Genomic DNA, 42829 nt, shown 5'->3' on the forward strand with positions numbered 1-42829 from the left:
CGCCCCGCCCGTCCCCCTTCCTGCGCATAGGTCCAGCTCTCATCGAGCTGAGCCAGATCGCGCAGCACGCTCTGGCCCTTGCCAGAGGAGCTCATCACCGGTTTCACCACGCACGGCAAGCCAATCGCCTCAACCGCCGCCACATACTCCGCTTGGCTTTGGGCAAAACGGTAGCGGGAAGTGGGCAGCCCCAATGTCTCGGCGGCAAGCCGGCGGATCCCTTCACGGTTCATGGTCAGTTGGGTGGCCCGCGCGGTCGGCACTACCTTGACTCCCTCCTGTTCGAGCTCAGCCAAGGTATCGGTGGCGATGGCCTCAAGCTCGGGAATAATAAGATCCGGTTTTACCTCAGCCACCAGCGCGCGCAGGGCGGTGCCATCCAGCATATCCAACACATGAGCACGGTGGGCAACCTGCATGGCGGGCGCATTAGGGTAGCGGTCAGCGGCGATCACCTCGATGCCAAGCCGTTGCAACTCAATGGCAACCTCTTTACCCAATTCACCGGAGCCAAGTAACAGCGCACGGGTAGCACTGGGGCAAGTGGCGGTTCCAAACATACGATCTCTCCTCATGTCGATGGTCACGCAGGATCGCCACTAACAGGGCAATCGCGGGCAAAAAAAGAGGTACGCTGGGCGTACCTCAGGAAACGGGGTGGCAGGCACGCTGCTCCAGATGAGTAAGCAAGGTGATGGCGCCAATGATGATGGCCGCGCCAAGCCACAGGCGGCCAGGGGGTGCCCAGCCAAATATCAACCAACCTGCCAGCACATTCATCGGCAACTTGGCAAAATCAAAGGGTTGAATAAAGGAGGCTTCCGCCACGCTGTAAGCCCGCGCAATGGCCAACTGGGCCAGTGCCGATAACACACCGGCCCCTGCCACCAATAACCACTGTGTCTCACTGGGCCACTGCCACTGGGGGAACGCCAGCATGGCGTTGAATGGGGTACTGACGATCAGCAGGTAGACCACCAAGGTATGCGCTGACTCCGTGGCTGCCTGATACCGCACCAACAGGGAGTATCCTGCCCAAAACAGCGCAGCCGCCACCGGCAGCAGCGATGCCCAGCTGAACTCATCGGTCCAAGGGGCCAAGATCACCATGGCTCCCACAAAGCCCGCTAAGGTCGCCATGAGCCGAGCACGGCTGACCTGCTCGTTGAGCAGCAGCACCGAGCCAAGGGTGGCGAACAGTGGTGAGGTCATCAGCAACGCAATCCCCTGCCAAATGGGCACAGGTACCGCCAGCGCCCACAACCAAAACTGGATGCCGATCACCGCCAACGCCACCCGCAGCAAGTGCAGCCGCAACTGCTGAGTGGCCAACGATTGGCGCACGCCATGGCGGATAAGCCACGGCAACAAACAGACCAGTGCAATCAGATATTGATGAAAGGCAACTTGGGTAGAGGGGAGATCGAGGTCAAAGCTGACATACTGGCTCAGGCTATTGACGGCAGCGAAGCAAAGGCCTGCAGCTAGCATCCAGACTGCACCGGCAAACGGGGAGTGGCTACGCGAGGAGGCCATGGGATCCACATCACTGAAAAAAGTGCGGCGGATCATAACGGCAATCGTTTGTCATGCCAAGTATTGCGCCGATCGCTGTCATGTGGCTACCGATTACAACCATTTATATCAAAAAAACTGAATAAGTTAAGCATCTAATTTGGCTATCACTATCTACCCCTGATGCATATATTGACCCACATCAACAGCTAAGCTGTTCAATCGACAATTAACGGAGTCTCACCATGGCGAATATCCTCGTAATTAAATCCAGCATCCTGGGTCAGTATTCTCAATCTAACGCACTGATCGATGGCTTTCTGGCCAAGTGCACAGCAGACACCGTCACAGTACGTGATCTAGCAACCCTCAACTTGCCAGTACTGGATGGCGAACTGGCTTCTGGTCTACGCGGTGGTGACAACCTCAATGCCCGTCAATTGGCGGTATTGGCTCAGTCTGACGAGCTGATTGCCGAGCTCAAAGCCAGCGATTTGGTGGTGATTGCTGCCCCTATGTACAACTTCAACATCCCAACTCAACTGAAGCTCTGGATTGACCTGATTGCCCGTGCTGGCGTGACATTCCGTTACACCGAGACGGGCCCCGTTGGTCTGGTTGATAACACTCGTGCTCTGGTGATCAGCCCCCGCGGTGGCATGCATGTTGGCGGCGCAACGGATCTGGTCACTCCCTACATGCGTACCCTGCTGGGCTTTATCGGCATCAACGAAGTCGAGTTTGTCTACGCCGAAGGCATGGGCATGGGCCCAGATGCGCAGGCGAAAGGATTGGACGCAGCCAAGGCACAGCTAGCGTCTGTCGCCCTGTAGGCCCTCTGTTAGCAACACTTAGCGACACGCCCCCCACTCATCAAGGGGCCATTTGCCCGCTTTGTTGAGATATAAAATCCGAGTTGAGATATAAAATCCGAGACAACGTGATGTGTCTCGGATTTTTGCTTTTAGCAGGCGCTCACTACCTGATGTTCATAGGCTTGAGTGGTGACAGTAGCCCGTAGAAAAAGACTCATAACGAGTACCTTTTTATCACCGCACCGTTGAGGGAATTGATGCGACCCGTCATCTATTAAGACTGATGAAGTTCATTGCCGCCGCCCCCATAGCTCGTGACGCCGCGCAGGCCAACTAGTAAAAAGACCTCGAGTTCGCAAGTAAAAAAAGTTATTTAAATTTTAATTTCATGCTCTGATGACTTGCATTTATCGGATCAGACGCATGAAGTCCCACTCACTGTGAGCAGCTACTAACAGTGACCTTACGACCCACAATTTATCCACAGCAATTGGGTTATCCACACATTGCATTGAGTCGTTCACCTCACTATCTTGTATCTCAACGTCAAAATAACACTATATCTTGTGATTCATCGTGCATTTGTTGGCCAATCCAAGGGAGAGACATGACTCTCTTGGGGAGTGATGCAAGTGCGTTGGTTGTTCGGGCATTAATAAAAGGTCATCCACTAATGAATTTGTTTGTGACGAAGCGTAACGGACACAAAGAACCTATCGATCTGGATAAGATCCACCGCGTGTTGGATTGGGCTGCCGAGGGGCTCAATCATGTGTCGGTCTCTCAGGTGGAGCTCAAATCTCACATCCAGTTCTATGACGGTATCCGCACCGCCGACATTCACGAAACCATCATCAAGGCGACCGCTGACCTGATCTCTGAACAGACGCCGGACTACCAATACATGGCAGCCCGTCTGGCCATTTTCCATCTGCGTAAAAAAGCCTATGGCCAGTTTGAACCTCCTCATCTTTATCAACATGTCGCCAAGCTGGTGGACATGGGCAAGTATGACAAGCACCTGCTAGAGGATTACACCCAAGCGGAATTCGACGAGCTCAATGCCCACATGGATCACTGGCGCGATATGAACTTCTCCTACGCAGCCGTCAAGCAGCTGGAAGGGAAGTATCTGGTGCAAAACCGCGTCACCGGTGAGATTTACGAGAGCCCGCAGTTCCTCTACATCTTGGTGGCGGCGTGTCTCTTCTCTAAGTACCCGAAAGATACTCGTCTGAGCTATATCAAGCGCTTCTATGATGCGGTGTCGACCTTCAAGATCTCGCTGCCGACGCCGATCATGAGTGGCGTGCGTACCCCCACCCGCCAGTTCAGCTCTTGCGTGTTAATCGAGTGCGATGACAGCTTGGACTCCATCAACGCTACCGCCAGCTCCATTGTGCGTTACGTCTCACAGCGCGCCGGTATCGGCATCAACGCAGGTCGGATCCGCGGTCTGGGCAGCCCGATCCGTGGTGGCGAAGCGTTCCACACCGGTTGTATCCCCTTTTATAAGTATTTCCAAACCGCGGTTAAGTGCTGCTCCCAAGGAGGGGTGCGTGGCGGCGCGGCCACCCTGTTCTACCCACTGTGGCACAGTGAAGTAGAGAGCCTGCTGGTGCTGAAAAACAACCGCGGCGTCGAAGAGAACCGAGTTCGTCACATGGACTACGGTGTCCAGATCAACAAGCTAATGTACCAGCGCCTGATCAAGGGCGCGGACATCACCCTGTTCTCGCCGTCCGATGCACCGGGCCTGTACGATGCCTTTTTTGCCGATCAAGACCAATTTGAAGCACTCTATGTCAAGTACGAGCAAGATCCGGCTATTCGTAAAAAGAGCATTAAAGCCGTCGATCTGTTCTCCTTGATGATGCAAGAGCGCGCTGGCACTGGCCGCATCTATATCCAAAACGTGGATCACTGCAATACCCACAGCCCGTTTGATCCGCGCGTAGCGCCGGTACGCCAGTCCAACCTCTGTCTCGAAATTGCCCTGCCGACTAAGCCGCTCAATAACATTGATGATGAAAATGGCGAGATCGCGCTCTGTACCCTGTCCGCTTTCAACCTAGGGGTCATTGAGAAACTGGAAGATCTAGAAGAGATGGCCGATCTAGCGGTACGGGCCCTTGATGCCCTGCTGGATTATCAGGATTATCCAATCGCCGCCGCCCAAAAAGGCAGCATGGGACGTCGCACCTTGGGGATCGGTGTCATCAACTATGCCTACTACCTGGCCAAAAACGGTGCCCGCTACTCTGATGGCTCGGGGTTGGCGCTGACCCATCGTACCTTCGAAGCGATCCAGTACTACTTGCTCAAAGCCTCCGTGCAGTTAGCTCGGGAATTTGGCCCCTGTCCACTATTTGGCGAAACGACCTACGCGCAGGGCCTGTTACCTATCGATACCTACAAGAAAGATCTGGACATGCTGTGCAATGAGCCCCTGCATCTGGACTGGGAGAGCTTGCGATCCGATATCAAAACCGTGGGGCTGCGCAACTCGACCCTGACCGCCCTGATGCCGAGCGAAACCTCCAGTCAGATCTCTAACGCCACTAACGGCATCGAGCCGCCCCGTGGCTTGGTCTCGGTGAAGGCCTCAAAAGATGGCATCCTTAAACAAGTTGTCCCTGAGTATGAGCGCCTCAAAGAGAGCTACGAATTACTCTGGCAACAACCCAGCGTCGATGGATACCTGCAGCTGGTCGGCATTATGCAAAAGTTTGTGGATCAAGCTATTTCGGCTAACACCAACTACGACCCGACCCGTTTTGAAGGCAATAAAGTGCCCATGAAGCAGCTGCTCAAGGATCTGCTGACCGCCTACAAATATGGCCTGAAGACCCTTTACTATCACAATACCCGTGATGGGGCAGATGATGTTCAAGCTGACCTACAAGATGATGGTTGTGCCAGTGGGGCCTGTAAGATATAGCCCCTAACCATCCGATAAACCGAGCGGGGGCAATAAGCGCCCGCTCTCCTGTTTTCTCTACACAGATATTCTGGTAACCATGGCCTATTCAACTTTCTGCCAAACCCAAAACGACCAGCTCAAAGAGCCGATGTTTTTTGGCCAATCGGTCAATGTGGCCCGCTATGACCAGCAAAAACACGATGTGTTCGAGCGGTTGATCGAAAAACAACTCTCCTTCTTCTGGCGCCCAGAAGAGGTCGATGTGTCACGGGATCGCATCGACTATCAGGCCCTGCCCCCCCACGAGCAGCATATCTTTATCTCTAATCTCAAGTATCAGACGCTCCTCGACTCGATTCAGGGCCGTAGCCCGAACGTAGCGCTGCTGCCGCTGGTCTCCATCCCCGAGCTAGAGACGTGGATTGAGACATGGGCCTTCTCGGAGACCATCCACTCACGCTCCTATACCCACATCATTCGCAATATCGTCAACTCACCGGCGCAGGTGTTTGACGACATCGTCACCAACGAGCAAATTTTGAAACGGGCCAGCTCGATCAGCCATTTTTACGATGACCTGATTGCGGCCACCACCCTCTATAACCTCCATGGCGAGGGCACCCATCAGGTCGGTGGCGATCTGATGACCATCACACTGCATGAGCTTAAAAAGAAGCTCTATCTGTGCCTGATGAGCGTCAATGCACTGGAAGCCATCCGCTTTTACGTCAGCTTTGCCTGCTCCTTTGCCTTCGCCGAGCGTGAGCTGATGGAGGGCAACGCCAAGATCATCAAAATGATCGCCCGCGACGAAGCACTGCATCTTACCGGCACCCAACACATGCTGAATCTGATGCGTAGCGGTCAGGATGATCCTGAAATGCGCGATATCGCCCAAGAGTGTGAACAGGCTTGTTTCGATCTCTTTAAAGAGGCCGCGATTCAAGAAAAAGAGTGGGCTGAATACCTGTTCCAAGATGGCTCGATGATTGGCCTGAATAAGGACATCCTCTGCCAATATGTGGAGTACATCACTAACCTGCGGATGGCTGCTGTTGGCTTGCAACCCGCCTTTTCTGGCGCCAATCAAAACCCCATTCCATGGATCAATACTTGGTTGTCATCCGACAACGTGCAGGTCGCTCCACAAGAAGTGGAGGTAAGCTCTTATCTGGTCGGCCAGATCGACAGCGAAGTCAATGCCGATGATCTGGGCGATTTTGAACTGTGAGTGATGCCCTCCAGATCCAACCCTCAGCCTTGCACAGCACGGCTAAAGGGCTGGCGACGCAGCCTCTGGTACATACCCAAGATGGCGTACTCGCGGCCCATCCTGAGGAAAGTGTGCTAGAGACCTTGGAGCGACACGGCCACTGCGTCGAGTTTCAATGTCGCAGCGGCTATTGTGGCGCCTGTCGCACTCCTCTGCTCAGTGGTCAAGTGCATTACCCCCATGTACCACTGGCCTTTGTCTCCCAAGGCGAGTGCCTCCCTTGCTGCTGTCACCCCGTGGGGACGATCCGGCTAGATATTCAAAAACGCGGAGGCTGACCGCCTTCCCACAGCTCATGATTACCCCCACCAAAGCAGAAAGGGCAGCCTCATTGGCTGCCCTTTGGCGTGAAGCACGGGATATCGGCAATACTAACCCAATTGTTTCAGTAGCCTAGTCGCCTCAGCCCGCTGCTGCCCAGCGCCCTCTGCTGCCGCTTCTTCCAACAATTCACGAGCACTCTCTTTATCGTCAATCTCAAGGTAAGCACGGGCGAGATCAAGTTTGGCACCCACGCCACCGTCATCTCCATCAAATCCGTTAGATCTCGCTTGTTCATCGGATGTAAGGTGGGTGTAGGAGTCCTCCCCAGCGGCTGCATCTGCCTCCGCCAACAAACTCTCTATATCAACATAATCATTGTTCTGTGCCTGCGACCGCGGCTCAAGATTGACGGAGTGAGAGCCAGATTCACTAAACGCATTTTCAAAGTCGGCAAGTGCCAACTCATTAGGATCCCATTCTGGTACATTCTTACTCGGCTCCTCGCTGGGTAAGAGATCAAGTTCCGCCAACATCTCGTCCACATGTCGACCCGCAGCGAGGTCTACCACTGCGTCAGATTGTGAGTCGAATGGCTGCTCAAACTCACTGAGATCAACAGTAGCTAGCGCTTCATCGGTCAATTCATCAATCAAACTGATCGCGTCAGTGCTTGGCTCAACATCAGCAGCAGATTTAGCAAATAAGGCCGTGAGTTTGGCCTCTTCATTCACCGGTACTGCTGCATTGACATGGGTCTGTGCACTGGTCAAGTCAGGCGCTAATTCGGCCAATGAGGGCTCGGGCTCTTCATTCGCCAGCACGTCTTCGTTGACATCGATCTCAACACCCGCCGACTCGGGTGTTGACTCGGCAAGCAGGGCTGCTTGCTCTGCTTCTTCATTGACTAATTTTTCTTCATTGATATCGGTATCAGCGCGGGTCAGATCAGGTACGAGCTCGGCAAACAGGGCCGCTTGCTCTGCTTCTTCATTGGCTAATGCTTCTTCGTTGATATCGATATCAGCGCTGGTCGGCTCAGGCGCGAGCTCGGCAAACAAGGCCGCTTGCAACGCCTCTTCACTCACCAAGTCTGCGTTGACAGGGGTGTCCGTGCTCTCAGGCTCTAGTTCAGCAAACAGGGCCGCTTGCTGCGCCTCTTCGCTCACCAAGTCTGCGTTGACAGGGGTGTCCGTACTGGCTAACTCAGGCTCTAGTTCAGCAAACAGGGCCGCTTGTAGTGCCTCTTCACTCACCAAGTCTGCGGTTTCAGAGGTGTCCGTACTGGCTAACTCAGGCTCTAGTTCAGCAAACAGGGCCGCTTGCAGTGCCTCTTCACTCACCAAGTCTGCGTTGACATCGGTGTCAGCGCTGGCTACCTCAGGTACAACATCCGGTGCCGACTCATGACGGCTGTCTAACGGGAGGGACTCTGCCGTATCAGGCTCATCAGCACTGACAACTAAATCGACCTCGTTCTCATTTACTTCTGTGTCTAAAGGCGCCGCCATCAGCTTGGCATCATCAGACTCATAGAACTCAGGCATCGTCGCCATGGACTGCTCATCGGTGACATCCACACTGAGCAGTTGATCAAATTCGTTGTGATCCCGCTCCATCACCATGGCGGTAGATTCAGACAAGCTTAGCTCTTGCTCTTCCAGCTCACGCCGCGCCCTCGCCCGCAACCACAGGGTCACTAACGCCAATACCAGTAAAACCGGCAGTAGAATAATCATGGCTAGGTTAAGGGGCGAGGAGAGTAATTCCATCCACCAGCTTGATTTGGCGGCAGGCGCCTCGGCTACCGGCGGTGTTGGGTTAGCCTTCAGTTCCGCCAGCTCCTTTTGCAACATATCCTGATCTTGCAATTGAGCTTTGAGGGTCTCAATCTCTTCGGTCAATGCCTGCAAACGTAACTTGAGACGGTGATTCATCTCCGTGACTTGCCCCAGCTGGGCGTTAGCATCTTCCAACGCCAGAGCCAGCTCAGTGGCAGGTTTACCGACCGGTTTATCAAGTTCAGAGGGCAGTGGTGCAGGGGCCGTACTGCTAGCACTGCTGACTGTGGCTGGTACCGCCACAGGGATGACTTTTTCAGCCGCCTCTTTACCAGCCGCATCTTTGACCCCACTTACCGCAACAGGGGCTACCTCTGCAGGTTTGGGGATAGGCGCTGGATAGGTTTCCGATGGGGTTGGCTGAACCGCTGTCGTGGCCGGTGCGGGTGTCGCAGGCACAGCCGGTGGCAACGTGGTCACAGGTGTGGCCTTGGTGGTCTGCTTATCAGCCAAATATTTAGGGCTAAGGCCTTTCCAGCTGGCATTATCCTGATTGAAACGCTGACGAGCCTGCGCATCGGTGATCACGTTAGCTTCAGCGGTGGTCGGTAATAAAATACGGGACCCAACCAAGATGTGATTGATGTTGCCATCGGCAAAACTACGGGGATTTTTCTCGTAGATAGCGACCATGGTTTGATAGACGCTAACACGATTGGAAGGACGATGCTTACTGGCCAAGCCCCATAAGGTATCGGTAGAACGAACGGGGCCGTAGCTCCTAGCGCGGGCTGGGGCTGCTTTACGGGCCACCGGCTGGGCTGTGGCACGCAGCGGCCTTGCCACTGGTGGGGCGGGAGGTGGCGCAGACACCGTAGCAGGGGTAGGTTCATCAGGCCCTTTAAGCTCAACGTAGAAGGGCTCCCGTGCCGACTGTTGGGCTAAGGCGCCCCCCTGCAGACCCAATGCGAGCAAGATTGCCACTGTTATGCGGGAATGTCCCATATTCGTTCCTTCGTATCTTGGCCCTATCACATTGATAAAATAAGGATAGCTACCCAAAAAATCGGTTCAATATCAATCAGGCTCGGGTAGTCAACTCACCGCCCGACCTACTCGCTGCCCCACTCAATCCTGCATAAAAACGTAATCGTTTGAATATGCTATAAAAAACTATCTCATGCAGTCAGTAACATGGTCAGCCTTGCCCCAAGGCTGACCCGCATCTTTTTCCCTCACCACCCCGTATGCCGCGGTTTACAGATAATCTTGCACCAGCAGTTCAGCAATCTGCACACTGTTCGTTGCCGCGCCCTTACGAACGTTATCGGCCACAATCCACATATTGACACCGCTCGGGTGAGAAATATCTTGCCGCACCCGCCCCACGAGCACGTCATCTTTGCCGGTTGCATCGCGCACTGGGGTGGGGTAGTCGGCGTCATCAAAGAGCGAGACGCCAGGCGCATGTCGCAGCAAATCCTTCACTTGCTCAGCATCAAGGGGTTGATGCAGCTCTACGTGAACGGCCTGTGCATGGCCATAGAAGACCGGCACACGAACACACGTGGGGTTCACCGCAATGCTGGTATCACCCAGTATCTTTTGGGTTTCCCATACCATGCTCAGCTCTTCTCGGGTGTACCCGTTGTCGGTGATGCTGTCGATGTGAGGGATCACATTAAACGCAATTTGCTGAGGATAGAGGCTCGGCTCCACGGGTCGACCATTAAGTAACTGCGCAGTCTGGCCTGCCAGTTCACTCACTCCCTCTTGCCCTGACCCCGACACTGACTGATATGTCGCCACATTGATCCGAGCAATCCCCACCTCATCGTGCAATGGTTTGAGGGCAACCAGCATCTGAATAGTGACGCTGTTAGGATTCGCAATGATGTTGCGGTGACGAAAATCGGCTAAGGCTGCGGGGTTGACGTCTGGAACCACCAGCGGAATGTCGTCGTCATAGCGAAAGCAAGCCGTATTATCGATGACGATGCAGCCATGATCAGCCGCGATGGGTGCCCATTTTGCCGACACATCCGCATCAGCAGAAAAGAAAGCAAGCTGAACCTGGCCCCAGTCGAAGGTCTCTACGTCTTGGATTTCACGGCTCTTCCCCGCAAACCGTACAGTTTCACCGGCACTGTGGCTGGACGCGAGGGGATACAGCGCCGCGACCGGAAAATGACGCTCCTCTAAGATCTCGATGATCGCTTGACCGACGGCGCCACTGGCACCCAACACCGCTACATTAAACTGCTGACTCATTCGTTTTCCTTTTACTAACGCTGTAATGGTACTCAAGGCACCATGATTGACATGATCGATATGCGTGAAATGGCGTGTTATTGACATCGCTTGGTGGATGACCATGCGGCCGATCAGCGACCATGTGGTCCCATGCAACCGGTTAACCTACAGCAGCATGGCAATGCACAATCTATGCCAAGTTATATCAGGACTGGTGAGTCATAAAACCCAGCGCCCCTAGTTGCTCACTCACGTATTCACCGGTTAAACGCAGGGACGATAATTCGCGCCGCTCGGGGTAGTCTTTGCGCTGGGCATCAAAACTGCCGGGTTCACCGGCGCGATTGCGAAAGCGGGCATCATCGCGGCGTACATCATAAACCAGGTGAACCAATTGCTTGATCAACCCCTGATCGGCCACTTTGCTTGGCACCACCTGCGCCACATCTGGCGCTGGCAATAATGCCTGTAGATCTTGGCGCGGCGCACGCCCTAGCTGGCGGCACAGCGCGTCATAGAGCATCCAAGTGCCACGGGCTTTGCCCTCTAGGCTATATCCAGCGATATGAGGGGTAGCCAACTCGGTATAAGGGATGAGGGCCCACAACGGCTCGGGTTCGCCTTCCCACACATCCATCACCAACCGCAGCGGCCCTGCGGCTTGACCCGTGGACGCCAGAGCGCCCATCTGGCCCTGTTGACGAGCCAGCAGCGCGCGGTTGTCCCACACCTCGCCACGCGCTGCATTGATCAAGATCTGGCCCGCCGGACGCTGCGCAATCTCTTGCGCTCCCAACAGGTGGAAGGTGGCATCTGGCCCTTCGTGGGTCAGTGGCACGTGGAAGCTGACAATATCGGCCCCAAGGGCGGTCTGATAATCAACGTAACCCGCATCTGGCATGGCACGCGCTTTGGGGGGATCACAGCGCAGCACCCGCATCCCCAGCGCCTGCGCTTTACTGGCCACACACTCACCGGTATTGCCCGCCCCGATCACCGCCAGCGTCATCGCAGCGAGGTCAAGCTCGTGGCGCTCGGCCAGAACCAACAGCGCTGAGAGCACATAGTCTCCGACAGAGTGCTTATTACACCCAGGAGCGCTGTAAAAAGGGATATGGCGACGGGCAAGCAGGGCATGATCAATATGATCGGTTCCGATCGTAGCGGTCCCGACAAACTGCAATTGTGGGCAGGTCGCCAGTAAATTGACATCGACCCGGGTGATCGAACGCACTAACAGCACATCCGCATCGGTCAGATCCGCCGCCGTGATCTGTCGCCCAGCCAAGGGGACCACCTCCCCCAACTCAGCGAATAACTCAAGAGCATGGGGCATATTTTCATCAACGACGATCTTCATTGGACAGTCTCAGTTTGCAAAGGGCCACGGGCGCGCCATTCTAGCCCAACTGCGAGATCAATTTCAGCACGACCTGCATGAGCATCTCGCCGAGACGCCCGATAATGGCGTTGATAATCAGTACCCTATACCCCGCATATACCCAGCACGCGACTTATCGCCACCCGCAAGGGCACAATGTAGGCACGATGTAGGTTGTCAGCCAAGGGCCCGTCATCATGATCTAGCGGCACCTTGTTATGCCCCAGATATTCCCCTTCGCCCCTAGCAAGGGCCCTGCCTTGCTGATGCACAGGAGCAGCACAGCAACCTAGCGTGCAAGAAAGCCGCAATTTGTCATCAAAGATGGCTTATCATGGCGCCACCAAAAATTATAACTGATTGAACATCTTAACGATGGGTGGCCCGCCACGGGCCGTCAGCTAAGGAGTCTGTATGAAGAAGAATGTTATCTGTGACATCGACGGGGTTATCCTCCACAACAACGACCTTATTCCCGGTGCCGATCGCTTCGTCCATCGCCTGTTAGAACAAGGCAGCAAGCTATTGTTCCTCACCAACTACCCCGCACAAACCCAAAAAGATCTACAAAACCGCTTCCGCTCTGCGGGCATCGAGGTGCCGGAGGAGTGCTTCTACACCTCCGCCATGGGCACCGCCGATTTTCTCAAACGCCAAGATGGCAAAAAAGCCTATGTGATCGGGGAAGGGGCGCTGACCCACGAGCTCTACAAAGCGGGTTTCACCATCACTGATATCGACCCTGACTTCGTGGTGGTCGGTGAGACCCGCAACTATAACTGGAGCATGATGCAGTTGGGGGCCAAGTTTGTCGATCAAGGCGCCCGCTTTATCGCGACAAACCCCGACACCCACGGCCCCTTGATGTACCCCGCCTGTGGCGCCCTGTGTGCCCCCATCGAGCGGATGACGGGCAAAAAGCCCTTCTATGTCGGCAAGCCGAGTGCCTGGATCATCCGTGCAGCACTCAATCGGATGGAGGCCCACTCCGACGACACCCTGATCATTGGCGATAACCTGCGCACCGATATTCTGGCGGGCTTTCAAGCGGGCCTTGAAACCGTATTGGTGCTCTCAGGGGTGAGTAAGGTGGCAGATATCGATCGGATGCCATTTCGACCCAATCACATTTTCGACTCGGTGGTCGATATTAATATCGTCTGATCACCCCAGCTGTGCCGACCTGCCCGCTGACGCCGCTGATGCGCCAGCGGGCAGCGGTAACCTCGTCGCGGCAGCAGCATCATGCCGAAGGATGAAACATGGAACCCACTTTGATCGCCGTGGCCTTTGGCTGCGGCATGGTAGTCAACCTCATTGGCCTGCCGCCTCTGCTCGGCTTTCTCGCCGCCGGCTTTATGCTCAACGCCATGGGCTATCAACCTAGCCCAGCCTTAAATAAGATCGCCGATCTGGGTGTCACCCTCTTGCTGTTCACCATTGGCCTCAAGCTCAACCTCCACACCCTGATGCGGCGCGATGTGTGGGGCACCACCAGCGTACATCTGCTGCTCTCGACCTTGTTCTTCACCCTGATATTGCTGGTCTGTAAGGGCTTAGGCCTTGCGCTGGCGCTCTCCCTTGACTGGAAACTGGCGCTGCTGCTGGGCTTTGCCCTCTCCTTCTCCAGCACGGTGTTTGCGGTCAAGGTATTGGAAGATCGCAGCGACATGAATGCCCTCTACGCCCGTATCGCCATTGGCGTGCTGGTGATGCAGGACCTGTTCGCAGTGGCCTTTCTCACCTTCTCCAGCGGCAAGTGGCCCAGCATCTGGGCACTGTGGGTGCTGGGATTACCGCTGCTGCGCCCGCTGCTGTTCAAGCTATTAGAACGTGTGGGCCACGGCGAATTGTTGGTGCTGTTTGGGGTCTTTCTGGCACTGGTTGTGGGGGCTGCTGGCTTTGAGATGGTGGGGCTTAAACCCGATTTAGGGGCCCTGATCATCGGGATGTTGCTCGCCGCTCACCCTGCTGCTGCGGGCTTGGCCAAGGCGCTGTTTAACTTAAAAGATCTCTTTTTGGTCTGCTTTTTTCTCACCATCGGCCTCAACGGCCTGCCCACCCAAGAGACCATGGTGCTTGCACTGGTGCTGGTGCTGGCCCTGCCGCTCAAAAGCGCCCTCTATTATCTGGTTTACAGTGGTGCCCACCTGCGGGTGCGCACCGCATTGCTCTCCACCTTGGCCCTCAGTAACTTTTCGGAATTTGGCCTGATCGTGGCGGCCATTGCGGCCAAAGCGGGCTGGCTCTCTCATGAGTGGCTGGTGGCATTGTCGCTGGCACTGGCGGCCAGTTTTATGGTATCGGCTCCGTTAAATGGCCACAGCGAACGGATCTACCATCGCATTGGCCGCTGGCTCAAGGGGCTGCAAGCGAGCAACCTGCATCCGGAAGACCGCCCTATCGAGCTGGGTGATGCCGAGGTGATCATCCTTGGCATGGGGCGCATTGGCCAGGGCGCCTACGCGGAGCTAGAACATCAGGTCGGCCCAGTGATCCTCGGGGTGGAAAACGACAGCGACAAGCTGCCTGCGCTGCGTGCCCAAGGCATGAACGTTATCGAGGGCGACGCCACCGATACCGACTTCTGGGATAAAGTCCTGCTCTCCAATCAAGTCAATCTGGTCCTGCTGGCGATGCCCCACCACTCGGGTAACCTCTATGCCATCGAAAAACTGCGTAGCCAAGCTTTTAGCGGCAAGATCGCCGCCATTGTCCGCTTTGAAGATGAGATTGCCTCGCTGCAAGCCTATGGGGTCGATGCGGTATTCAACGTCTATAACGAAGCGGGCAGCGGCTTTGCTCGCCACGTCATCCCCCACCTACCAGATCGCTAAGCAAGGGACTCAGGTACTTGGCAAGGGGGGAGTCATCGTTTAGTTTATGGATTCATTTGTTTAATAAAACAAACATACACGGGGCCGAGCTGGCCCCGTCTGCATTGCCCAACCATGTTACCTGACCTAGTAGCCCAACCTAGTTACCAAACCAAGGAGCGATCATGAAAACCCTCAATGACTGGATCTTGCTCGACCGCCATCAAGCTGCCGCAACCCCACTCATGCCCGCCCCCGAGCGCATTACAGCAGGCAATCCGACGCAAACGGTGTGGAACCACTACTCCGATCCCAGCCAGCAGTTTCACGTGGGCTTTTGGTCCTGCGAGCCGGGCCGCTGGGCGATCCACTACACCGAGCACGAATATTGCCAACTGTTGGAGGGAGAGGTGGTGATCCACGACCGTCAAGGCGGCCAGCTTGCGCTGAAACCCGGCGATCAATTCGTCATTCCCGCTGGCTTTGTCGGGGAATGGGAGACCCTCACCTCTTGTCGTAAGGTCTATGTGATCTTCGAGCCTCACGCCTGATTGGCTGCCCTTGACGTAGACGTCAAGATGAGGTGGCTTATCCTGCGTCTAACGGACCTGTTGTCAGCACGATGGGTTGACGCTTACGTCATGATTTTCTGCGGTTTTCCTGCTTGCAAATGGTTTTTCCACTAGGCATTGTGGCTGCTGGGGACTGTAAACGGAATTTTGAGCCAGCACCCAAGGGTTCAGATAAAAATCAAGAGGATTACCGCCAATGTGTTCTATTTTCGGCATTCTGGATATCAAGTCCGACGCAGCTGCCCTGCGTAAATCGGCGTTAGAGATGTCCAAGCGACTGCGTCACCGTGGGCCAGACTGGTCCGGCGTCTACAGCTCGGATAAAGCGATTCTGGTGCACGAGCGCTTGGCCATCGTCGATCCGGGTAATGGCGCTCAGCCACTCTATAACACCGATCGCACCCACGTATTAGCCGTCAATGGCGAAATCTATAACCACAAAGAACTGGAGAAAACCCTCAAGGGCGACTTCCAGTTCCAGACCAAATCCGACTGTGAAGTACTGCTCGCCCTCTACCAGGAGAAGGGCCCGGCATTTTTAGACGATCTCAACGGCATCTTCGCTTTTATCCTCTACGACGCCGAGCAAGATGCTTACCTGATTGGTCGCGACCACATGGGGATCATCCCGCTCTATACCGGCCGCGACGAACACGGCAACTTCTATGTCGCCTCCGAGATGAAGGCGCTGGTGCCCGTCTGCAAGAGCGTCGAAACCTTCCCACCGGGCCACTACCTGTGGAGCAAGGATGGCGAACTTAAACAGTGGTACAAGCGTGACTGGATGGAGTACGGCGCGGTCGAACACAAGGTCAGTGACAAGGCTGAGCTGAAAGCGGCACTGGAAGCGGCAGTCAAACGCCAGCTGATGTGCGACGTGCCCTATGGCGTGCTGCTCTCCGGCGGGCTCGATTCGTCGGTGATCTCCGCCATCACCAAGATCTACGCCGCCCGTCGGGTGGAGGACGATGGCAAGAGCGAAGCCTGGTGGCCGCAGCTGCACTCGTTTGCGGTCGGCCTGGAAGGCTCGCCGGATCTCGCCGCTGCCCGTAAAGTGGCCGATCACCTCGGCACCATTCACCACCAGATCCACTTCACCGTGCAAGAGGGACTGGATGCGCTGCGGGATGTCATCTATCACCTTGAGACCTATGACGTCACCACCATTCGTGCCTCCACCCCGATGTACCTGATGGCCCGTTATATCAAGGCGATGGGGATCAAGATGGTGCTTTCCGGTGAAGGCTCCGACGAGCTGTTTGGTGGCTACCTCTACTTCCACAAGGCGCCCAACGCCCGAGAATTCCACGAAGAGAACGTGCGCAAGCTCGCCTCCCTGCATCTCTATGACTGCCTGCGTGCCAACAAGTCGATGGCCGCTTGGGGCGTCGAGGGGCGCGTGCCGTTCCTTGATAAGGAGTTCATGGACGTGGCGATGCGCCTGCAACCCGCGGACAAGATGTGTGGCAACGGCAAGATTGAGAAGCACATCCTGCGCGAAGCGTTCGAAGATCTGCTGCCCCATGAAGTGGCATGGCGCCAGAAGGAGCAGTTCTCCGACGGCGTGGGCTATTCATGGATCGACAGCCTCAAAGCCATGGTCGAACAGGAGGTGACCGATCAGATGTTCGAGGCGGCGTCCTTCCGCTTCCCCGTCAACACCCCGCTGACCAAAGAGGCCTACTACTACCGCGCCATCTTCGACGAACACTTCCCGCTGGAGTCCGCCGCCCGCACCGTGCCTTACGGCAAGTCGGTCGCCTGCTCCACCCCCACCGCACTGGAGTGGGATGCCAAGTTCAAAGAGATGGCCGACCCGTCTGGGCGCGCTGTGATGGACGTGCACCAACAAGGCTACTAACCAGCGCCCACCGATCACTCGGTGGATGGCGATCACTTACCGTGAACAGAAACCCCTCCTGTGCAGTGAGGGGTTTTTTATTGGCTAGCGATTAACAAAATAGATAAAAATAAAAATAAATTTTATAATCGCCGTTAAAATTCAACAAAAAATAGATCTAATTCAACTTTTGTTCGATTTTAAACCGTTACACTGCGGTTATCTGGTTCGTGAGCGGTCTCAAACCGAGCGGTTTCTCAGCCACTCAATGAACTCACCCTTTTTCTGTAAGCGGGCATGTTGCTCCCTTCAACCCTGAGGTAATCGTCACATGATCAGCGTTTTTGATATTTTCAAAATCGGTGTAGGCCCCTCCTCCTCCCACACAGTTGGCCCGATGAAAGCGGCCAAACAGTTCGTCGATGAGTTACGCGCAGGCGGTAAAATCCGTGAGATCACTCGGATCAAGGTCGATGTCTATGGCTCACTCTCTTGGACGGGCAAAGGCCACCACACCGACATCGCGATCATCATGGGTTTGGCGGGTAACCTGCCGGAGAATGTCGACATCGACGCCATCCCAGAGTTTATCTCGCGCGTAGAGCAGACCGAACGGCTGCCCATCGGCTTGCACTGCCACACCGTCAGCTTTCCCCGTGATGCCATGGTGTTTCATGACGAAGCTCTGCCGCTGCATGAAAATGGCATGACCTTGACCGCCTTTATTGAAGATGACGCCGTCGCTAGCAAGACCTACTACTCCATCGGCGGCGGGTTTATCGTCGATGAAGCCAACTTTGGCAACACTGACAGCGGCAATATGTCGGTCAACTACCCGTTTAAGAGTGCCGCAGAGCTGGTCGCCCACTGCAGCCAAACCGGGCTGTCGATCTCTGCGCTGATGCTGGCCAACGAGCAGTGCTTTAACACCCCAGAAGAGATTTATAAAAAGTTCGGTAAGATCTGGACCACCATGCGCGAGGGGATCGAGCGCGGTTGCCGCACCGAAGGGGTCCTTGCTGGCCCGCTGCGGGTGCCACGCCGAGCCGCCCCGCTCTACCGCCAATTGACCACCAATGAAAATCTCTCCAACGATCCGATGAACATCGTCGACTGGGTCAACATGTTCGCCCTGGCCGTGAGTGAAGAGAATGCCGCCGGTGGGCGGGTGGTCACCGCCCCCACCAACGGCGCAGCGGGCATCATCCCCGCCGTGCTCGCCTACTATGACAAATTTATCCAACCGGTGGGCCGCGATGAATACACCCGCTTCTACTTGGCCGCTGGCGCCATTGGCATCCTCTACAAGATGAACGCCTCCATCTCTGGCGCGGAAGTGGGGTGTCAGGGCGAGGTCGGGGTGTCGTGCTCCATGGCGGCCGCAGGCTTGACCGAATTGATGGGCGGCAGCCCCGAGCACGTCTGTGAAGCGGCCGAGATCGGCATGGAGCACAACCTAGGCTTGACCTGTGATCCGGTTGCAGGCCAAGTGCAGGTGCCCTGCATCGAGCGTAACGCCATTGCCGCGATGAAAGCGGTCAACGCCTCCCGCATGGCCCTGCGCCGCACCTCGCAGCCACGGGTCTCCCTCGATAAAGTGATCGAGACCATGTATATCACCGGTAAAGACATGGACTCCAAATACCGGGAAACCTCCCGCGGGGGTCTGGCCATCAAGGTGATGCACGTCGCCTGCGAATAACCCCCCATCGCCCACCATGCCAACCTTGATCAGTGGCATGGTGGGCCCCGCAACCACCCCACTCCATTGACCCCGCCTCCCCTACTCATGTTCTTCTTATGTTGCAATCGCTGTGACAGTGGCAATCGCTGTGATAGCGGCGAAGTGGCGACCATAACGCTGAGTTCATCTTTCGGCGATCTGATGGTGCGATAAGCTCATCTTTCGACGACCTCCCCTGTGCTGCTAAGATGTGGCCTCCCTGAACCACCGGATCGCTCCCGTGACACTGCCCTCTCTGTTGCAACACCTCCTCGTCCGCGTTCATAACAAGGTACGCGCCGCAGGCCATGCCCTGCGGATCTCCCCTCGGGCCCGCCTGAGAAAATGCACCATTTCAATCACCGCTGGCGACAACCAGCTACATATCGACGCTGATAGCGACCTGCGGCGCTGTCATATCACCATGGAAGGGCAAGGCAACCGCCTGATCATTGACCAAGGCTGTCACCTCAAAGGCCTTGTGATTGAAGTGCTGGGCAATCACTGCACTCTAGTCATAGGCAAGCGCGTCAAAAATACGGGGCCGGGCAAATTATCCTGCCGTGAAGCCGGCACCCGTCTGCTCATTGGCGATGATTCCCTGCTCGCAACCGGCATCACCATGCTGACCAGCGATGGCCACGATATTTATGACGCCAGCGGCCAGCGGATCAACGCCGCCAACGACATCGTCATCGGCCGCCGAGTCTGGATCGGCCAAGAGGTGATGATCTTAAAAGGCGCGCAGATTGGTGATGACTGCATCATTGGCGCCCGCGCAACCGTCACCGGCAAGATAGCCGCCACCAGCATTGCAGTGGGCAACCCCGCCAAGGCCATTCGCGCCAATATCACATGGCATGAACGCCTGACCTTTGCTGCCAGAGGCCCGCGCCCCCCTGCCGACCCGCAGCACGACAGGCCATAGCCGCCACCAACGTAGCCCCCGTCAGGCAGCCCCTGCCACATGGCGGCGGGCGCCAGCAGGAGATACTCATATGGTGTGCATTATGTCGCTTAATTGTTGGAATATTGAATCCCGTCACACCGGCGATGGTTTGAGTGGTTGCCCGACAACAAAGCCCCATGCGAACCTTTAAATCCCGTTAACTTACTAAAAAATAACAACTATGTTCAGGCAAATAATGTTGAGTGCCGCCCTGCTGTCGGCGGCGCTGCTTTCCGGTTGTGCTTCCGTACCCATGGCCGATGCCACCACAGACGCGCAGGCCAAGCAGTTTGTGGCACCCAAAGAGGCGGCCAACCTCTATATCTATCGCAATGAGACCTTCGGCACGGCGGTGAAAATGCCGGTGCTGGTGGATGGTATGGCTGTCGGCGATACCGTGGCCCACAGCTATATCCTCAAGCAGGTGACGCCGGGCAGCCACACCCTCACCTCCAAGTCGGAGAACGATGCCACCCTGACCCTCAGCACCGAGGCGGGTAAAAACTACTACGTCTGGCAGGAGGTCAAGATGGGCCTGCTGCTGGCCCGCTCCAAGCTGAGTCAGGTCAGCGAAGAGGAAGGCAAGCAAGGGGTGATGGAGAGCAAGTTGGTTAAGTGATCAGACTTTTTACCGAAAAACAGGGCGTAGCTTCACCTGTTACTTCGCTGTCAAAAAGGTGGGTGTCCCAGATTTTTTGTTGGTGGGAGAAGTGATGGCGTATGTGAGTGCGATAAACAAACTGAACACCCTAGGTCTGCCTGTCAGAAAGCCCTGAGTGTAACGATCACTTGGGGTTGGGGAAGTCATGATTTGTTGGCTGATTTGGGCAGCAACGCCGCCATCACATATTAATAACCAGATACGCCCCCTTACTTTTGTATATGGTTTAATAGGCAAAGCTGAGTCCATGGAGAATCGGGAATGAGCATTGGTGTAGTGACTTATATAAGTCACCACTTTAGGTCTGATATTGCTTTCAAGGACGTAGAGGCTTTGATAGCAATCCTACAGAATACATCAGCAATGATTTTCACTATTATGGGGATCTGGATAGCATATATCTATCCAAATGCAGTATTAAGAATTATTCAACCATCAAAGGTCACAGCTCTCTATTCTGATACAGATACCGAAAGAGTAATACTATTAGTTGGAATCGTCATATTATCGGCAGCAACATTATCATTACTTGTTATTGGTGTTGCAGCAAAACCTTTCATTATAAAAACTGCTGCATTCACCTCCAACAAAGAAGCATTTACTAGCATAGGAATATGGGGTCTTCTTGCTCTTACATATGCTCAACTATTTTGCATATATATTGTCATCGCATCCAGCGTTAACTTTATAAAGGATTTGAGTAACCTAAAGGCAAAGGAAAATCTATCCAGAAAACTTGATGGTGAACCAAATCAATAAATATACCTTAAGACTTTATGTCTTTTTATTTTGCTAAATACGAAAGAAAAAAGCTGACTGTTTATCACACCAATTTTCGTAGGGTGCAATGAACGAAGTGAATTGCACCTCTATCCTCACGAAATCGGTGCAATGTGCTCCGCTTATTGCGCCCTACGTTAACCACGTTAATTCCGATTATTTATTGTTGTGTGGCATTTCATATGCTGGCGTGGCGGCATCGCCCCATGATAATGGATATCGGCCCTGTTGAACCCAACGATGGAAGGTGAAATATGGCCAATCTTTCGGGGCTGTTACCAGCCCATGTTTGAGTAACCGTTCACCAGCAGGGGCTTGACGCACACAATTCTGCAGAGATGGGGTAATCCGTTTTCTCGATGCAGGCTTTGACGATGGAGCGCAGCCACTCCTCTGGGCAATGCCCCAGTCGTTTGGCTGTCTCCACTAACGACAGGATACGCTGGCGAAACAGTTCCCCACGATGTGAGCCCGTAGGTTCGAATAGCGAAGCGTATTCGGACGATCGCGAATCTAATCATATAAAAATCAAACCGCCTCCAATCTGGCATACGCCGTCACCAGCCACTTGGCGCCGACGTCGTCGAACGGGCTCGGCGCCCGGCTCTGCTGGCCGAGCTTGATGGCGCTGGCGTCGAAGATCGCGCGCGGCTTAGTGGTAAGTGCTGCTAAAGGCCAGCACACAACAACGCCCGCAACAATGCAGGCTTTGCTGTTTTTGGATCACCCTTGGATCACCCTTGGATCACTTATGGCTCATATTAGCCCCCATGTTAGGTGAGCCGCTGTGCTGTTGCTTTGCCAAGGTGGTGTAGATAACTGCCTAATAAACAAGGAAAATCGCCTTATTTAGGCAAGAAAAAACCCCAGCCAAAAAGGGCTGGGGTTTGTTTTATTTGGTGGAGCTGGGGGGATTTGAACCCCCGTCCAAAATTACTACATCCTTGGTACTACATGCTTAGTCACTCTTTACATTCGCCAACCCGCTGCGGAGAGACACGCCACGAATTGACTAGCTCGATTGGTTTTAATGCTTCCGCCCCGAGCAGGACTTCCACACGATCCTGTGAAGTATGACCTTCCGATTCCCTAGGACACAGGCAAGCTAGGGTAGAAGGGCTCTATGCAGGTTATTAAGCTGCTAGTGCGTAGTTTTCGTCGTTTGCGACTATTTTTTTGCGGTTTATTAACGAGGCCTACCGCACCTCGGCATGCACCTTGGGTTTCGTGAATCTTGTCGAATCCAGAATCAGCCCCAAGTTGTCAGTAGGGATTGTACGCAAAAATGCTGGTATGGCAAGGCGTTGATGACCATTCCCACGGGTCGAGACACTGTTTGCCGATTTATTGTTCGTCAGGGTCAGCACAGGTGGATAAAAACAGGCCAGCAAAAAAAGTCCGAGCATCAGCTCGGACTTTCATGGGGGCGTCGTTAGCCTCGGTTCTTGTTTTTCATGATCCGTGCTTTTTCCCGATCCCACTCGCGGGCCTTGGTGTCTTCGCGCTTGTCGTGCTCTTTTTTGCCCTTCACCAGACCGATCTCAACCTTGACCCAGCACTGTTTCCAGTAAAGGGCGAGGGGCACGATGGTGTAGCCCTGGCGGGCGATCAGGCTTTCGAGCTTGTCGAGTTCACGGCGGCTCAGCAGCAGTTTGCGGGTACGGGTCGGGTCACACACCACATGGCTGGAGGCCGCTTGCAGTGGCAGGAAGCTAGAGCCAAACAGATAGGCCTCACCATCGCGGAAGATGACATAGGCTTCGCTGATGTTGGCCTTGCCCGCCCGCAGGGATTTCACTTCCCACCCTTGCAAGGACAGACCTGCTTCGATCTTCTCTTCGATGAAGTATTCGTGGCGGGCGGTTCTGTTGAGTGCAATGGTGCTGGACCCGGCTTTGTTTTTACTGTTCTTTTTGCTCATGACGGGCGATTTCCGGCAATGACTAGGAGGCCCGTATTATACGTGGGTGGGGGCAGCTGTAAAACGCGCAGCAGGTCAAGTGGCTGCTTTGTGAGCAGTTGGGCCAAGGTTTTACCTCCAAAAGCGCCAACATGGTGGTAAAATCGCGGCGATTGGATGAGGAAAAGCGATGCCCCGTATTACACGCAGTGCCTTGGTGATGTTCAGCGCTGAACAGATGTTCAAGTTAGTCAACGATGTGGATGCTTATCCGCAGTTTCTACCCGGTTGTGTTGGCAGCCGGGTTCATGAGGCGGGCGACGATTACATGATGGCCTCGGTCGATGTGGCCAAAGCCGGTATCGCCAAGACCTTTACCACCCGCAATCAGCTAGAGGCTAATCGTCAGATCAAAATGGAGCTGGTGGATGGGCCATTTAGCAAGCTGGCCGGCTGGTGGACCTTCACACCCCTGGATGTGGATGCCTGCAAGGTGGAGTTTGACCTCGACTTCGAATTTACCTCAAAGCTTATCGAGCTGGCCTTTGGCCAAATATTTCGTGACCTCGTGAGTTCGATGGTGCTGGCGTTTTCTAACCGCGCCAAGGTGGTCTACGGTGTCTGAGTCCATCAATCCCATCAATATTGAAGTGGTCTATGCCCTCCCCGATCGCCAGACCGTGATCCCGTTAAGAGTGCCCGCCAATACCTGCGTGCTCGCCGCGATCGAGCTGTCAGGGATTGTGCAGCAGCATCCCGATATCGATCTGATGGTCAACAAATTCGGTATTTATAGCCGCCCCAGCAAGGGCAATGAGCTGCTGCAAGAGGGGGATCGGATTGAGATTTATCGCCCCTTGATTGCCGATCCCAAAGAGATCCGTAAAAAACGGGCCGAACAGGCGAAAGAGGCGGGCCGGGCCGATGTGGTCACTGGCGGGCGGCCCAATACCAACCGCAAGCGAGCCAGAGAGTGACAGTCCCACTCGCCGTGCTACTGATCATGCCATCACGCCCTTTTTTCAGCGCCTAATTGTTGTTTTTTTAAGGCGTTGGCGGTTGAAAAGCTCGCTAGCTGATAAAAACTCAACAAATTTCTTTACCCGTGACAGCATCATACGTAGACTTTGTCGGCAATATTTTACTCCCCCCCTCCTCAACGGTGAGATATTGCCATGCTCAGGATTGCCAAAGAAGCGTTAACCTTCGACGATGTATTGTTGGTTCCCGCCCACTCCGATGTTCTTCCCAATACTGCCGACCTGCGTACCAAGCTGACTGCTGCTATCAGCTTGAATATTCCGATGATTTCCGCTGCCATGGACACCGTGACCGAAGCCCGTTTGGCGATCGCACTGGCCCAAGAGGGCGGTATCGGCTTTATCCACAAGAACATGTCCATCGAGCAGCAAGCTGCCGAGGTGCGTAAGGTCAAGAAGTACGAAAGCGGTGTGGTGACCGACCCTGTCACCGTGCGCCCAGACATGACCATTGCCCAAATCAAGGAACTGAGCCACAAAAACGGCTTCGCCGGTTACCCTGTGGTCACCGACGGTAACCAGCTGGTCGGTATCATCACTGGTCGTGATGTGCGCTTTGTGATTGACCTCTCGCAAACCGTCGCGCAGATCATGACCCAAAAAGATCGTCTGGTGACCGTGCGCGAAGGGGCACCCCGTGAAGAGGTGGTGGCCCTGATGCAAAAACACCGGATCGAGAAGGTGCTGGTGGTCAGCAGCGACTTCACCTTAAAGGGCATGATCACCGTTAAAGATTTCCAAAAAGCCGAACGCAAACCCCATGCCTGTAAAGATGACAAGGGTCGCCTGCGGGTGGGAGCTGCGGTGGGGGCGGGTGCCGGCAACGAAGAGCGGGTCGCTGCGCTGGTGGAAGCCGGGGTGGACGTGCTGCTGATTGACTCCTCTCACGGTCACTCCCAAGGGGTACTGGATCGGATCAAAGCGACCCGTGACGCCTACCCTGACCTGCAAATCATTGGCGGGAATGTGGCAACTGGCGCAGGCGCGTTGGCGCTGGTCGCGGCAGGCGTCAATGCGGTGAAGGTGGGGATTGGCCCAGGCTCTATCTGTACTACCCGTATCGTCACTGGGGTTGGCGTACCGCAGATCACCGCAATTTCTGATGCGGTGGACGCCCTCGAAGGCACCGGCATTCCGGTGATTGCCGATGGCGGTATCCGCTTCTCTGGCGACGTGGCCAAGGCCATCGCGGCAGGCGCCAGCTGCGTCATGGTCGGCTCGATGTTTGCGGGCACCGAAGAGGCACCCGGAGAAATCGAGCTCTATCAGGGTCGCTCGTTCAAATCCTATCGCGGCATGGGCTCCTTGGGCGCCATGTCCAAAGGCTCCAGCGATCGCTACTTCCAGACCGACAACGCCGCCGACAAGCTGGTGCCAGAAGGGATCGAAGGGCGGGTGCCCTACAAGGGGCGCCTCAAAGAGATCATCCACCAACAGATGGGCGGCCTGCGCTCCTCCATGGGTTTGACCGGCAGCGCCACCATCGACGACATGCGCACCAAGGCAGAATTTGTGCGGATCTCCGGCGCAGGGATGAAAGAGTCCCACGTTCACGACGTGACCATTACCAAAGAAGCCCCCAACTATCGGATGGGCTAAGAAAAACGGGGCCCAGGTGCCCCGTTTTGTCACTGCTGTTATCCCCTGATGGGTGATCAAATACAGCTCGGTTTTGTTAAAAATCAGTCTGATGCAGGAATAAAATGACTAAAGATATTCACGCTCACCGCATCCTTATTCTGGATTTCGGCTCCCAATACACCCAGCTTATCGCCCGTCGCGTGCGCGAAATTGGGGTCTACTGCGAGCTGTGGGCTTGGGATGTGACACAAGAGCAGATCCGCGAATTTAACCCAAGCGGCATCATCCTTTCTGGCGGCCCCGAGTCGGTGACCGAAGCAGGCAGCCCACGCGCACCTGAGTACGTGTTCAACGCGGGGGTGCCGGTGTTTGGTATTTGTTACGGCATGCAAACCATGGCCGAGCAGCTGGGCGGCAAGGTGCAATCCTCCAACTTGCGTGAGTTTGGCTACGCCAAGGTCGAAGTGCTGGGTAATGCCGGTAACAGCTGTGCCCTGCTGCGCAACATCGAAGATGCCATTGCTGATAACGGCAACGCCCTGCTGGATGTCTGGATGAGCCACGGTGACAAGGTTACCGCCATCCCGGCCGACTTCACCACCATCGCCAGCACCCCGACCTGCCCCCACGCCGCCATGGCCAATGAAGCCAAGCGTTTCTACGGCGTGCAGTTCCACCCAGAAGTGACCCACACCCGGCAGGGTGCCCGTATGTTGGAGCACTTCGTCAAAGACATCTGCGGCTGCGAATGCCTGTGGACGCCGGCCACCATCATCGACGACGCCATTGCCCGCATCCGCGAGCAAGTAGGGGATGATGAGGTGATCCTTGGCCTCTCCGGCGGGGTCGACTCCTCGGTGGTCGCCATGCTGGTACACCGCGCCATCGGCGATCGCCTCACCTGCGTCTTCGTTGACAACGGCCTGCTGCGCTTAAACGAAGGCGAGCAGGTGATGGAGATGTTTGGCGATCACTTTGGCCTTAACATCATCAAGGTCGACGCCGAAGCGCGCTTCTTAGGTGCCCTAGCAGGGATTGACGAGCCGGAAGCCAAGCGCAAGGCCATTGGCCGCGTCTTCGTTGAGGTATTCGACGACGAAGCCAAAAAGCTGAAAAACGCCAAGTGGCTGGCCCAAGGCACCATCTACCCAGATGTGATCGAATCGGCTGCCAGCAAGACCGGCAAAGCCCACGTCATCAAGTCGCACCACAACGTTGGCGGCCTGCCGGACGAGATGAAGATGGGGCTAGTCGAGCCGTTGCGGGAGCTGTTTAAAGACGAAGTGCGCCGAGTGGGCTTAGAACTGGGCCTGCCCTACGACATGCTCTACCGTCACCCGTTCCCGGGCCCAGGTCTGGGCGTGCGCGTCCTTGGTGAAGTGAAGAAAGAGTACTGCGATATCTTGCGTCGCGCCGATGCGGTCTTTATCGAAGAGCTGCGCAAAGCCGACCTCTACAACCAGGTCAGCCAAGCGTTCGCCGTGTTCCTGCCGGTGCGCTCCGTTGGCGTGATGGGCGATGGTCGCAAATATGACTGGGTGATTGCCCTGCGCGCCGTCGAAACCATCGACTTCATGACCGCTCACTGGGCCCACCTGCCTTATGACTTCTTGGGTCACGTGTCCAATCGCATCATCAACGAGATCAACGGCATCTCCCGCGTGGTGTACGACATCTCCGGCAAGCCGCCTGCCACGATTGAATGGGAATAAGCGGCCAGCGCCCCCCTACCCTGCAAGCATAAAAATGCCTAAGACGCCCTCGCGGCGTCTTTTTTTAAACTGAATTTTCTTACTCAGCAAAAATACATTAAAAATATAGGCTTTCTATTTATTTTTACGCTATTTGGAAGATGTGAATTGATATCTTCACCATATTAAAAACCGTGTTTATCTCTATCCACACTGGCCTTTAAATAGCACTAACGGCCTCTATTTATTATTTTTATCTACCGCGGCACTTAACATATCTGATGCGCCAAATGGGTGGTCAATGGCATATATCCACCGCCCTTTGACTTTTTTCAGCACTTCAATACTCTCTCCTTGTGCTAATTTTTTCTTAGAGGCATCCTTACTACGAATCACCCAATTCACTCGCACTAATGCCAAATCATCCTTTTCAATCACATATACATCCTGAGAGCTTAATTCACCATTAAGCGATTTAAAGTTAATTAAATTTTCTCGGATTTTTACTAAGCCTGTATATACTTTTTTGTCGGTGACTACGGCCGCATCTTTTTCATAATAGAGATAATAAGCCATTGATATTACCTGCATTCATGGCCTCTACAAATTTCTTACTAAAATCAGCAGGCTGCTCAACATTTACCGGTGTTGCTTGTGCAACAGTTATAAAGCTGATAAAACAAGCCGCAAATAACAATTTAGATAATAAAGACATCTTAACCTCTGACAACTAGCGAAAATGAGGAACTATTCTGTTTGCTGCTCAATGCAGTGTCAATTGGTATATTGTAAAAACATTTGACTGTATTAACCTTAGCTCTTGTATGTGCAATTGAGCAAACAACCACATACCTAAAAGGAAATAGAATATTCGATTGGCTTATGGTGAATAATATTATTCAGATATTTCATCTGCTTTTATCATATTAATTCAGCATAGATTCATATTGGATATTCCCTGTTAGTCGCAGGCCAGTCAAAACTTCATTTAAATCCAAACAATCCCACATCGTAAAGCATATTCGGGCTGCTGCGATAAGAAGCGAACAGTACGCCACTGCTATTTCAGGTTTTCTGCTGCTTTGCTATCCCTTTGGTGGCGATAAACAGACGATAAGGCGCGGCTCATCGCGGCGATGAGCTTAGCAAGACGAGCCCTACTGTCTCTGTGTGCCTCCTCAGAAGAGTGATTGAGTGATGGGTTATCGCTAATAGATGGGACTTCCTGATTGCTCCTTCTCTGATTTTTCTTCGCCACTCAGCTCCACGCAAACCTTCTTACGGCCTTTATCGGCAAGCGCCATGGCCACGACTTGGGGTACTTCCTCCTGATGCCTGAGCTACGCCATCCCCCTATCTCATCCAAATTCAATTTCGAATTTTGTATGTAACTAAGAATTTTTTGTTGCTTCAGTCTCATCCTACCGAACAGTAGCATCCAAACTAACCCCATATGGCGCCCACTCTTAACCACTGACCTCACCTGCGCTCTGCCGCTGGCAAGGTGCTCTGGGGTCAACGGGGCCGCCGCAGGGATCGCATAGCAACAAGGAGGTGTACATGGCTCATTCTGCACTACCCACCATCGATTTGGCGGCCCTCACGGCGAGGTCAGCCACCCGTCACCAGATGCTGGCACGGCTGGGGCAAGCCGCCCGCGATGTGGGCTTTTTCTATCTGGTTGGTCATGGCCTTAGCGCGGCCGATCAGCAGGAGACGCTGGCACTGGCCGCCCGTTTCTTCGCCCTGCCCGCGCAGGAAAAATTGGCGGTGCAGATGGTTCATAGCCCCCATTTTCGTGGCTATAACCGCGTCGGTGCCGAGCTAACCCGGCAACGGCCGGATCAGCGCGAGCAGTTTGATATCATGAATGAGGCCCCCGCCCTGCTGGCGGCGCAGATCCGTGCACCTTGGCAGCGGCTGATCGGCCCCAATCAGTGGCCTACCGCCCTGCCTGAAATGCGATCTCACTTGCTGGCGTGGCAGGATCGGCTAAGTGCCATCACCCTCACCCTGCTCGCGGCCTTTGCCGAGGTGCTGGCCCAGCCCGCTGGGGTGTTTGATGAGAGCATTCGCGGCGCCCCCTACCAGCATATGAAGCTCATTCACTACCCAGGACAAGAGGCTGGCGGCAGCAGTCAGGGGGTCGGTGCCCATAAAGACCCCGGTTACCTGACCTTAGTGATGCAGGATGGGCAGGCAGGGCTGGAAGTGGAGACGGCAAACGGCTGGATCTGCGCTGCGCCGGTGCCGGGGGCACTGATAGTGAATATCGGCGAGCTGCTAGAACTGGCCTCCAACGGATATCTTAAGGCGACCTTACACCGAGTGGTGAGCCCACCATCTGGGGTATCGCGGCTCTCGTGCGCCTTTTTTATGGCAGCGCGGCTCGATGCCACTGTGCCACGGCTCACCCTCTCCCCCACGCTGGCAGCGCAGGCACAAGGGCCAGAGAGTGATCCCGCCAATCCGCTCTTTTATCAGGTGGGGGAGAACGTGCTCAAGGGGCGGCTACGATCCCACCCAGATGTGGCGGCGCGGCATTATGGGGCGCCTGCCGCCCCTCACCCGCTCGGTCAGCTGGGCCGATCACAGCGCCACGCGACCGCCAAGGCCGAGCGCCCCTCGGCGTAACTCATCAGGGCACTACGCAGCAGCCAGCTGTCATAGCGCAAACACACCGCACATCAGGCCGCAACGCGGCCACGAGGGAACAGACCATGCAATTTAAGACCATGAGCGTACACAGCGGCCAGCGGATCGATCCGCAAACGGGGGCGTTGACTACCCCGCTCTATCAGAGCAGCACCTTTAGCTATGTCACTGCCCAGGCGGGTAAGGATCGTTTCGCCGGTCAATCAGCTGGCTTTATCTACAGCCGTTTTGGCAACCCTACCACCGCCGAGCTGGAGCAGAAACTGGCCGTGCTGGAGGGGGCCGACGAGGCGCTGGTGGTGGCAAGCGGCATGGCGGCGGTGAGCGCCATCATGTATGCCTTGGCCGATAGCGGCGATGAGGTGGCGTATATTGGCCCGCTCTACGGTGGCACCGATGCCTTCCTTAAGCAGACGTTCAGCCGCGCAGGGATAAAGGTCAGTGCCTACGAGAGCGATCACGATCTGCTGGCTAATATCCGCCCTGCCACCAAGGTGATACTGTTCGAAACCCTGACCAACCCCACCCTCAAGGTGGTCGATCCGCGGCTGGTGGTGGAGGCGGCCCGCAAGGTGGGGGCTATCACGGTCTGTGATAACACCTTCCTCACCCCCTACCTGCTGCGTCCGTTGGCACTTGGCATAGACATAGTGATGCACAGCGGTACCAAGTATCTGGGCGGCCACGGTGACATCATTGCTGGGGTGGTGGCAGGCTCGCACGCCTTGATGAAGTCGATCCGCACTGTGGCACTTAAGCACATCGGCTCCCCCATCGGCCCGCAGGAAGCCTATCTGCTACAGCGCGGGGTTAAGACCTTGCCGCTGCGGATGGATGCCCACCAGCACAACGCCCAAAAAGTGGCCGAGTTTCTGGCGGCCCATACGGCAGTCAAACGGGTGATTTACCCAGGCCTTGCCAGTCATCCGGGCCACGATGCCCTCGGCGCCTTCGCCAGCGGTTTTGGTGGCGTGGTGAGCATTGAACTGGCAGGAGGGTTTGAGCGCTGCGCCGCCCTGCTCGATAACTTGCAGCTGTTTGTGCAGGCGGTGAGCTTGGGCGATCTCGAAAGCCTCGCCTGCCATCCCGCCAGCACCACCCACGCCGCCATGGACGAGGTAACTCGCCTTGCGGCTGGGGTCACTGACGATCTTATCCGCTTTAGCATTGGAGTTGAGGATGCAGGGGATCTGATCGCCGATCTGGCCACGGCGCTGACGCGGCTTTCGCCTGCGGCCACCACGTCATAACAAGAGAGGGCTCAACCCAACAACGGCCCTGCTGGGCCGTTGTTGGGGGAGGTAATGACAGCGTAACCCCTATGACTCCCAGACGATGGTGGTGCTGGATGACCACTGCTCGCCCAGTTCAGCGTACTGCTGCTCTAACAGGTGGCGGCGGATCTTCATGGTCGGCGTCAACACGCCGTTCTCAATGTTCCATGGGGCCTTGACCACCAACACGCCACGAATTTTGGCGTGAGATTCCAACTGGTCATTGACCCGAGTCCGCGCCGCCTCCAGCGTAGCATTGACCTCGGCACGGTTACCCTTCATGGCACTCTCTGCCAACTGCACCAAGGCGATCGGCTGGGGCATACCGTAACCAATCACGCAGAGTTGCTCGATGATGGGCTCCTGTGCCAGCAGAGCCTCGATGGGGACGGGCGCCACGTATTTGCCTTTGGCCGTTTTGAACACATCCTTCATTCGACCGGTGATGCTGAGGTAACCCTCTTTGTCCAACTTGCCCATGTCGCCAGTATGGAGCCAACCCTCGGCATCAATGGCCTCGGCACTGTGCTCGGGGTCTTTGTAGTAGCCCAACATCATCCCTTCGCAGCGACAGAGGATCTCCCCCTCATCGGAGACCTTGATGGTCACCCCCGGCCCCGCCTTACCAACGGTGCCAATTTTGTCGGCCCGAAACGGGTAGTTAATGGTAGAAAACGCATGATTTTCAGTCATACCCCACGCCTCCGTGATATGCAAACCGATGCTCAGATACCACTGAAGCAAAGCGGGGGAGACCGGCGCCGAGCCACAACCGAGCACCCGCGCCTGATCCAGCCCCAGTCCCTGTTGCAACTTCCGTTTGATGAGGCCGGAAATAAGCGGGATCTTGAGCAGCAAGGCCAGCTTGTTCTGGGGCAGCTTCTCGTGAATTTTGATGCGAAACATCGCCCACAACCGAGGCACCGAGATAAACACCGTTGGCCGACAGCGTTTGACATCGTCAATAAAGGTATCGAGGGATTCGGGAAAGGCGATGGTCGCGCCGCCATACAGGCTACCGCCGTAGATGTAGACCCGCTCGGTAATGTGGGCCAGCGGCAGATAGGAGAAACCCCGATCCGCCTGCCCTAACGCCACGGTTTCAACCAATCGCTCACACGACCAGGCGTAGCGCTCAACGCTGAGCATCGCTCCTTTGGGCTTGCCGGTACTGCCGGAGGTATAAACCAGACTCAGCAAGGCGTCGGGCGCCTGCAGCGGGCTGTCAGGGATGGGGTCATGCTGCTCTAGCAGATCGTCCCACTGGTAGCTGGCTGGCATGGTGTCATAGGGCAAGGCGATCCGCAGCAGCTCGCTCGGCACGCCGACCTCTTGGCTCTTCCAGTCATCGAGCTTGCCAACAAAAATGGCCTTGGCTTCGCTGTGACGCAGCACGTATTCGATGGTATCGACGTTAGCGGTAGGGTAGATAGGCACACTGATGTATTGCCCCATTTGCATCGCCAGATCGGCGATAAACCACTGGGCACAATTTTTGGAAAACAGCGCCACTTTATCGCCCGCCACCAGCCCAAGATGGCGTAAAGCCGCCGTCATCCGCCGTGCCTCATCGGCTACCTCACCCCAGGTAAAGTCGACATATTCGCGCTTGATGGTTTGCCGCAGATAGATGCGTTCAGGACAGTGCCGCTCCCAGTGATAGAGCATCTCGAGCGGCAGTTTATTGGCAATGCGTGAGGAAGAGGCCATGGTTTAATCCCTGAAACAAAAGGCGAAACTTATTATTAACCTTTTGCTAACTTTCAGGAAAGCACAACCTCATCTTGGTGTTTGAACTCTGGTGTTGATCACGCTTCAACTTGTTGTTGCAAGCGTTGCCACATGGCCTGTACCAACACCTCGTCTTGCTCGCTCAGTTCGCCCTGTAAAATCGCCTCGTTGAGACTGCGCAGTACATAGCTTTTGACATCCCGCACCAAGGTTTTACCTTCGAGCTCAGCCCGCGCTACCCCTAACGAGATGTGGCCCCGCAGATAACCACCCGCAAACAACTCGTCATCGCTGGCGGTGGCCACCATTGCGTCGATGAGCCCTAACAATTGGTGTTCAAAATCATGAATCGTCATATAACGCAGCCTCTTTTCCGGGATTGCCGGTCAACATTCGCAGGGAGTGACATTGCGATCGGGTGGATCACAACGCGCTGGCGCCAGGCTAGCGGCCTCTTTGACAGCCTATTCCGGGTTGGCCACCGGGTAGATGACCTGATCCTTGTAGCCGGTGGTGATCCGCAGATAACCACCCAACGCCCGGTTCAGTTCAGGATCGTCGGTATCAACCAGCAAGGGTTTGCCCGCAAGGTCGGCAAGTTTGGCTTTGGTGGCCAGCACCTGGATGTTAGCCAGCCCGACCTCCCGAATGACCTCTGGACTGAGTTGCTGATTGCCACGCCCGAACAGATGCCCCTGTCCACCGATCAGGGTAATGATCAAACGGCAGCGACGGCCACGGATCCGGGTCAGGATCTCAGTAGCGCCCAGATCCTGCCCGATCAGCTGGCCATTTTCCACCAGATCCACGCCCAGCAGGGTATTTTCCAATCCCAACGCCGCCATACAGGCCGCCACCGTGCTGCCAGAGCCCATCAGGTAGAGGGTATCGGGCTCCATCTGTTCCACCACATCGGCGGCGATGTCCGCCAACACCAGCGCTTCGCACTCCCGCCCCCCCTGCTTGACCGCTTGCACATAGCGCAGATCGCACGGGACTTGCAGCTGACCGTAGTGGCGTGAACGCACCTTGCCTGCGCGAAATGCCGCTTCATCGATGTCGCGCACGTCGCCATCCATCACGCTAAGCAGCTCACCGGCGATCATCCGCGCCGCCACCCGGCCACTGGCGGCCGGCGTCACACCATACACCCCAGAGTGAATTTTGCACCCAGCCGGAATACCAAGCACATGGCACGCCTCCCCCACTGCCGCACAAATATCCCGTGCGGTGCCATCGCCCCCGGCAAACAGCAGCAGATCCACTCCTGCCGCCTTCATGTGCGCTGCCGCCGCGCGAGTATCGGCGGCCGTGGTGATCGCGCTCGGCGGCTGATAGATGATCCGGTGCGGCAATCCCAGTTCCGTGGCCAGCACCGCCCCCATCTCCCCCGCGACGGTGAGTAACTCAAACGGTGTGGTCAGCTCGCACAACGGCAACAGGGCTTGATGGGCCCGAGCCTGCGCTTTGGCCTGCGCGCCTCGGGCCAGTGCCTCGGCCACCATGCCATCGCTGCCTTTAAGCCCTACCGCGCCGCCAATGCCGGCGATGGGATTAATAATGAGCCCTAATCGAAACATTCCGCTCTCCTCACAGATGCGGGCCATTTTTATCTTTTTGTCCCACTGGGACAAGTCATGATCCCCCTGCTAGAATGCGCCACTTCAATTTATTCAACCAAGGTTTAATCATGCTGGAATGGGTTCTTGATCCCTCTGCTTGGGTAGCGCTGGCCACCCTGACCCTGCTCGAAATCGTGCTGGGTATCGACAACATCATCTTTATTTCTATCTTGGTCGGCCGGTTACCCGAAGCCCAGCGCCAGCAGGCGCGGGTACTGGGCTTGGGCCTTGCCATGGGTACTCGGATCTTGCTGCTGCTGTCACTGGCGTGGGTGATGCGCCTCACCGAGCCACTCTTTACCGTGTTAGGTGAAGCGATCTCTGGCCGCGATCTCATCTTGCTGCTGGGGGGACTGTTCCTGATTGGTAAAAGTGCCCATGAAATTCACGCCTCGTTAGAGGGGGCGGCAGAGCCCGAGGGCACCCCGGCCGTCGCGGCGGGTTTTGCGAGCACCTTGGTCCAGATCGCCATCCTCGACATCGTGTTTAGCCTCGATTCCGTCATTACCGCGGTCGGTATGGCCGATCATGTGCCGGTGATGGTGCTGGCCATCGTGATCGCCGTCGGGGTCATGATGTTTGCCGCTAAGTCGATCGGGGATTTTGTCGATCGCCACCCCACTATCAAGATGTTGGCGCTCTCCTTCCTCACCCTTGTGGGCTTTGCCTTGGTGGCGGAGGGGATGGATCTGCACATTCCAAAAGGCTACATCTACTTTGCCATGGCCTTCTCCTTGACGGTGGAGATGATCAACATTCGGCTACGTAGCCACAGCGATAAGGCCAACTCATCGCAGTAACCCCTGCTTAGGCCCCTTTACGGATAACGAAAAACCCCCTTCACGATGAAGGGGGTTTGTTTTTTTATCCACCACTCGATGGGGAATAGAGGGGGGTGCCTGAATCGGTCACCCTAGGATTAGCTCAGCGGTATCGACCCATCCATCACCTTATAACAAGCCAGCAGGGCACACCCCAGCAGCAGCGCAGTCATGAGCTGTTCTGCACGGTTGAGGCGACGCAACCCATGATGTTGACGCGCTTTCCAGTAGATAAGGATGCCGGGGCTATAGAGCAGCGCCACCAGCAGCAAATACTCAATACCGGCGGCATAGATCAGCCATCCCCCATAGAGGGTGGCGACCAACGCCAGCAGCAGATCCCGTTTGCGCTGATGGGGCTGGCCCTGATAGGTCTGCCCTTGTAGCGCTAGTTTGAGGCCATATGCCCCAGAGAACACGTATGGCACCAAAGCCGCCGACGTAGCGATATTGACCAGTGCCAAATAGGTGCTGCTCTGGTAATAGATGATGATCAAAAACAGCTGCACCAAGGCCGTCGAACACCACAGCGACACCGTGGGCGAGCCGCGAGCGTTTTCATTGGCAAACCAGTGCGGAAACAGGCCGCTCTTACCCGCCATGTAAGGCACCTCAGAGGCCAGTACGGTCCAACTGAGCAGGGCCCCCAACACTGAGATCATCAAGCCGATGTTAATCAGCCAAGCGCCCCACGGACCGATCACCGCTTCGAGGATCATCGCAGTAGAAGGGTTTTTGAGCGCCGCCAATTGTGGCTGACTCATCACTCCAAGCGCAAACAGGGTCACCATCACATAGAGTGCCAAGGCCCCCAGCAGCGCCAGCACGGTTGCGCGTCCCACATCCTTGCGATGGCGGGCGCGGGCAGAGACCACCACCGCCCCTTCAATCCCGATAAAGACCCAAAGCGTCACCTTCATGGTGGATTTGACCTGCTCCATCACTGAACCCAGATCGCTGTTGCCCTGCCCCCACACGTCTAGGGTAAAGGTCTGCATATTGAAGGCAAGCAACATGGCCACACAGAGCACGATCAGCGGCACCATTTTGGCAATGGTGGTAACGATATTGACCAAGGCCGCCACTTGTACCCCACGCAGCACCAGCGCGTGTACCGACCAGATAAGCACCGATGCCAGCGCAATCGCCAGCGGGGTATTACCATCACCAAAGATGACCTGATCGGGGGTATCAAAGAAGTAACTGAGGGCACTAAACACCACAATGGCATAGGAGACATTGGCCAGCAGCTGGCAGAGCCAATACCCCCAAGCGGCATTAAAGCCGATAAAATCGCCAAAACCGGCTTTGGCATAGCTGAAGATGCCGCCATCAAGATCGGGCCGCCGCAATGAGAGTGTTTGATAGACCAGCGCCAGCGCGATCATGCCAATCCCGGTAATGGCCCAGCCCAGCGCTACCGCCCCTACACTGGCATGGGCGGCAATGTTCTGTGGCAGGCTAAAGACCCCAGCGCCGACCATGGAGCCGATCACCAGCGAGATGAGGGCGCCAAGCCCCAGTTTCTTGTCCATCTTGATCCTGCTTGATGAAGGCAGCGGCAGAGCGTCCCTATTCAGACTGCACGCGATATAGGAGCGGGGAAATCCAACCCCCGTGAAAAAAGCGGCAACTATATTGCATGACTATTCCTACCGCAATCCTTGCTCATTGCAATCACACCTGAAGTTGACCAAGCGCAATATTAGGCTGTTATTGCATCTTCATGCAGTGCTGTACTGTGCCATCAGCGATAGGCCCCTGCCAACCCAGCATCACGGCTATAGCCGCAAGCCACCATCGAGCTCGATAACTCGGCCTGACAGATAGTCATTGGCAAAAATAAACTGCACCGTCTGGGCCAATTGTGCCACCTCCCCTAACTGGCCAACTGCAATCGCTTGCTGCAGCCGAGCCAGCGCCTCCGGTTTCATCGCGGCCGTCATCTCGGTCGCAAAGACCCCAGGGGCGATGCCCATCACGCGAATACCAAACCGAGCCAGCTCCCGTGCCCACGTGACCACCAGCGAGGCCACCCCTGCCTTGCTGGCGGCATAGTTACTCTGCCCCATATTGCCGACCATCGCGATGGAGGCAATATTGATGATGACCCCCCCCTGCCCAGTGCGGGCCATCAGCGCCGCCCCTTCGCGGCCACACAAGAAGGTGCCGGTTAGATTCACGTCGATCACGCTCTGCCACTGGGCCAAGCTCATTTTTTCCAGTGGCTGGCCCGGTTTGTATTTAATGAGCAAGCCATCGCGCAGGATGCCCGCGCAGTTAACTAGCCCGTGCAACCGGCCCCACTGGGCGTCGATGGCGGCAAAGGCGGCCTCCACCTCCGCTTCATTGGCCACGTTGCACACCCACGGCGCACTATGCCCCCCTTGGCCACTCACCATGGCATGGGTCTGCTCCACATCGTGGCGGTTCACATCAAGCAGGGCCAGGGTCGCACCTTGGGCCGCCAAGCTCAGGGCGATCGCCCGGCCAAGCCCCCTGCCGGCCCCGGTAATGGCGATGACTTTCTGCTGGATCTCCATGCTATCTCCTTGGGGATATCAGTGAGGGCGCAGCGGATTAACGCCATGGGGCCAACGGTAAAACCCATCTAGCCAGTCATGATCGGTGCGCACAGCTTGCCAGCGAGGGGATTTATCTTTGTCGATCAATAAGGCGCGCACCCCTTCGATAAAGTCACCATCCAGCACGCAGTTCACCGACAGGGTCAACTCGTCGGCAAAGACCTCAGCGAGAGATTGATGGCGGGCGTGCCAATACTGGCGCCACAAAATAGCGCGGCTGATGGGGCTCCCCGCCAGACAGCTCTGCCGCGCGCTGGCCAGTTGTGCCTCCTCTGGCGCAAAGTGGGTGGCACTGAGCCGATCCAGTACCCCTTGCAGGGTGCGACCAGCTAGCAGCGTATCGATACGCTGGCGGTGTGGCAGTACCATTGGCTCAGGCAGTAGGGGCGTCGCCGCCTGCTGCAGGGCCGCCAACCGGCCGCTGATGAGATCGCGGTCGGCAAGCTCCCCCGTCCAGGGTAACTGCGCCAATGTGGCGAGCAGCCCCGCTCGCTCAGCACTGGCCATGCCGTGATCCGCCAGCCCAAGCCCGATGGCATCGGCTCCATTAAAACGGGCGCCGGTCAGGCCAAGCCACAGCCCCAATCGCCCCGGCATCCGGCTTAAAAACCAGCTAGCGCCGACATCGGGGTAGAGACCAATGGTGACCTCCGGCATGGCAAGCAGGCTCTTTTCAGTCACCACCCGATACTCGGCGCCAGCAAATAGGCCAATGCCGCCGCCCATGCAGATGCCATCGGCCACACAGATGAGCGGTTTACGATAAGAATGGATCAAGTGATCGATGCGGTACTCTTGGGCAAAGAAGTCACGGGCATACTCAAACAGCTCAAATTGGCTCACCTCCTGCTGACGGTAATAGAAGGATCGAATGTCGCCGCCCGCACAAAATGCCTTCTCCCCCGCCCCTTGTAGCAGCACACAGACGATGGCAGGATCCTGCTGCCAACGGCTCAGCGTCTGTTGCAGGATCTGGATCATCGGCAGGCTCAGGGCATTGAGGGAGGCAGGAGTGTCGAGGGTCAAGACCCCGATCTGCCGTCCGTGGGTGGTGGGGTAACAGCAGACCTTTACCGGTTCGTTCATGCAGTGCTCCATCTTGATATCAATAGCAATCTCATTTGCGCCGCCTGACGGCAACCCTATGCCAACCCTACACCAAACCCAAAGTGGGCTCAGCCAGCAGCTGGCGGGCGATGATCAGGCGCATCACCTCGTTGGTGCCTTCCAAAATACGGTGTACCCGGGTGTCTCTCAAATAGCGCTCCACCGGATAGTCGCGGATATAGCCATAGCCGCCAAACAGTTGCAGAGCCTCATCGCAGATCCGGTAACCCACATCGGTGGCAAAACGTTTGGCCATGGCGCACCACGCCCCCTTATCTGGGCTGGCTCGGTCGAGTTTGTCGGCCGCCTGACGGACCAGCAAACGGGCGGCCGCCAGCTCAGTCGCCATGTCAGCTAAGCGAAACTGCACGCTCTGAAATTCGCTGATCGGGTGACCAAATTGCTGACGAGTCTTGACATAGGTGAGCGCATCATCCAGCGCCTGCTGAGCAGTGCCTACCGAACAGGTGGCGATATTGATGCGCCCGCCATCAAGGGCCTGCATGGCAAATTTGAACCCCTCTCCCTCCTGCCCCAGTCGATAACTGGCAGGAATACGCACCTGGCTGAAGGTCACCTCGCGGGTCGGCTGGCTGTGCCAACCGAGTTTCTCTTCCGGCTTGCCATAACCCACCCCTGTGCTGGTAGCGGGCACCATAAAGGCAGAGATCCCCCCCGCCCCCTCGCCACCGGTGCGGGCCATCACCACCAGCACATCGGTGCTACCTGCTCCCGAGATAAAAACCTTGGTCCCCTCGATAAGGTAGAGATCGCCCTCGCGCACCGCTTTGGTGCTAAGCGCCGCCGCATCGGAACCCGCCCCGGGCTCGGTGAGGCAATAGGAGCCCAGTAATTCACCGCTCACCAATTTAGGTACCCACTCCTTTGCGACCTCGGTGGGCAACCCGCTGCCCAGCATCCAGCTCACCATGTTATGGATGGTCAGATAGGCCGTAGTGGAGGTGCAGCCCATGGCGAGCCGCTCAAAAATCAGGCTGGCATCGAGCCGGGGTAAGCCCAGCCCACCAAACTGCACGGGGGTATAGAGGCCGCAAAACCCGAGGGCGGCCGCCTGTTTGATGGTTGCGATGGGGAACTCATGATCCCTGTCCCAGCGGGCGGCATGAGGTGCGAGCGCCTCGTCGGCAAAGGCGGCGGCCGCGGCGACGTACGCTTGTTGGTCTTGGCTTAGAACAAAGTCCATGTGGGGTTGACCCTCCCTAGGTATGCCGTCACAAGCTGGCGAAATCCGATGAGTTATGTTGCGACAGCTCATGGGCAACTGAACTCATCCGGAGCCTATTTTCAGAACGTATTTTACCTTAGACTAACAATTGATTTACGTTTACGCTAACGTAAACTAAGCGGTACGAAAGCCGACCAGTTTGAGCCCCGTGCTAGCGGTCTGTGCTCACATTGAGCACCGCTGCCGTTATCACCACGCAGACCTTTATCCCAAGGAGAGCATGGATGCACATAGATGAGACTCTGGGCGCCCTGACCGAGCAAGTCGCGGCCTTCTGCCAGAAAGTGATTGCGCCACGGGCCAGTGACATCGATCAGAGCAACGCCTTCCCCCGCGATCTCTGGCCGCAAATGGGTGAGCTTGGGCTGCACGGCATCACGGTGGCGGAGGAGTATGGCGGGGTCAACCTCGGCTATCTGGCTCATGTGCTGGTGATGGAACAGGTGAGCCGCGCCAGCGCCTCGGTTGGCCTCTCCTACGGCGCCCACTCCAACCTGTGCATCAACCAGATCCATCGCCACGGCACGCCGGAACAGAAAGCGCGCTATCTGCCTGCACTGGTGAGCGGCGAGCATGTGGGGGCGCTGGCCATGAGCGAGCCGGGGGCGGGCTCCGACGTGGTCAGTATGCGCCTCACCGCAGAGCGTGAGGGCGATCATTTCGTGCTCAATGGCAACAAGATGTGGATCACCAATGGCCCCGATGCCGAGACCTTCGTCATCTATGCCAAGACCGATGCCAGTGCAGGCGCCAAAGGAATTTCTGCCTTTATTGTCGAGGCGGGCACCGCCGGTTTTAGCACCGCCCAAAAGCTCGACAAGCTGGGAATGCGCGGCTCCAGCACCTGCGAGCTGGTGTTCGATAACTGCCGCGTACCGCAGGAGAACCTGCTGGGCCCACTGCACGGCGGGGTCAAGGTGCTGATGAGCGGGCTCGACTACGAGCGGGCAGTGCTGGCGGCAGGCCCCCTTGGCATCATGCAGGCCTGCATGGACGTGGTGCTGCCCTATGTGCGCGAGCGCAAGCAGTTCGGCCAAGCCATCGGCGAGTTCCAGCTGGTACAGGGCAAGCTGGCTGACATGTATACCCGTCTGGCCAGCAGCCGGGCGCTGGTCTACTCAGTGGCGAACGCCTGCGATCAGGGCCGCACCAGCCGCAAAGATTGCGCCGCCGCTATTCTGTTTGCCGCCGAAAATGCCACCCAGATGGCGCTCGATGCCATTCAGCTACTGGGGGGCAACGGCTATATCAACGACTACCCCACTGGCCGCCTGCTGCGGGATGCCAAGCTCTACGAGATCGGCGCCGGCACCTCGGAAATTCGCCGCTGGCTGATTGGCCGCGAACTGATGGACGATACCCCATGAGCCAGATCCGCTCTCAGCTCGATACTGCCAGTGCCGACTATGCCGCCAATCGGGCCGCCATGCAGGCACTGGTCGATGATCTTAACGCCCATCTGGCCAACATCGCGCAAGGGGGCGGCGCAGCCAACAACGCCCGCCATCAGGCCCGCGGCAAACTGCTGCCCCGCGAGCGGATCAATCAACTGCTGGAGCCGGGCTCCCCCTTTCTTGAACTGTCGGCACTGGCAGGCTGGCAGGTCTATGACGAACCGGTGCCCGCTGCTGGCATCATCACCGGCATTGGCCGAGTCTCGGGCAGGCTCTGCATGTTGGTAGTGAACGATGCCACCGTGAAGGGGGGCACCTACTACCCGCTCACGGTGAAAAAACACCTGCGCGCTCAGGCCATTGCCGAGCGGCTACGGCTGCCCTGCCTCTATCTGGTGGATTCCGGCGGCGCCTTTCTGCCGATGCAGGATGAGGTGTTCCCCGACCGGGATCACTTTGGCCGGATTTTCTACAATCAGGCCCGCATGTCGGCCCAAAACATCCCCCAGCTTGCGGTCGTAATGGGGCTCTGTACCGCCGGGGGTGCCTACGTCCCCGCCATGGCGGACGAATCCATCATGGTCAGGGAGCAAGCCACCATTTTTCTGGCAGGCCCGCCGCTGGTGAAAGCCGCGACCG

36 protein-coding genes, 1 other RNA gene and 1 pseudogene are annotated in these 42829 nt (G+C 56.2%); 21 read left to right on the plus strand and 17 right to left on the minus strand.

Annotation, left to right across the window (positions count from 1 at the left end):
• A partial coding sequence (locus tag CUC53_RS03115; protein ID WP_157798184.1) for an ATP-grasp domain-containing protein occupies nucleotides 1-560 on the minus strand: 560 nt, incomplete at its 3' end.
• 85 nt (nucleotides 561-645) lie between these two features.
• Nucleotides 646-1536: a DMT family transporter gene (locus CUC53_RS03120; protein ID WP_201796705.1), complete on the minus strand. Its 891-nt coding sequence runs from the start codon at nucleotides 1534-1536 to the stop codon at nucleotides 646-648.
• Nucleotides 1537-1760: 224 nt separating this feature from the next.
• Here CUC53_RS03120 and CUC53_RS03125 point away from each other — a divergent pair, with 224 nt between their 5' ends.
• The 4 genes from CUC53_RS03125 (at nucleotide 1761) to yfaE (ending at nucleotide 6804) form a co-directional block, all read left to right on the plus strand.
• On the plus strand, nucleotides 1761-2348 hold the full coding sequence (locus CUC53_RS03125; protein WP_100292804.1) for an FMN-dependent NADH-azoreductase: 588 nt from the start codon (nucleotides 1761-1763) through the stop codon (nucleotides 2346-2348).
• A 655-nt stretch (nucleotides 2349-3003) separates the two neighbouring features.
• Nucleotides 3004-5271 carry a class 1a ribonucleoside-diphosphate reductase subunit alpha gene (nrdA, locus tag CUC53_RS03130; RefSeq protein WP_100292805.1) on the plus strand — a complete coding sequence of 756 codons (2268 nt, stop codon included), beginning with the start codon at nucleotides 3004-3006 and terminating at the stop codon, nucleotides 5269-5271.
• Between the two features lie 79 nt (nucleotides 5272-5350).
• Complete coding sequence (gene nrdB, locus CUC53_RS03135; protein ID WP_100292806.1) at nucleotides 5351-6484, plus strand: class Ia ribonucleoside-diphosphate reductase subunit beta; 1134 nt, start codon at nucleotides 5351-5353, stop codon at nucleotides 6482-6484.
• The gene (gene yfaE, locus CUC53_RS03140) at nucleotides 6481-6804 is read left to right on the plus strand and encodes a class I ribonucleotide reductase maintenance protein YfaE (protein ID WP_167386669.1); all 324 of its coding nucleotides are present in this window, start codon (nucleotides 6481-6483) and stop codon (nucleotides 6802-6804) included. The genes nrdB and yfaE overlap by 4 nt, the downstream gene beginning before the upstream one ends.
• 93 nt (nucleotides 6805-6897) lie before the next feature.
• On the opposite strand, the gene CUC53_RS03145 is transcribed toward yfaE, so the two are convergent.
• The 3 genes from CUC53_RS03145 to CUC53_RS03155 form a co-directional block, all read right to left on the minus strand.
• Nucleotides 6898-9573: a FimV/HubP family polar landmark protein gene (locus CUC53_RS03145; protein ID WP_100292807.1), complete on the minus strand. Its 2676-nt coding sequence runs from the start codon at nucleotides 9571-9573 to the stop codon at nucleotides 6898-6900.
• 252 nt (nucleotides 9574-9825) lie between these two features.
• Nucleotides 9826-10839 (minus strand): aspartate-semialdehyde dehydrogenase, encoded by a 1014-nt coding sequence (locus CUC53_RS03150; protein WP_100292808.1) that lies wholly within the window; start codon nucleotides 10837-10839, stop codon nucleotides 9826-9828.
• A 187-nt stretch (nucleotides 10840-11026) separates the two neighbouring features.
• Complete coding sequence (locus CUC53_RS03155; protein ID WP_100292809.1) at nucleotides 11027-12181, minus strand: 4-phosphoerythronate dehydrogenase; 1155 nt, start codon at nucleotides 12179-12181, stop codon at nucleotides 11027-11029.
• 435 nt (nucleotides 12182-12616) lie between these two features.
• Between CUC53_RS03155 and CUC53_RS03160 the strand changes: the two genes are divergently transcribed.
• The 8 genes from CUC53_RS03160 (at nucleotide 12617) to CUC53_RS03195 (ending at nucleotide 21522) form a co-directional block, all read left to right on the plus strand.
• Nucleotides 12617-13366 carry an HAD-IIA family hydrolase gene (locus CUC53_RS03160; RefSeq protein ID WP_100292810.1) on the plus strand — a complete coding sequence of 250 codons (750 nt, stop codon included), beginning with the start codon at nucleotides 12617-12619 and terminating at the stop codon, nucleotides 13364-13366.
• A gap of 98 nt (nucleotides 13367-13464) precedes the next feature.
• Nucleotides 13465-15039, plus strand: a complete 1575-nt coding sequence (locus CUC53_RS03165) for a cation:proton antiporter family protein (protein ID WP_100292811.1) — start codon at nucleotides 13465-13467, stop codon at nucleotides 15037-15039.
• Nucleotides 15040-15203: 164 nt separating this feature from the next.
• Entirely contained in the window at nucleotides 15204-15569 is a 366-nt protein-coding gene (locus tag CUC53_RS03170; protein WP_100292812.1) for a cupin domain-containing protein, read from the plus strand.
• Nucleotides 15570-15786: 217 nt separating this feature from the next.
• Entirely contained in the window at nucleotides 15787-17451 is a 1665-nt protein-coding gene (gene asnB, locus CUC53_RS03175; RefSeq protein WP_100292813.1) for an asparagine synthase B, read from the plus strand.
• Nucleotides 17452-17761: 310 nt separating this feature from the next.
• Entirely contained in the window at nucleotides 17762-19132 is a 1371-nt protein-coding gene (locus CUC53_RS03180) for an L-serine ammonia-lyase (protein ID WP_100292814.1), read from the plus strand.
• A gap of 262 nt (nucleotides 19133-19394) precedes the next feature.
• Nucleotides 19395-20081 (plus strand): acyltransferase, encoded by a 687-nt coding sequence (locus CUC53_RS03185; protein WP_236757853.1) that lies wholly within the window; start codon nucleotides 19395-19397, stop codon nucleotides 20079-20081.
• Nucleotides 20082-20283: 202 nt separating this feature from the next.
• A complete protein-coding gene (locus CUC53_RS03190; RefSeq protein WP_100292815.1) occupies nucleotides 20284-20721 on the plus strand; it encodes a DUF2846 domain-containing protein in 438 nt (145 codons plus the stop codon).
• 303 nt (nucleotides 20722-21024) lie between these two features.
• The gene (locus CUC53_RS03195) at nucleotides 21025-21522 is read left to right on the plus strand and encodes a hypothetical protein (RefSeq protein ID WP_100292816.1); all 498 of its coding nucleotides are present in this window, start codon (nucleotides 21025-21027) and stop codon (nucleotides 21520-21522) included.
• A gap of 322 nt (nucleotides 21523-21844) precedes the next feature.
• On the opposite strand, the pseudogene CUC53_RS03205 reads toward CUC53_RS03195, so the two are convergent.
• From CUC53_RS03205 to smpB, 3 genes and pseudogenes are all read right to left on the minus strand, one after another.
• Nucleotides 21845-22012: pseudogene (locus CUC53_RS03205) on the minus strand (IS66 family transposase); the annotation flags it as partial.
• 428 nt (nucleotides 22013-22440) lie between these two features.
• Nucleotides 22441-22800: a transfer-messenger RNA gene (gene ssrA / locus CUC53_RS03210) on the minus strand.
• A 175-nt stretch (nucleotides 22801-22975) separates the two neighbouring features.
• On the minus strand, nucleotides 22976-23464 hold the full coding sequence (gene smpB / locus CUC53_RS03215) for an SsrA-binding protein SmpB (protein ID WP_026455809.1): 489 nt from the start codon (nucleotides 23462-23464) through the stop codon (nucleotides 22976-22978).
• A 169-nt stretch (nucleotides 23465-23633) separates the two neighbouring features.
• Between smpB and CUC53_RS03220 the strand changes: the two genes are divergently transcribed.
• The 4 genes from CUC53_RS03220 to guaA all read left to right on the plus strand — a co-directional run bounded on the left by CUC53_RS03220 (nucleotide 23634) and on the right by guaA (nucleotide 27776).
• Nucleotides 23634-24068, plus strand: a complete 435-nt coding sequence (locus CUC53_RS03220) for an SRPBCC family protein (RefSeq protein WP_100292817.1) — start codon at nucleotides 23634-23636, stop codon at nucleotides 24066-24068.
• A complete protein-coding gene (locus CUC53_RS03225) occupies nucleotides 24061-24420 on the plus strand; it encodes an RnfH family protein (protein ID WP_236757854.1) in 360 nt (119 codons plus the stop codon). The genes CUC53_RS03220 and CUC53_RS03225 overlap by 8 nt, the downstream gene beginning before the upstream one ends.
• Before the next feature lie 198 nt (nucleotides 24421-24618).
• The gene (gene guaB / locus CUC53_RS03230) at nucleotides 24619-26082 is read left to right on the plus strand and encodes an IMP dehydrogenase (RefSeq protein ID WP_100292818.1); all 1464 of its coding nucleotides are present in this window, start codon (nucleotides 24619-24621) and stop codon (nucleotides 26080-26082) included.
• A gap of 104 nt (nucleotides 26083-26186) precedes the next feature.
• Nucleotides 26187-27776 (plus strand): glutamine-hydrolyzing GMP synthase, encoded by a 1590-nt coding sequence (gene guaA, locus CUC53_RS03235; protein WP_100292819.1) that lies wholly within the window; start codon nucleotides 26187-26189, stop codon nucleotides 27774-27776.
• A gap of 219 nt (nucleotides 27777-27995) precedes the next feature.
• On the opposite strand, the gene CUC53_RS03240 is transcribed toward guaA, so the two are convergent.
• Together CUC53_RS03240 and CUC53_RS18790 are read right to left on the minus strand one after the other, a co-directional pair.
• The gene (locus CUC53_RS03240; RefSeq protein WP_100292820.1) at nucleotides 27996-28331 is read right to left on the minus strand and encodes a Cif family virulence factor; all 336 of its coding nucleotides are present in this window, start codon (nucleotides 28329-28331) and stop codon (nucleotides 27996-27998) included.
• Nucleotides 28309-28470: a hypothetical protein gene (locus CUC53_RS18790; RefSeq protein ID WP_157798185.1), complete on the minus strand. Its 162-nt coding sequence runs from the start codon at nucleotides 28468-28470 to the stop codon at nucleotides 28309-28311. The genes CUC53_RS03240 and CUC53_RS18790 overlap by 23 nt, the downstream gene beginning before the upstream one ends.
• An 845-nt stretch (nucleotides 28471-29315) precedes the next feature.
• Here CUC53_RS18790 and CUC53_RS03245 point away from each other — a divergent pair.
• Together CUC53_RS03245 and CUC53_RS03250 are read left to right on the plus strand one after the other, a co-directional pair.
• Nucleotides 29316-30389 carry an isopenicillin N synthase family dioxygenase gene (locus CUC53_RS03245; protein WP_100292821.1) on the plus strand — a complete coding sequence of 358 codons (1074 nt, stop codon included), beginning with the start codon at nucleotides 29316-29318 and terminating at the stop codon, nucleotides 30387-30389.
• Between the two features lie 86 nt (nucleotides 30390-30475).
• A complete protein-coding gene (locus CUC53_RS03250) occupies nucleotides 30476-31660 on the plus strand; it encodes a trans-sulfuration enzyme family protein (protein ID WP_100292822.1) in 1185 nt (394 codons plus the stop codon).
• Nucleotides 31661-31729: 69 nt separating this feature from the next.
• On the opposite strand, the gene CUC53_RS03255 is transcribed toward CUC53_RS03250, so the two are convergent.
• The 3 genes from CUC53_RS03255 to CUC53_RS03265 form a co-directional block, all read right to left on the minus strand.
• Nucleotides 31730-33394, minus strand: a complete 1665-nt coding sequence (locus CUC53_RS03255) for an AMP-binding protein (protein WP_100292823.1) — start codon at nucleotides 33392-33394, stop codon at nucleotides 31730-31732.
• Nucleotides 33395-33492: 98 nt separating this feature from the next.
• Complete coding sequence (locus tag CUC53_RS03260; RefSeq protein ID WP_100292824.1) at nucleotides 33493-33771, minus strand: YfcL family protein; 279 nt, start codon at nucleotides 33769-33771, stop codon at nucleotides 33493-33495.
• Nucleotides 33772-33879: 108 nt separating this feature from the next.
• Entirely contained in the window at nucleotides 33880-34995 is a 1116-nt protein-coding gene (locus CUC53_RS03265) for an ATP-NAD kinase family protein (protein ID WP_100292825.1), read from the minus strand.
• 110 nt (nucleotides 34996-35105) lie between these two features.
• On the opposite strand from CUC53_RS03265, the gene CUC53_RS03270 reads away from it, so the two are divergent.
• Nucleotides 35106-35837 carry a TerC family protein gene (locus CUC53_RS03270; RefSeq protein ID WP_167386670.1) on the plus strand — a complete coding sequence of 244 codons (732 nt, stop codon included), beginning with the start codon at nucleotides 35106-35108 and terminating at the stop codon, nucleotides 35835-35837.
• A 119-nt stretch (nucleotides 35838-35956) separates the two neighbouring features.
• Here CUC53_RS03270 and CUC53_RS03275 read toward each other — a convergent pair whose 3' ends face one another.
• From CUC53_RS03275 to CUC53_RS03290, 4 genes are all read right to left on the minus strand, one after another.
• Nucleotides 35957-37393: a basic amino acid/polyamine antiporter gene (locus CUC53_RS03275; protein WP_100292827.1), complete on the minus strand. Its 1437-nt coding sequence runs from the start codon at nucleotides 37391-37393 to the stop codon at nucleotides 35957-35959.
• Nucleotides 37394-37639: 246 nt separating this feature from the next.
• The gene (locus CUC53_RS03280) at nucleotides 37640-38401 is read right to left on the minus strand and encodes an SDR family NAD(P)-dependent oxidoreductase (protein ID WP_100292828.1); all 762 of its coding nucleotides are present in this window, start codon (nucleotides 38399-38401) and stop codon (nucleotides 37640-37642) included.
• An 18-nt stretch (nucleotides 38402-38419) separates the two neighbouring features.
• Nucleotides 38420-39529, minus strand: a complete 1110-nt coding sequence (locus CUC53_RS03285) for an enoyl-CoA hydratase/isomerase family protein (protein WP_100292829.1) — start codon at nucleotides 39527-39529, stop codon at nucleotides 38420-38422.
• A gap of 67 nt (nucleotides 39530-39596) precedes the next feature.
• Nucleotides 39597-40754 carry an acyl-CoA dehydrogenase family protein gene (locus tag CUC53_RS03290; RefSeq protein ID WP_100292830.1) on the minus strand — a complete coding sequence of 386 codons (1158 nt, stop codon included), beginning with the start codon at nucleotides 40752-40754 and terminating at the stop codon, nucleotides 39597-39599.
• A 266-nt stretch (nucleotides 40755-41020) separates the two neighbouring features.
• Between CUC53_RS03290 and CUC53_RS03295 the strand changes: the two genes are divergently transcribed.
• Nucleotides 41021-42163, plus strand: coding sequence for an isovaleryl-CoA dehydrogenase (locus CUC53_RS03295; protein ID WP_100292831.1), 1143 nt, complete (start codon nucleotides 41021-41023; stop codon nucleotides 42161-42163).
• Nucleotides 42160-42829 (plus strand): carboxyl transferase domain-containing protein (locus CUC53_RS03300; RefSeq protein ID WP_272896745.1); only part of this gene is annotated, 670 nt, incomplete at its 3' end. The genes CUC53_RS03295 and CUC53_RS03300, both read left to right, overlap by 4 nt.

Source organism: Aeromonas cavernicola, from assembly GCF_002795305.1.
In the GTDB taxonomy this organism is placed as follows: domain Bacteria; phylum Pseudomonadota; class Gammaproteobacteria; order Enterobacterales; family Aeromonadaceae; genus Aeromonas; species Aeromonas cavernicola.

Coding starts and splice junctions, on each gene's coding strand:
- CUC53_RS03265 (WP_100292825.1), bottom strand. CDS start 34,995: ATGTTTCGATTAGGGCTCATTATTAATCCCATCGCCGGCATTGGCGGC.
- CUC53_RS03245 (WP_100292821.1), top strand. CDS start 29,316: ATGGCTCATTCTGCACTACCCACCATCGATTTGGCGGCCCTCACGGCG.
- smpB (WP_026455809.1), bottom strand. CDS start 23,464: ATGAGCAAAAAGAACAGTAAAAACAAAGCCGGGTCCAGCACCATTGCA.
- nrdA (WP_100292805.1), top strand. CDS start 3,004: ATGAATTTGTTTGTGACGAAGCGTAACGGACACAAAGAACCTATCGAT.
- CUC53_RS03150 (WP_100292808.1), bottom strand. CDS start 10,839: ATGAGTCAGCAGTTTAATGTAGCGGTGTTGGGTGCCAGTGGCGCCGTC.
- CUC53_RS03275 (WP_100292827.1), bottom strand. CDS start 37,393: ATGGACAAGAAACTGGGGCTTGGCGCCCTCATCTCGCTGGTGATCGGC.
- CUC53_RS03255 (WP_100292823.1), bottom strand. CDS start 33,394: ATGGCCTCTTCCTCACGCATTGCCAATAAACTGCCGCTCGAGATGCTC.
- CUC53_RS18790 (WP_157798185.1), bottom strand. CDS start 28,470: ATGTCTTTATTATCTAAATTGTTATTTGCGGCTTGTTTTATCAGCTTT.
- CUC53_RS03125 (WP_100292804.1), top strand. CDS start 1,761: ATGGCGAATATCCTCGTAATTAAATCCAGCATCCTGGGTCAGTATTCT.
- CUC53_RS03250 (WP_100292822.1), top strand. CDS start 30,476: ATGCAATTTAAGACCATGAGCGTACACAGCGGCCAGCGGATCGATCCG.
- CUC53_RS03260 (WP_100292824.1), bottom strand. CDS start 33,771: ATGACGATTCATGATTTTGAACACCAATTGTTAGGGCTCATCGACGCA.
- CUC53_RS03165 (WP_100292811.1), top strand. CDS start 13,465: ATGGAACCCACTTTGATCGCCGTGGCCTTTGGCTGCGGCATGGTAGTC.
- CUC53_RS03190 (WP_100292815.1), top strand. CDS start 20,284: ATGTTCAGGCAAATAATGTTGAGTGCCGCCCTGCTGTCGGCGGCGCTG.
- CUC53_RS03170 (WP_100292812.1), top strand. CDS start 15,204: ATGAAAACCCTCAATGACTGGATCTTGCTCGACCGCCATCAAGCTGCC.
- CUC53_RS03285 (WP_100292829.1), bottom strand. CDS start 39,529: ATGAACGAACCGGTAAAGGTCTGCTGTTACCCCACCACCCACGGACGG.
- CUC53_RS03280 (WP_100292828.1), bottom strand. CDS start 38,401: ATGGAGATCCAGCAGAAAGTCATCGCCATTACCGGGGCCGGCAGGGGG.
- CUC53_RS03220 (WP_100292817.1), top strand. CDS start 23,634: ATGCCCCGTATTACACGCAGTGCCTTGGTGATGTTCAGCGCTGAACAG.
- CUC53_RS03290 (WP_100292830.1), bottom strand. CDS start 40,754: ATGGACTTTGTTCTAAGCCAAGACCAACAAGCGTACGTCGCCGCGGCC.
- CUC53_RS03195 (WP_100292816.1), top strand. CDS start 21,025: ATGAGCATTGGTGTAGTGACTTATATAAGTCACCACTTTAGGTCTGAT.
- guaA (WP_100292819.1), top strand. CDS start 26,187: ATGACTAAAGATATTCACGCTCACCGCATCCTTATTCTGGATTTCGGC.
- CUC53_RS03120 (WP_201796705.1), bottom strand. CDS start 1,536: ATGGCCTCCTCGCGTAGCCACTCCCCGTTTGCCGGTGCAGTCTGGATG.
- CUC53_RS03240 (WP_100292820.1), bottom strand. CDS start 28,331: ATGGCTTATTATCTCTATTATGAAAAAGATGCGGCCGTAGTCACCGAC.
- CUC53_RS03145 (WP_100292807.1), bottom strand. CDS start 9,573: ATGGGACATTCCCGCATAACAGTGGCAATCTTGCTCGCATTGGGTCTG.
- CUC53_RS03155 (WP_100292809.1), bottom strand. CDS start 12,181: ATGAAGATCGTCGTTGATGAAAATATGCCCCATGCTCTTGAGTTATTC.
- asnB (WP_100292813.1), top strand. CDS start 15,787: ATGTGTTCTATTTTCGGCATTCTGGATATCAAGTCCGACGCAGCTGCC.
- CUC53_RS03295 (WP_100292831.1), top strand. CDS start 41,021: ATGCACATAGATGAGACTCTGGGCGCCCTGACCGAGCAAGTCGCGGCC.
- CUC53_RS03160 (WP_100292810.1), top strand. CDS start 12,617: ATGAAGAAGAATGTTATCTGTGACATCGACGGGGTTATCCTCCACAAC.
- guaB (WP_100292818.1), top strand. CDS start 24,619: ATGCTCAGGATTGCCAAAGAAGCGTTAACCTTCGACGATGTATTGTTG.
- CUC53_RS03180 (WP_100292814.1), top strand. CDS start 17,762: ATGATCAGCGTTTTTGATATTTTCAAAATCGGTGTAGGCCCCTCCTCC.
- nrdB (WP_100292806.1), top strand. CDS start 5,351: ATGGCCTATTCAACTTTCTGCCAAACCCAAAACGACCAGCTCAAAGAG.
- CUC53_RS03270 (WP_167386670.1), top strand. CDS start 35,106: ATGCTGGAATGGGTTCTTGATCCCTCTGCTTGGGTAGCGCTGGCCACC.